65 protein-coding genes and 1 riboswitch (1 of these 66 running past the window's edge) are annotated in these 56,705 nt (G+C 44.4%); of the genes, 13 read left to right on the forward strand and 52 right to left on the reverse strand.

From position 1 onward, the window contains the following. The first annotated feature begins 388 nt into the window (after positions 1–388). Positions 389–637 (forward strand): ferredoxin, encoded by a 249-nt coding sequence (locus CU633_RS15355; RefSeq protein ID WP_101661471.1) that lies wholly within the window; start codon positions 389–391, stop codon positions 635–637. A gap of 121 nt (positions 638–758) precedes the next feature. On the opposite strand, the gene CU633_RS15360 is transcribed toward CU633_RS15355, so the two are convergent. Further along, a complete protein-coding gene (locus CU633_RS15360; RefSeq protein WP_101661472.1) occupies positions 759–1,340 on the reverse strand; it encodes an ECF transporter S component in 582 nt (193 codons plus the stop codon). A gap of 158 nt (positions 1,341–1,498) precedes the next feature. Beyond that, positions 1,499–1,739, reverse strand: a riboswitch (FMN riboswitch). Between the two features lie 238 nt (positions 1,740–1,977). Between CU633_RS15360 and serA the strand changes: the two genes are divergently transcribed. Beyond that, entirely contained in the window at positions 1,978–3,555 is a 1,578-nt protein-coding gene (gene serA / locus CU633_RS15365) for a phosphoglycerate dehydrogenase (RefSeq protein WP_101661473.1), read from the forward strand. 110 nt (positions 3,556–3,665) lie between these two features. Here the strand turns inward: serA and CU633_RS15370 are convergent, their stop codons facing one another. Beyond that, on the reverse strand, positions 3,666–4,478 hold the full coding sequence (locus CU633_RS15370) for a histidinol-phosphatase (RefSeq protein ID WP_101661474.1): 813 nt from the start codon (positions 4,476–4,478) through the stop codon (positions 3,666–3,668). A gap of 97 nt (positions 4,479–4,575) precedes the next feature. After that, entirely contained in the window at positions 4,576–5,490 is a 915-nt protein-coding gene (locus tag CU633_RS15375) for a M23 family metallopeptidase (RefSeq protein WP_101661475.1), read from the reverse strand. Between the two features lie 343 nt (positions 5,491–5,833). Here CU633_RS15375 and CU633_RS15380 point away from each other — a divergent pair, with 343 nt between their 5' ends. Then, a complete protein-coding gene (locus CU633_RS15380; RefSeq protein WP_101661476.1) occupies positions 5,834–7,912 on the forward strand; it encodes a peptidoglycan D,D-transpeptidase FtsI family protein in 2,079 nt (692 codons plus the stop codon). Positions 7,913–7,941: 29 nt separating this feature from the next. Here CU633_RS15380 and CU633_RS15385 read toward each other — a convergent pair whose 3' ends face one another. The 16 genes from CU633_RS15385 to CU633_RS15460 form a co-directional block, all read right to left on the reverse strand. Next, the gene (locus tag CU633_RS15385; RefSeq protein WP_101661477.1) at positions 7,942–9,189 is read right to left on the reverse strand and encodes a negative regulator of sigma-X activity; all 1,248 of its coding nucleotides are present in this window, start codon (positions 9,187–9,189) and stop codon (positions 7,942–7,944) included. Beyond that, entirely contained in the window at positions 9,164–9,715 is a 552-nt protein-coding gene (sigX, locus tag CU633_RS15390) for an RNA polymerase sigma factor SigX (RefSeq protein WP_101661478.1), read from the reverse strand. The genes CU633_RS15385 and sigX overlap by 26 nt, the downstream gene beginning before the upstream one ends. Before the next feature lie 242 nt (positions 9,716–9,957). Continuing rightward, positions 9,958–11,727 (reverse strand): ATP-binding protein, encoded by a 1,770-nt coding sequence (locus tag CU633_RS15395; protein WP_101661479.1) that lies wholly within the window; start codon positions 11,725–11,727, stop codon positions 9,958–9,960. After that, positions 11,724–12,440 (reverse strand): response regulator transcription factor, encoded by a 717-nt coding sequence (locus CU633_RS15400; protein WP_101661480.1) that lies wholly within the window; start codon positions 12,438–12,440, stop codon positions 11,724–11,726. Before CU633_RS15400 ends, CU633_RS15395 begins: the two co-directional genes overlap by 4 nt. A 158-nt stretch (positions 12,441–12,598) precedes the next feature. Beyond that, positions 12,599–13,780: a c-type cytochrome biogenesis protein CcsB gene (gene ccsB / locus CU633_RS15405; RefSeq protein ID WP_101661481.1), complete on the reverse strand. Its 1,182-nt coding sequence runs from the start codon at positions 13,778–13,780 to the stop codon at positions 12,599–12,601. 12 nt (positions 13,781–13,792) lie between these two features. Further along, on the reverse strand, positions 13,793–15,418 hold the full coding sequence (locus CU633_RS15410; RefSeq protein ID WP_101661482.1) for a cytochrome c biogenesis protein ResB: 1,626 nt from the start codon (positions 15,416–15,418) through the stop codon (positions 13,793–13,795). Between the two features lie 21 nt (positions 15,419–15,439). Further along, complete coding sequence (gene resA / locus CU633_RS15415) at positions 15,440–15,964, reverse strand: thiol-disulfide oxidoreductase ResA (protein WP_101661483.1); 525 nt, start codon at positions 15,962–15,964, stop codon at positions 15,440–15,442. Between the two features lie 113 nt (positions 15,965–16,077). Beyond that, positions 16,078–16,803 carry a 23S rRNA pseudouridine(2605) synthase RluB gene (gene rluB, locus CU633_RS15420; RefSeq protein WP_101661484.1) on the reverse strand — a complete coding sequence of 242 codons (726 nt, stop codon included), beginning with the start codon at positions 16,801–16,803 and terminating at the stop codon, positions 16,078–16,080. 227 nt (positions 16,804–17,030) lie between these two features. Continuing rightward, on the reverse strand, positions 17,031–17,567 hold the full coding sequence (locus CU633_RS15425) for a spore maturation protein (RefSeq protein WP_101575755.1): 537 nt from the start codon (positions 17,565–17,567) through the stop codon (positions 17,031–17,033). A gap of 6 nt (positions 17,568–17,573) precedes the next feature. Continuing rightward, positions 17,574–18,161: a nucleoside recognition domain-containing protein gene (locus CU633_RS15430; RefSeq protein WP_101661485.1), complete on the reverse strand. Its 588-nt coding sequence runs from the start codon at positions 18,159–18,161 to the stop codon at positions 17,574–17,576. Further along, entirely contained in the window at positions 18,154–19,293 is a 1,140-nt protein-coding gene (locus tag CU633_RS15435) for a D-alanyl-D-alanine carboxypeptidase family protein (RefSeq protein ID WP_101661486.1), read from the reverse strand. The genes CU633_RS15430 and CU633_RS15435 overlap by 8 nt, the downstream gene beginning before the upstream one ends. A gap of 150 nt (positions 19,294–19,443) precedes the next feature. Next, positions 19,444–20,334, reverse strand: coding sequence for a superoxide dismutase (locus tag CU633_RS15440; protein WP_101661487.1), 891 nt, complete (start codon positions 20,332–20,334; stop codon positions 19,444–19,446). A 154-nt stretch (positions 20,335–20,488) separates the two neighbouring features. Further along, the gene (locus CU633_RS15445; RefSeq protein WP_101661488.1) at positions 20,489–20,977 is read right to left on the reverse strand and encodes a YpuI family protein; all 489 of its coding nucleotides are present in this window, start codon (positions 20,975–20,977) and stop codon (positions 20,489–20,491) included. Position 20,978: 1 nt separating this feature from the next. Next, positions 20,979–21,425 (reverse strand): hypothetical protein, encoded by a 447-nt coding sequence (locus CU633_RS15450; protein ID WP_101661489.1) that lies wholly within the window; start codon positions 21,423–21,425, stop codon positions 20,979–20,981. A gap of 87 nt (positions 21,426–21,512) precedes the next feature. Then, complete coding sequence (gene scpB / locus CU633_RS15455) at positions 21,513–22,100, reverse strand: SMC-Scp complex subunit ScpB (protein WP_101661490.1); 588 nt, start codon at positions 22,098–22,100, stop codon at positions 21,513–21,515. Continuing rightward, on the reverse strand, positions 22,087–22,854 hold the full coding sequence (locus tag CU633_RS15460; RefSeq protein WP_101661491.1) for a segregation/condensation protein A: 768 nt from the start codon (positions 22,852–22,854) through the stop codon (positions 22,087–22,089). The genes scpB and CU633_RS15460 overlap by 14 nt, the downstream gene beginning before the upstream one ends. Before the next feature lie 197 nt (positions 22,855–23,051). Here CU633_RS15460 and CU633_RS15465 point away from each other — a divergent pair, with 197 nt between their 5' ends. Further along, positions 23,052–23,150 (forward strand): YjcZ family sporulation protein, encoded by a 99-nt coding sequence (locus CU633_RS15465; RefSeq protein WP_101575747.1) that lies wholly within the window; start codon positions 23,052–23,054, stop codon positions 23,148–23,150. A gap of 212 nt (positions 23,151–23,362) precedes the next feature. Next, a complete protein-coding gene (locus CU633_RS15470) occupies positions 23,363–23,878 on the forward strand; it encodes a DUF309 domain-containing protein (protein WP_101661492.1) in 516 nt (171 codons plus the stop codon). 33 nt (positions 23,879–23,911) lie between these two features. On the opposite strand, the gene CU633_RS15475 is transcribed toward CU633_RS15470, so the two are convergent. The 16 genes from CU633_RS15475 to spoIIM form a co-directional block, all read right to left on the reverse strand. Beyond that, positions 23,912–24,286: a GNAT family N-acetyltransferase gene (locus CU633_RS15475; protein WP_101661493.1), complete on the reverse strand. Its 375-nt coding sequence runs from the start codon at positions 24,284–24,286 to the stop codon at positions 23,912–23,914. A 466-nt stretch (positions 24,287–24,752) separates the two neighbouring features. Further along, entirely contained in the window at positions 24,753–26,072 is a 1,320-nt protein-coding gene (gene lysA / locus CU633_RS15480; protein WP_101661494.1) for a diaminopimelate decarboxylase, read from the reverse strand. A gap of 146 nt (positions 26,073–26,218) precedes the next feature. Beyond that, a complete protein-coding gene (locus CU633_RS15485; RefSeq protein ID WP_101661495.1) occupies positions 26,219–27,700 on the reverse strand; it encodes a spore germination protein in 1,482 nt (493 codons plus the stop codon). Positions 27,701–27,726: 26 nt separating this feature from the next. Next, entirely contained in the window at positions 27,727–28,149 is a 423-nt protein-coding gene (locus tag CU633_RS15490; protein WP_101661496.1) for a stage V sporulation protein AB, read from the reverse strand. Continuing rightward, on the reverse strand, positions 28,146–28,760 hold the full coding sequence (locus CU633_RS15495) for a stage V sporulation protein AA (RefSeq protein WP_101661497.1): 615 nt from the start codon (positions 28,758–28,760) through the stop codon (positions 28,146–28,148). The genes CU633_RS15490 and CU633_RS15495 overlap by 4 nt, the downstream gene beginning before the upstream one ends. A gap of 170 nt (positions 28,761–28,930) precedes the next feature. Then, on the reverse strand, positions 28,931–29,689 hold the full coding sequence (gene sigF, locus CU633_RS15500; protein WP_101661498.1) for an RNA polymerase sporulation sigma factor SigF: 759 nt from the start codon (positions 29,687–29,689) through the stop codon (positions 28,931–28,933). 11 nt (positions 29,690–29,700) lie between these two features. Further along, positions 29,701–30,141, reverse strand: coding sequence for an anti-sigma F factor (spoIIAB, locus tag CU633_RS15505; RefSeq protein ID WP_101661499.1), 441 nt, complete (start codon positions 30,139–30,141; stop codon positions 29,701–29,703). A 2-nt stretch (positions 30,142–30,143) separates the two neighbouring features. Beyond that, on the reverse strand, positions 30,144–30,494 hold the full coding sequence (gene spoIIAA, locus CU633_RS15510; RefSeq protein ID WP_101661500.1) for an anti-sigma F factor antagonist: 351 nt from the start codon (positions 30,492–30,494) through the stop codon (positions 30,144–30,146). Positions 30,495–30,726: 232 nt separating this feature from the next. Continuing rightward, positions 30,727–31,899, reverse strand: a complete 1,173-nt coding sequence (locus CU633_RS15515; protein WP_101661501.1) for a D-alanyl-D-alanine carboxypeptidase family protein — start codon at positions 31,897–31,899, stop codon at positions 30,727–30,729. Between the two features lie 131 nt (positions 31,900–32,030). Further along, complete coding sequence (locus CU633_RS15520; RefSeq protein WP_101661502.1) at positions 32,031–33,335, reverse strand: pyrimidine-nucleoside phosphorylase; 1,305 nt, start codon at positions 33,333–33,335, stop codon at positions 32,031–32,033. Between the two features lie 16 nt (positions 33,336–33,351). Beyond that, positions 33,352–34,179 carry a purine-nucleoside phosphorylase gene (locus CU633_RS15525; protein ID WP_101661503.1) on the reverse strand — a complete coding sequence of 276 codons (828 nt, stop codon included), beginning with the start codon at positions 34,177–34,179 and terminating at the stop codon, positions 33,352–33,354. 15 nt (positions 34,180–34,194) lie between these two features. Then, positions 34,195–35,379 carry a phosphopentomutase gene (deoB, locus tag CU633_RS15530; protein ID WP_101661504.1) on the reverse strand — a complete coding sequence of 395 codons (1,185 nt, stop codon included), beginning with the start codon at positions 35,377–35,379 and terminating at the stop codon, positions 34,195–34,197. Positions 35,380–35,657: 278 nt separating this feature from the next. Further along, on the reverse strand, positions 35,658–36,551 hold the full coding sequence (xerD, locus tag CU633_RS15535) for a site-specific tyrosine recombinase XerD (RefSeq protein ID WP_101661505.1): 894 nt from the start codon (positions 36,549–36,551) through the stop codon (positions 35,658–35,660). Between the two features lie 6 nt (positions 36,552–36,557). Further along, positions 36,558–36,785 (reverse strand): YqzK family protein, encoded by a 228-nt coding sequence (locus CU633_RS15540; RefSeq protein ID WP_101661624.1) that lies wholly within the window; start codon positions 36,783–36,785, stop codon positions 36,558–36,560. A gap of 125 nt (positions 36,786–36,910) precedes the next feature. Continuing rightward, positions 36,911–37,387, reverse strand: coding sequence for a ferric iron uptake transcriptional regulator (gene fur, locus CU633_RS15545; RefSeq protein ID WP_101661506.1), 477 nt, complete (start codon positions 37,385–37,387; stop codon positions 36,911–36,913). 96 nt (positions 37,388–37,483) lie between these two features. Then, positions 37,484–38,143, reverse strand: a complete 660-nt coding sequence (gene spoIIM, locus CU633_RS15550; RefSeq protein WP_101661507.1) for a stage II sporulation protein M — start codon at positions 38,141–38,143, stop codon at positions 37,484–37,486. Positions 38,144–38,385: 242 nt separating this feature from the next. On the opposite strand from spoIIM, the gene CU633_RS22915 reads away from it, so the two are divergent. Both CU633_RS22915 and CU633_RS15555 read left to right on the forward strand, forming a co-directional pair. After that, entirely contained in the window at positions 38,386–38,550 is a 165-nt protein-coding gene (locus CU633_RS22915) for a hypothetical protein (protein ID WP_180954991.1), read from the forward strand. Positions 38,551–38,659: 109 nt separating this feature from the next. After that, positions 38,660–39,223 (forward strand): GNAT family N-acetyltransferase, encoded by a 564-nt coding sequence (locus CU633_RS15555; protein WP_101661508.1) that lies wholly within the window; start codon positions 38,660–38,662, stop codon positions 39,221–39,223. Between the two features lie 345 nt (positions 39,224–39,568). Here the strand turns inward: CU633_RS15555 and CU633_RS15560 are convergent, their stop codons facing one another. The 5 genes from CU633_RS15560 to CU633_RS15575 all read right to left on the reverse strand — a co-directional run bounded on the left by CU633_RS15560 (position 39,569) and on the right by CU633_RS15575 (position 42,692). After that, positions 39,569–40,003, reverse strand: coding sequence for a DUF3888 domain-containing protein (locus tag CU633_RS15560; RefSeq protein ID WP_101661509.1), 435 nt, complete (start codon positions 40,001–40,003; stop codon positions 39,569–39,571). A 216-nt stretch (positions 40,004–40,219) separates the two neighbouring features. Then, complete coding sequence (locus CU633_RS22920; protein WP_180954992.1) at positions 40,220–40,396, reverse strand: hypothetical protein; 177 nt, start codon at positions 40,394–40,396, stop codon at positions 40,220–40,222. A 318-nt stretch (positions 40,397–40,714) separates the two neighbouring features. Continuing rightward, the gene (locus CU633_RS22925) at positions 40,715–40,885 is read right to left on the reverse strand and encodes a hypothetical protein (RefSeq protein ID WP_180954993.1); all 171 of its coding nucleotides are present in this window, start codon (positions 40,883–40,885) and stop codon (positions 40,715–40,717) included. Between the two features lie 92 nt (positions 40,886–40,977). Further along, complete coding sequence (locus tag CU633_RS15570) at positions 40,978–42,141, reverse strand: endonuclease Q family protein (RefSeq protein WP_101661511.1); 1,164 nt, start codon at positions 42,139–42,141, stop codon at positions 40,978–40,980. Continuing rightward, on the reverse strand, positions 42,138–42,692 hold the full coding sequence (locus tag CU633_RS15575; RefSeq protein ID WP_101661512.1) for an NUDIX domain-containing protein: 555 nt from the start codon (positions 42,690–42,692) through the stop codon (positions 42,138–42,140). Before CU633_RS15575 ends, CU633_RS15570 begins: the two co-directional genes overlap by 4 nt. 72 nt (positions 42,693–42,764) lie before the next feature. Between CU633_RS15575 and mciZ the strand changes: the two genes are divergently transcribed. Next, positions 42,765–42,905, forward strand: coding sequence for a Z-ring formation inhibitor MciZ (mciZ, locus tag CU633_RS15580; protein ID WP_101661513.1), 141 nt, complete (start codon positions 42,765–42,767; stop codon positions 42,903–42,905). 93 nt (positions 42,906–42,998) lie between these two features. After that, positions 42,999–43,910 (forward strand): aldo/keto reductase, encoded by a 912-nt coding sequence (locus CU633_RS15585; RefSeq protein WP_101661514.1) that lies wholly within the window; start codon positions 42,999–43,001, stop codon positions 43,908–43,910. Positions 43,911–43,998: 88 nt separating this feature from the next. Here the strand turns inward: CU633_RS15585 and CU633_RS15590 are convergent, their stop codons facing one another. The 4 genes from CU633_RS15590 to CU633_RS15605 all read right to left on the reverse strand — a co-directional run bounded on the left by CU633_RS15590 (position 43,999) and on the right by CU633_RS15605 (position 46,980). Further along, positions 43,999–44,247, reverse strand: coding sequence for a YqkE family protein (locus CU633_RS15590; RefSeq protein ID WP_101661515.1), 249 nt, complete (start codon positions 44,245–44,247; stop codon positions 43,999–44,001). A gap of 120 nt (positions 44,248–44,367) precedes the next feature. Then, complete coding sequence (locus CU633_RS15595) at positions 44,368–45,036, reverse strand: CoA transferase subunit B (RefSeq protein ID WP_101661516.1); 669 nt, start codon at positions 45,034–45,036, stop codon at positions 44,368–44,370. Between the two features lie 22 nt (positions 45,037–45,058). Continuing rightward, a complete protein-coding gene (locus tag CU633_RS15600) occupies positions 45,059–45,748 on the reverse strand; it encodes a CoA transferase subunit A (protein ID WP_101661517.1) in 690 nt (229 codons plus the stop codon). A 44-nt stretch (positions 45,749–45,792) separates the two neighbouring features. After that, positions 45,793–46,980, reverse strand: a complete 1,188-nt coding sequence (locus CU633_RS15605; protein WP_101661625.1) for an acetyl-CoA C-acetyltransferase — start codon at positions 46,978–46,980, stop codon at positions 45,793–45,795. Positions 46,981–47,163: 183 nt separating this feature from the next. Between CU633_RS15605 and CU633_RS15610 the strand changes: the two genes are divergently transcribed. After that, complete coding sequence (locus tag CU633_RS15610) at positions 47,164–48,069, forward strand: hydroxymethylglutaryl-CoA lyase (protein WP_101661518.1); 906 nt, start codon at positions 47,164–47,166, stop codon at positions 48,067–48,069. Between the two features lie 136 nt (positions 48,070–48,205). Further along, complete coding sequence (locus CU633_RS15615; protein WP_101661519.1) at positions 48,206–49,147, forward strand: alpha/beta hydrolase; 942 nt, start codon at positions 48,206–48,208, stop codon at positions 49,145–49,147. 130 nt (positions 49,148–49,277) lie between these two features. Here the strand turns inward: CU633_RS15615 and CU633_RS15620 are convergent, their stop codons facing one another. The 3 genes from CU633_RS15620 to CU633_RS15630 all read right to left on the reverse strand — a co-directional run bounded on the left by CU633_RS15620 (position 49,278) and on the right by CU633_RS15630 (position 52,354). Then, a complete protein-coding gene (locus tag CU633_RS15620; protein WP_101661520.1) occupies positions 49,278–50,525 on the reverse strand; it encodes a glutamate-5-semialdehyde dehydrogenase in 1,248 nt (415 codons plus the stop codon). A gap of 15 nt (positions 50,526–50,540) precedes the next feature. After that, complete coding sequence (gene proB, locus CU633_RS15625; RefSeq protein WP_101661521.1) at positions 50,541–51,641, reverse strand: glutamate 5-kinase; 1,101 nt, start codon at positions 51,639–51,641, stop codon at positions 50,541–50,543. Positions 51,642–52,024: 383 nt separating this feature from the next. After that, complete coding sequence (locus CU633_RS15630; RefSeq protein ID WP_101661522.1) at positions 52,025–52,354, reverse strand: iron-sulfur cluster biosynthesis family protein; 330 nt, start codon at positions 52,352–52,354, stop codon at positions 52,025–52,027. 130 nt (positions 52,355–52,484) lie between these two features. On the opposite strand from CU633_RS15630, the gene CU633_RS15635 reads away from it, so the two are divergent. Continuing rightward, a complete protein-coding gene (locus CU633_RS15635; RefSeq protein ID WP_101661523.1) occupies positions 52,485–52,703 on the forward strand; it encodes a CDGSH iron-sulfur domain-containing protein in 219 nt (72 codons plus the stop codon). Positions 52,704–52,764: 61 nt separating this feature from the next. On the opposite strand, the gene CU633_RS15640 is transcribed toward CU633_RS15635, so the two are convergent. Further along, positions 52,765–53,100 (reverse strand): YolD-like family protein, encoded by a 336-nt coding sequence (locus tag CU633_RS15640; protein WP_101661524.1) that lies wholly within the window; start codon positions 53,098–53,100, stop codon positions 52,765–52,767. A gap of 20 nt (positions 53,101–53,120) precedes the next feature. Further along, positions 53,121–54,380, reverse strand: coding sequence for a Y-family DNA polymerase (locus CU633_RS15645; RefSeq protein WP_101661525.1), 1,260 nt, complete (start codon positions 54,378–54,380; stop codon positions 53,121–53,123). A gap of 180 nt (positions 54,381–54,560) precedes the next feature. Between CU633_RS15645 and CU633_RS15650 the strand changes: the two genes are divergently transcribed. Then, on the forward strand, positions 54,561–54,743 hold the full coding sequence (locus CU633_RS15650; RefSeq protein WP_101661526.1) for a YqzH family protein: 183 nt from the start codon (positions 54,561–54,563) through the stop codon (positions 54,741–54,743). 66 nt (positions 54,744–54,809) lie between these two features. On the opposite strand, the gene CU633_RS15655 is transcribed toward CU633_RS15650, so the two are convergent. The 3 genes in view from CU633_RS15655 to CU633_RS15665 are tightly spaced (at most 38 nt apart) and all read right to left on the reverse strand, a layout consistent with a single transcriptional unit that may run on beyond the window. Then, positions 54,810–55,373 (reverse strand): maltose acetyltransferase domain-containing protein, encoded by a 564-nt coding sequence (locus CU633_RS15655; RefSeq protein ID WP_101661527.1) that lies wholly within the window; start codon positions 55,371–55,373, stop codon positions 54,810–54,812. 38 nt (positions 55,374–55,411) lie between these two features. After that, the gene (locus CU633_RS15660) at positions 55,412–56,209 is read right to left on the reverse strand and encodes an SDR family NAD(P)-dependent oxidoreductase (RefSeq protein ID WP_101661528.1); all 798 of its coding nucleotides are present in this window, start codon (positions 56,207–56,209) and stop codon (positions 55,412–55,414) included. A gap of 13 nt (positions 56,210–56,222) precedes the next feature. After that, positions 56,223–56,705: the 3' portion of an MBL fold metallo-hydrolase gene (locus CU633_RS15665; RefSeq protein WP_101661529.1), read on the reverse strand. 477 nt of this gene lie beyond the right edge of the window; the window shows 483 of its 960 coding nt (coding positions 478–960); the start codon falls outside the window, past its right edge; the stop codon is at positions 56,223–56,225.

Here is a 56,705-nt window from a genome sequence, read left to right on the forward strand (position 1 = left end):
GCGCTGGAGCTGGACATCGAAACGCCCAACTATATTTAGAAACGTTTATACTTTCCTATAGCTGAACTAAAGCCGTCAAGCAGCTTTCATGAATCAAAAAATAGGTAAATATAAATCTCATTATCATAGTAATAATATTGCGGGAAAATGATTGGAAACGGACTTCTTTACAGTCCATTTTAACATGAATCGACAATGCCATCCGTTTTAAATGACGAAATTTGGGGTAAGTTCGTAGCAAGCGTTGATGTGATAAGCATTCTCATTACATTTTCTATTGAAATGTTGGCCATACAGTTTTACAATGGAAATTAAGGAATCCGTTTTCTATTGTTTTTAAAGGAAAACGATCGAATAAATATTGTTTATTTTATTGGGAGGGTTTTTCATGGCAAAATATACTATCGTTGACAAAGACACATGTATTGCTTGCGGGGCATGTGGAGCGGCTGCACCGGATATTTACGATTATGACGATGAAGGCATCGCATATGTGACGCTTGATGATAATGAAGGAATTGTTGAAATTCCTGATGTTCTGATTGACGACATGATGGACGCGTTTGAAGGCTGCCCAACGGACTCAATTAAGGTTGCTGATGAGCCGTTTGATGGTGACCCGACTAAATTCGAATAATGTTCTCCAAATACAGTTGACTCATCCCCTTTCTTTTTTAAGAGGGGATTTTTACATAAGTACGCAAAAAAGCCGGAGCTTGTGGAATTCATTCATTCCACAAGCTCCGGCTTTTCATTCATTATATGCTTTTATAGGCGGCCTGTTTGCCGATCCATGTCTGCATCCTGGAAAACAGTAACATAAACACAAGTGATATAAACAAACCTTTTACAATATTGAACGGCAGGATGGCGGTTACGATCAACTGGCGTGTCTCCACAGCAGACATTGCCGGCGCATTCAAGAAAAAGGTGTAGGCAGGCAGGATAACAAAATAGTTTAGGACACTCATCAGAATCGCCATCAGAACAGTTCCGTTAAAAAGGGCAAGCGTCATGCCTTTTTTGGATTTTATTTTTTCATAAATGTAGACGGTTGGCAGAATAAAGGTAACTCCGGCAATAAAATTGGCAATATGCCCGACAGGTACTCCGGTCGCACTGCCAGTCAAAAAATAATCCAAAATATTTTTAAACAATTCTACCAGAATTCCGGCCACCGGCCCAAAGATCAACGCAGCAATCAATGCAGGAATATCGCTGAAATCAATCATTAAAAAGCTCGGAAATGGCGGGATTGGAAAGTTCAGCAGCATTAAAACATAAGCTATGCTGCTTAGCATCCCAATCGATACTAGCGCTTTGACATTTAATTTTTTCATGTTCCTCTCTCCTTTTTGAGATCCATCTCACAATAGAAGAAAGGTTCGGCATTGGCATACACTACGTAAAAAACCCCCAAACAATAGTTTGAGGGAGAATTTACAAAGGCACGCTGAATAAACATTTAAACCCTGCAAAATTTAAATGCCTGCAGAACCTCCATCTTCTCCCATCCAGACTATACTGTCGGCTTTGGATTCACACCAAATCTGCCTATATGCGATTGTCCAGCTGTGGCTATTCACCGAGCCGATCAATCCATTCACTGGAGATTTCCCCCACAGTTTGGATGGCATCAGCTTGCCGGGAATATGCCTCGCTATTCAATCAGGCTCGCGGGCTTAGAGCACTGGCTCCTCACCGCCGGTCGGGATTTTCACCCTGCCCCGAAGATAGATCGTATTTAGTTTTTACAGGATAAGTATACTGAAAAAAAGATGATTTGTGAAGAACTATGCATATGAAAACTTTGAACATTCTCTTACGATGTCAATATGTTATCGAATTTCATCACTTCACCAAATTAAAGTGTTTACATTTTAAAGTGTTACAATTATGTACATTGACATATAAAAATCCGTCTTGTAAAATAATCAGAAAATTGCTTAATAATTATTGGGAAAAGCGGGTGAATTTATGCACAAAATTTTAGTGGCAGATTCGATCAGTGAAGCCGGGCTTGAGCCACTGCTCACGATGGACAACGTCGAGATTATCCAGAAAAAAACGGATGATCCGGATGTGCCTCTTGATCAAGTGGATGCTCTTTTAGTAAGAAGTGCAACAACCGTTACTTCGGAACTGCTTGAGAAAATGCCCTCATTAAAAATCATTGCTCGTGCTGGCGTTGGGGTTGACAATATTGACGTCGACGCTGCAACCAAAAAAGGAATCGTCGTCGTAAATGCGCCTGATGGAAATACAATTTCCACTGCGGAGCATACGTTTGCGATGATGGCTTCATTGATGCGAAATATTCCCCAGGCCCACGGTTCCATGAAAAATTATGAATGGAAGCGCAACGCCTTTGTCGGTAAAGAGCTTTACGGGAAGACGCTTGGAATCATTGGAATGGGCAGAATCGGCTCGGAATTGGCAAAGCGGGCTAAAGCCTTCGGGATGGCGGTCCAGGTATACGATCCGTTTTTAACAAAAGAACGTGCGGCAAATCTCGGAGTTGAAGCGTGTTCTCTAGACGATGTGCTAGCAAGAGCTGATATTATTACCGTTCACACCCCGCTTACATCTGAAACAAAAGGCCTTATCAATGATCAAGCATTGGCGAAGACGAAAAAAGGGGTTTTCTTTTTGAATTGCGCGCGCGGGGGGATTATTGATGAGCAGGCTCTTGCAAAGTATATAGGAGCCGGGCATGTGGCCGGGGCCGCGCTTGACGTATTTGAAACGGAGCCGCCGGGCGAAAATCCATTGTTAAAATTTGACAATGTGATCGCCACTCCCCACCTCGGAGCATCGACGAAAGAAGCTCAATTAAATGTTGCCACCCAGGTTGCGGAAGAGGTCCGCTTATTTCTCGAAGATAAGCCTGTTTCCAATTCTATTAATCTACCGGCTATCTCCAAGGAATTGTACGAAAAGATCCGTCCCTTTCATCACCTGGCCAAACAGATCGGAACCATTTTATCCCAGTGCATAAAAGAAGGTGTCCATGAAATATCGGTCACATATTCCGGTTCTGTTGCTGATTTGGAAACAACCTATTTAACAAAGGCGCTGCTATCAGGATTTTTCCGAAACAGAATTGACGTAAATGTAAACGAAGTAAATGCGTTGCTGACAGCAAAGGAACGCGGCATTACGGTTGGGGAAAAAATTTCAACCCATACATACGGCTATGCAAACAGCGTAACTGTGACGGCAAAAGGGGATGAAAGCCAGTTCACAATCCGCGGTACATATATCGATCATTACGGGCCGCGGATTGTCTATTTAAACGATTTTAATATCGACTTCCTGCCGGAAGGAAATCTTTTATATATTCAGCATATGGACCGGCCGGGCGTCATCGGCCGGGTTGGAAAAATTCTTGGCGATCATTCGATCAACATTGCGACCATGCAAGTTGGAAGAAAGCAGGCAGGCGGGGAAGCGATCATGCTATTATCGTTTGATAAACCCCTTCAGGAAGGGATGATCGAGCAATTATTCCAATTGGACGACATCGTGTCGATTAACCCTATTTTGTTATCTTAACAAAAACAGGACAGAGTCAGTCTCTGTCCTGTTTTTATGTATGATCAACCAGCCGGCTTCGTTTTTTTATGTAGCTCCGTTTATTTAGGGTATGTGAACTCGCTTTTCTTTTAACCAAGCGGAAATTCTTTTCGTTCTCCTTTTGAGAAGGTCATGATCGACCCGTAGCCAACATCTTTTGCCAGCTTCAGCGCCTGGTCAAAGCCGGCCCCTACATCTTCAGGGACGTGGGCATCGGACGAGAGAACGATCGGAATTTTCTTGTTGTAGCACATTTCCAGCAGCCTTTTATCCGGGTATAATTCCCCGACAGGCTTTCTTAAGCCGGCTGTGCTTATTTCCACACATGTTTTTGACTCTGCCAGAGCGTTTGTGGCCCGTTCGTATTGCGCCAATAAAAATTCTTCGTCCTTAGGGACATATTTAAAAATTTTCACAAGATCAAGATGCCCGACAATATCAAAAAGATTCGACTCCGCGAGGGTAACAACCTGATCGAAATAAGAAGTATATACTTCATGAAGATCGCGTCTGTCCCATTCATGTTTGTATTCACCCAGGTCAATGCCAAAATCACCGATCCAATGGATTGAGCCGATCACATAATCAAAATCATATTGGTTAATGAACTGCTCCATCTCTTTATGTTTTCCAGGAGTATAATCCATTTCGATCGACATCTTTACATCAATATCGTTATCCCAGGCCTCGTGAAAAAGCCTTACATAATCATCCATATCATAATATCTTCGTTCATTTACCCAATCGTTTTGCAAAATATTCGCAGTCTGGTAAAAGTGATAAGCGTGTTCGGAAACCCCAAACTGGCCAATCCCTTTTTGGGCTGCCTGGTCTGTAAATTTCCGTAAATAGTCAAGTGTCAGCGTTCCCTTTTCAAGATGATTATGGTAATCCGTCAGCATATTCTCCGCCCTCTCCAATTTTTATCATTATACTTTTTAATAAAGGAGATCGGCAAGAAAAAAATCAATAATGGCATCCGGATTGAATCATTTTTGTTTATTCATCAAGGCGAAGGGTCAATAATTGCTGCGGCTGAATTAACGCTGATTCCAGATTATTTATTTCCATCAATTGTTGAACGGTCGTGTTTGCCGCCCGGGAAATGCTTGTTAATGTATCACCCGGTTGGACTATATACTGGTTTTTAGTGGACGGTTTTATTGAAAGCTTTTGGTTTGGCTGAAGCCTGTTTCCGTCGATTCCGTTTAAAGTTGTAATCGTGTGAATTGAGGCGTTGTAATGTTCAGCAATTGACCAGACGGTTTCCCCCGGCTGGACGACGTGGATGATTTCCTGTGGCCCGGCATGATCCGCTTGCTTTTCCTGGACTGACCGGGGCTTGGCGGCGACTTCAATTGCGTCATAGCCAGGTTTATGATTTTTAAATGCCTGGACAGCTTCGCCCATTGCGATATTTCCTAAAACGGCAACAGGATTAACAGCATTTTTCTTTTCCACAGTCCATTCAGTCTGATGAACTTCAAAATGAAGATGTACACCTGACGAATCGCCTGTACTGCCCATTCCGCCAATCAAATCACCCTGTTTGACTGTCTGCCCTTCCTGTACATAGCGTTTATTTAAGTGCGCGTACACCGTCTCAAAATTATTTGGATGCCTGATAAAAACGACATGCCCATACGAACCGGAATAATACGATTTCAGAACCGTTCCCTCGTCTACAGCATAAATAGGCGTACCGTTTTTCGCCGCGATATCTATTCCTTTGTGATGCCCATGTCTTGTGCCATACAAATCCGTAATAATGCCATCAGCAGGCCAGATCCAATGGGCAGTTTGTTCGCTTACGTTTAGTGATTCAGCCTGGGAGTGCTTTCCGCCAAGAAATAATAAACTAACACACAATGCCATAATACCGGCAATCAGAAACCTTTTTATGTAGTCTTTCATTCTTTGCCTCCTTAACTTGTACTCTCCCTTTCACGTTATGAACGTTTGTACTTTATTAGAACTTCATGTCTATGTGGCTGCACCTGAAAACAGTATTTGGTGTTTCCTGACATTTTATGCAAATTCATTTATTTATTCGCAAGAGCAAGCGTTTTGGACATCATTCCGAAGCAGATAAAATGTCGGTCACGATGGCTCAAAAATAAAATATTAAATTTTTTTTACAAAGGACTCCATCAATTCGTAACAATTTAAATTTTCGAATATAATAGAATCTTTTATCATATTGTTATAAAATGGAATCACCAACCAATATTATGGGATCTCTGAAGGATGTGGCCAGATGAAAAAGAAAAAAGAAAAGCGCTATCTTCCGATAAGATTGAACTTATTATTTTTTGCTGTATTTCTACTATTCTCCTTATTGATATTAAGACTGGGAATCGTGCAAATTGTTTATGGAAATGATTTTAAGCGGGAGGTCGACAGAACCGAAAGCATTACTGTACAAAAACCGGTTCCGCGCGGAAAAATGTATGACCGGCATGGAAGAATCATTGTCGACAATACGCCAACTAATGCGATAACGTATACTAAATTGCAGGGAACAACCCCGAAAGAAATGCTTGCGACGGCAGAAAATCTGGCAAAACTGATCACCGTTGGCACTGAAAAGATTCGGGAAAGAGACAAACAAGATTTCTGGATCCTGCGAAACCCGCAAAAAGCAGCTGAAAAAATCACGAAGGCTGAGCTGCAATTGTTCAAAAAGAAAAAGTTGACTGATAAAGAGCTTTACCAGCTGCAGCTTGATCGGATAACCGAAGAAGACTTAAAGACGCTCACCGAGGATGACTTAAAAGTTCTCGCGATTTACCGTGAACTGAATTCCGGCTACGCGTTAACACCGCAAATCGTCAAAAATGATCATGTCACAAAGGAAGAGTTTGCACTCGTCAGCGAAAATTTAAACGCGATGCCTGGAGTAGACACAACGGCTGACTGGAAAAGAAAATACTTATATGAATCTACGTTGAAATCGGTGCTCGGAGGCATTACTGAAACGGATGACGGTCTCCCTGAAGAACGGATTGATTACTTTTTATCGCGCGGCTACAGCCGGAACGACCGGGTTGGCAAAAGTTATCTTGAAATGCAATACGAGGATGTATTGCATGGCCATAAAGCAAAAATCAAAAATATCACCGATAAAGCCGGCAATGTCCTTGGAACTGAAGTCATTTCAGAAGGCCAGCGCGGCAAAGACCTTGTCTTAACGATCGATATGGACCTGCAGATTGCTGTTGAAAAAATCATTGAAGAACAGCTTTGGGCCACCAAGCAGCTCCCTCATACAAATCTGCTTGACCGGGCATACGTCGTGTTGATCGAGCCAAAGACAGGAGAAATCTTGACGATGGCCGGCAAGAGAATCGTCAAAAATGAAGAGACCGGCAAGAACGAAATGATTGATGATGCCCTCGGAAATATCACCACTACTTACAATGTTGGTTCCGCTGTTAAGGGCGCTACAGTTTTAACCGGCTTTAAAACCGGAGCAATTAAGCCTGCTGACTGGTTCGATGATACACCATTAAGAATTAAAAACACTCCGGAAAAAGGCTCGTACACCTATCTTGGCAGGCCGGATGACGTGCAAGCTCTTAAACTGTCTTCCAATGTATATATGTTCCACACCGCGATCCGAATTGGAAAAGGACACTACCGTCCAAACATGCCATTGCCTATCGATACACAGGCCTTCAGCACAATCAGGGATTCATTTGCCCAGTTTGGATTAGGGGTCAAAACGGGAATCGACTTGCCGAATGAACAAATTGGCTTCAAAGGAATGAGCACGTTACCAGGTCATCTGCTTGATCTTGTGATTGGCCAGTATGATACGTATTCAACAATGCAGCTGGCCCAATACGTGTCAACAATTGCCAATGATGGATACCGGATTAAACCCCATATTGTGAAAGAAATCCGTGAGCCGGCGTCCGATCAAAATGAACTCGGTCCAATTTTTAAGAAAATCCCAGCTGCCGTATTAAATAAACTTGACGTTCGCGAGGAATGGCTTGACCGCGTTCAGCTCGGATTTCAAAAGGTCATGCAGGAAAGCGGCGGAACCGGCTACCGGGCCTTTGGCACTGCCGCTTACCTGCCTGCTGGTAAAACAGGAACGGCCCAGGCATTCTATGACGGCCCGCAGCGAAAAAAATCCGATGGCCCCCCTCCGGAAGTCATGAACCTGAGTTTAGTGGGATACGCTCCGTACAATAATCCGGAAGTAGCGATGGCCGTTATTGTTCCGTGGGCTTATCAGGCAGACACCGGTCCTTCTCCGAACATGGAAATCGGCCGGAAAGTCCTGGATACTTATTTCAGCTTGAAGCACCGCACAGACGGACAGTAGTTAAAAAAGATCAGCCGTGCTGGCTGATCTTATTTTCTGATATTTTGTTTATTTGCTCCGAGCGGGACATTGATGACTTGGGAAACCGGAAAGCCGCCGATCGATTCAACCGTGTCGTTTTTCAGGATGACAGCCCCGTAGCCGAAATCTTTGGCTGTCAATAAAATCGCTTCAACCGTATAAACTGCATTCGCAGACTTTTCAAAATTTGCAGGGCCATTTAACTCAACGGATAACAGCTTTGCATTTTCCCGGGAAGGCTTAATTTCGAATTGACCCGGTATCGATGGCAAGAGATTTCCTTCTGCTGATTTTTTCTGCATCGCGAGAAACGCTTCATCGATCGAAGCATATTCTTTGGTTGACGGAACTAAAAGAGGCTGTTCAAGGCTTCCCTGGTTTAAGAAAAAGTAACCATGGGCCCCTGATGATTGATCGCTTGCCAAATTAATACTTTCAGGCAAATCATTCTTCTTCAGACCCGCTTCATCCGCTGTTCGCAGGATAATCATGTCAACTTTGCCGGCGAAGCTTTGTTCAAGCACCTTTTGTATTATTAACTCACTGTCCGGCTCCTGACCGTACTGCGTATTTTCCGGAAAATTAATGGTAAGTTCCCGCTTTGTTTCATCGAGGCTAAAGTCAGCCTTAAGCGGATAATAATCATTGAGGCCCCAAGTCTCTTCCGCAAGATGGCCGGCTGTTTCCTCGTACAAGTCAATCCAAGGCTTTTTTTCCTCATTTGTAACAAGCACGCTGATCGGGACAACATTTTGTCCATCAGCTGCAGGAAGGGCATAGGTCAGTAATTCCTGCCCGTTTACATCCTCTTCATAAACGGCCGTCCTCGCAGGTGCCGCACTTAAAGTATCGGCCCCTTCTGCAGTCAAGGTATTCGCACTATCTGCTCGAGGATCTGCCTGGGTTTCAGCAGCTGATTCTTGTTGATCTTTCTTCTCCGCTTTGTCAGCATGTCTGTTGCTTTCCAAAGCGATCTTGTTTTCCTCCCGGCCTTCATGCTGCCGTTGCGCCGATTCCAAACTCATATTCCGGGCGGGGGAATCCCGCCAATCCAACAGTTCGGGCGCCAAAATAAAGAAAAGGATCAAGGCGGCTGCGGCAGCCAGGCCCGGCATGAGCCATGCCTGGCGCTTTCTTTTCCCGAGCTTCCCGGCAATATTTTGATAGATATCCTGAGGATTGCGATGATCTGTTAGCTTTGGCATTTGCCCAAGCAGCTTTTCAATGCGCTCATCGCTCCACTCTGATTTTTTCAATGCTCATACCCTCCTTTTCCATCGATTCTTCCATTCGCTTCTTTAACACCTTCAAGGCCCGGTGCTGGGTTGTTTTCACTTTGCTTTCTGTCCAGTCCAGCGCTTCAGCCGTTTCACTGATCGACATCCCCTGGATATAGCGCATTGTAATAACCATTCTTTGATCGACAGTGCATTGCTCCAGGCATCCGTACATCGCGCGAATTTCTTCATTCTGCATCGCAACCTCTTCCGGGATTGGCTGTTCATCCATCACTTGCTGGGTTGACCAGTCAAATCTGTCGAGCAGCCGCTGCTTCCAGCCTTTTTGCTTGCGAAAGAAATCAATTGCTACATTCCTGGCAATCGAAAACAACCACGTTTTTTCACTGCTCTTCCCCTCAAACCGCTCGTAAGACTTTAGCACTCTAATATATACTTCCTGAACAAGGTCCTCTGCCTGTTCTCTATTTCTCACCATATAAAACAAGAATTGAAATACATCCTGATGGTATTTCGTATACAATTCCTCAAAAACGGAGTCCATCGGTTCCCCTCCCCGTTCAACATAATAGTCGTAATTTATGTATAAAAAGTTTCACCTTCGAATCTCTCTGCACTTGCAAGGGCTGCTATTTGCTTTCTAACATGCCTTTTCCTAAATATAGACTCTTTCAAAAAAAAAAGGAAGGTTTTCAAGGAAATTCTTCCCTGTTCCTTCCTTCTTATTTTGCCTGCAAACAATCAATGTTTCCTGTGAATCAAGACTAATCGGCAAAACTGGCTAATTTATCCGATATTTCGAGGGACAAAAAACGAAAATGTCGTCCCGGCGTTAAGCTTTGTTTGCACTGTAATATTTCCTTTATGGGCATCGATAATATTTTTGGCGATTGCAAGGCCGAGACCAGTACCGGAACGACCCCGCGTTCTCGCCTTATCCGCTTTATAAAACCGTTCAAAAACAAACGGAATATCTTCTTCGGGAATTCCGGAGCCTGAGTCACTTACTTCGACAAACAAGCCCCGTTCATTCGTTTTCATGATCACTTCAACCGTGCCCGCATTTGGCGTATGCCTGATCGCATTATCGATTAAATTCGTTAGCACCTGTTCAATCCGGTCGGGATCAAACACGAAATATTCTTCATCAGTTAAAATGGAAAAAGTGAGTTTGATTTCCTTTTCTTTTGCAAGCCCGTGAAACTTGCGGATAATTCGCTGGATATACGGACGAATTTCCACTGCTTCCGTATTAAGTTCGATGTATCCCGCTTCCATCCGGGCAAGATCAAGGAGCTCGTTGACAAGGCGGCCCATCCGCAGCGATTCATCATAAATCACTTTCGCCATCTCCTGCTTTTCTTCAACCGTTCCGGCAATATCATCGACAATCGCCTCGCTATAGCCCTGCATCATCGAAATCGGCGTGCGAAGCTCGTGCGATACATTGGCAATAAAGTCTTTTCTGAGTTTATTCAGCTTGCGCTCCTCGGTCATATCGCGAATAACAGCGACAGCGCCGCGAATATACTTGTTATTATACAAAGGGCTGACGATGATCACCCAAAAACGGCCTTGAAAGGAGATTTCTCCGACTTGCTCATTTTCGGTATCAACTGCAAGCTGGAATAGTTCCATCACCTCGGAAGGAACTGCTTCCTGGTCATTTGCTTCATGCTGTTCATAATACCAATTTTGGAGAAACCGTTCGGCCGGAGGATTGGTGATTAAAATGGTCCCATCACGGTTAAACGTAATAACGCCGTCGGCCATTCCGCTTAAAATGCTTGAAAGTTGCTCTTTCTCCTGGCTCAATGCGTTCATATTGAATTTCAACTGGCGGCCCATCTGGTTAAAAGCAGTCGCCAATTCGCCTATTTCGTCATTCGTTAAAATAGGCACCTTCGTGTCAAATTTTCCTCTCGCCACCTCAAAAGCAGCTTCGCGCATTTTCCGTAATGGAGCTGTAATTCTCGTTGATAAGAAAAAAGCAAAAATCGTTGTTAACACGATGGCAACCCCTGCCGCAAGCCAAATAAATTTGGTCGTCGAGCGGGTCGTTTCCTCCATCACTTCAAGCGATTGATAAATAAAAACAGCACCTGTTTCATTCAAAGGAACACCAACAATTAATATTTGCGAGTCGCGGTTCATATTCGGGTTTTCTTCATCGACTGGCGAGATTTTTTTTACTGTATCCCGGTCGGTGAAAACCTTGGACAAATCTGGATCATTCATTAAAAAATCAAGCGGCAAATCGTCGGCTCGCTGTGAATTCGGAGAAAGGTGATATTGGTTCTGGTTTTCAAAGATTACACCCTTCGTCACACCATCGAGCATTTCCCATGAAATGTCCAGACTCAAATCATTTTGCTCATGTTCCTCGATAATCCTGGCGATTTTACTTGCCGTGTTTGTTAATCCCTTTTCCGTTTCGTTTATATGGTAGTTTTCAAAAAACTCCATCATCATGATCGTCAGAATAAACAGCACAAACGAAACAAGGAGAAGAATCGTAATCCAAAGCTTACCTACTACACTTCGCCAAAACATCATTCATTGCCAACTTCAAATTTATAGCCGACTCCCCATACAGTTACGATCATTTTCGCTGCCTGTTCCGAAACTTTATTCAGTTTCTCCCTGAGCCGCTTTACATGGGTATCGACGGTTCTTAAATCACCAAAAAATTCGTAGTGCCAGACTTCCTTAAGCAGTTGTTCCCTGTCAAACACCTTATCGGGTGTACGGGCCAGAAAATAAAGCAATTCATATTCTTTCGGCGTCAAGCTCACTTCTTCGCCATCGGCCATGACCCGGTGTGCATCATTATCAATGGTTAAATGCGGGAAAACAATCACATCTTTTGCAGTTGTCTCGGTTTGCAAATAAGTCGTTTTCGATGAGCGCCTTAGCAGCGCTTTCACGCGAAGGACAACTTCCCTCGGGCTGAAAGGCTTTACAATATAATCGTCTGTGCCGACCTCAAAACCCTGGACCCTGTTTACTTCTTCACCTTTCGCCGTCAACATAATGACCGGCGTTGCTTTTTTCTCACGGAGCTCGCGGCAAACCTCTACTCCATCTTTGCCGGGCATCATCAAGTCGAGCAGAATCACATCATAATCATTCGCCAGAGCCTTGGATAAAGCTTCGTTCCCATCCTCTGCTTCTTCAATTATGTAGCCTTCTCTCTCCAAATACATCTTCAACAATCGGCGAATTCTTTCTTCATCATCTACCACCAACACTTTTACATCGTTTTCCACTGAACATTCCCCCTTGCAGATATTTTACAAAACGGCGGCCTTTAATGCCATATTTTTTCTAACATTGGGTTCTCGCTATATTAGCTATACAAAATGTATTTTTAAAATAAAGCCTTCACTGCTCAGAAAAGTGAAGGCTTTATGAAAATGGACGGCGGTTAAGCGCCGGCATAGGAATGCAGGCCGGCAAGCACAAGATTTACGGCAATCAAGTTAAACATAATAATGATAAACCCGATTACAGCAAGCCATGCCGATTTCTCACCATGCCATCCTTTGGACAAACGGAGATGAAGAAATGCAGCATAAAATAAGAAGGTAATAAGTGCCCAAACTTCTTTCGGATCCCAGCCCCAGAAGCGGGTCCAGGCAATTTGCGCCCAGATCATCGCAAAAACGAGACCGCCGAGGGCGAATACTGGAAAACCAATCAACACTGACCGATAGCTGATTTCATCGACCAGATCGAGTTTAATATTTTTTCCCAATGGCTGCAGTGCTGCAGAAATACGCTTGCGCAGAATCAGGCGCAGTAAACCGTAAAGAATTAAACCGGCACCCATTGACCAGATAACCGTATTCAGTTTTTTCGCATTGATGAGAGCGGGCATTTCAATTAGAGGTTCCATTTTTCCTTCAGTTGTCAGCTCAGCTTTATGTGGTCCGGTAATCGCAGGCAAAGCATAATCCTGGACTGCTTCCGCACCGTTTTTATCAATCCAGTTATAAGACGCCTGGTAGCCACTTAAAGAAAATGCGCTCAAAACGATCACGAAACCTAACGTACTGATTAAGCCGTACATCACGACTTCGAGCCAAAACGTCTTTTTGCTGCTTTTTGTTTGGTCAACAACCTTGACGAGATAAATCAAGCCGGCAGCAAAACTGACAGACAATATCGCTTCCCCGAGGGACACGGTGATGACATGAATGGTCAGCCAGTGACTCTGCAGGGCAGGGATCAATGGTGAAATATCAGTCGGAAACATGCTTGCATAGGCAATGATCAAGACAACAATGGGCAGGGTGAATAACCCGAGCACAGGCGTTTTATACATAAAAAAGAATACAATAAAGGCACCGACAAGAGCCATACCGAAAAAGGCCGTAAATTCGAAGAGGTTGCTGACCGGCGTGTGTCCGGCAGCGATCCATCTGGTAATGAAATAACCGAGCTGAGCCGCAAAGCCGATAATCGTTAAAGTGATTCCGATTTTTCCCCAGCCGTTTACTCCTGTTTTTTTCGAATTCTTCTCCTTGATCGCACCGCCAAAAAAGGCGATGGCAATCAAGTAAAGAACAAAAGCTATATATAACAAGTTCGAGCTTAAAGCTGCCACTGTTTATCCCCCTTAAACTTCTTTTTCATTCTGCAGCTGATCTTCAGGTTCTCGAATACCGGTACCCTTTAAAACTGTTGCAATTTCTTTTTTCAAACCAAACCAGTTCTTGTTCGTATGGGCGGCAACCCAAACCTGCCCGTCCATTTGGCGAAGCCAAATCCTGCGATGGTTCCAGTATGCCCCCTGAACGACCCCAATCATAAAAATCGCGCCGCCAAGGCTGATCATCCAGAGCGTCAAATCCTTGCGAACCGTTAAAGCGGAAACATGTTTCGTTTCGACACCGTTAAAGGTCATTTTATATTGATTGTCATTTGACGGCTCAATCGTTTTGCGGATCGCTACAAAACTGATTTCCCCTTCCGGCGTCTCAGGTGTGATCATTTTAAAGACAAAGGCCGGATTGTTCGGTACTTTCGATTTTGTAACCGGCTCCCCATCGGCAATTTCATAATCCGGGTAATACTGGACGATTTCAACTGAGTAGCCGTTGCCCAAATCGTAGACATTTTGCGGATCATATAAATCGACCGTCAAATTCCCGAATGCTTCTTTCGTTTCCTTTTTTTCAAGGATAAATGACATTTTTTGCAGCTCATTCAGCTTATACTCTACTTGATACAAAGCAAAGTTTTCAAATTTCAGAGGGTCATTGACACGAATTTCGTAGTCTTTTACTTTTTTAAGCTCAGGTTCTTCACCGGCAACGGTGTCGCCTTGTTTTTTATAAAGAGTCACGTTTGTTTGAAAGTTTTTCGCAACCATCCCGGAGCGCTCAATCGCGTCCTTAAATACTTCTTTATCTTTTTCTTTATCATAGACTTCTAGAATAAATTGTTCATTGGCCAAATAATATTGCCCGTCCGTTTCCGGGATTACCTTTGTCTCTCCCTCGCGGACCCAAAGGATTTCATCGACGTACATGCCAGGCACGAATCTGAGCATCGCTCCAATCAAGAAAATGATCAATCCGACATGGTTCACATATGGGCCCCACCTGGAAAAACGGCCCTTTTCAGCAAGGATATCGCCGTTCTCTTCACGAAGCTTGTACCTTTTCGCTTTAAGATTTTGTTTAACTTGTTCAAAATCTTTTTCGCCGATCCCGGCGCTGTCGGTCATTCCAAAAATGCGTTGCCTCTTCAGGTAGCTTTCGTGCCTTGAAACCCGCTGCTTCTTTAAAGCCCGGTATAAAGGGATCACCCGGTCAAGGCTGCAAATCACAAGCGACACACCAATCGATGCGATTAAAATTAAATACCACCATGAACTGTAGAGATTATGAAATCCAAGCTGATAATAGAGATTTCCCATCCAGCCATATTGGTCCTCATAATATTCAGACGCCGGCATGACCGGCGGGATATACATCTCCTGCGGAAAAATCGTCCCGATCGCAGAGGCCGATAAAGTAATCACGATCAGCCATACGCCCACTTTAACGGACGAAAAAAAGTTCCAAATTTTATCTATTATCGTTTTATTGTATGTTTGTGAACGCCTGGCGCTGCCTTCGTAGCGCATATCAAGCAGCGCAGTGCCATTCTCCTGCTCCCCGAGCACCTTGCCGCATGATTCGCATAGAACCGTTCCGTGCGGATTTACGTGCCCGCAATCACATTTTACTTCATTCATATGAGAAAACTCCCTGTAACCTTAAGGTTTGATCTGCTCCATATATTTTTTAACCATGCTTTCAGTCAGCTCTCCGGTATGATATTTAACCACGGTGCCTTCTGCATTGATCAAAAACGTCGCAGGAAGAGGGTTGATTCCGTATGCTGATTGGACCTGGCCGTCCTCATCGATTACATTCGGAAAATCAAGCTTATATTTTTCTACAAATTTATTTACGGCCAGCTTTGATTCTCCAACATTTACGGCGAGCACCTGAACCCCTTCGTCTTTAAACTGGTTGTACTGGTTGTTTATATAGGGCATTTCTTTTTCACATGGTTTACACCAGGTTCCATAAAAGTTCAGGAATACTCCCTGGCCTTCGTATTCTGAAAGGCGGTGTTTTTGCCCGTTCATATCTGTTAAGACAAAATCAGGCGCCTTTTCTCCTACTGCTACTTTCTGGATATCACCTTTTGTGAAGTTGGCGTATAAAGTATAGGCGACCGCTGTCCCTAACAAAAGCAATATGACAGTTCTGATCATTAGGCGGTTTTTCTTCATATTCGCCCCTCCCAGCCTTTTTTTGCAAAACAATTTGCTTTTTATTATATCATTTTTCAACATCTCGATATTGTTTATAAGAAGATCGATGTGTGAACGTTATATGAACTTTTTCATTTTTTGTTTTGTGCCAGCACTCTGAGCTGTTTTACTTCATGTGCCGTCAGTTCTCTTATCTCACCGGCCTTAAGCCCTTGCAACGTTAAAAACCCGTATCGCTCACGCTTAAGCTTCATGACTGGATGCCCGATGGCCTCAAACATTCTGCGCACCTGGCGATTCCGGCCTTCGTGAATGGCAATTTCGATGATCGCTGAATTTTTCCGTTTATCGACAGACAGCAACTTCACCCTGGCAGGTGCTGTTTTGCCATCTTCGAGCTGGATCCCTCTTTCCAGGCTTCTCAGCTGTTCGTTTGCCGGTATCCCTTTTGTTTTCGCCACATAGACTTTTTCTATTTCATTGCTTGGATGCATGAGCAGGTTCGCAAATTCCCCGTCATTGGTCAGCAAAAGCAGACCTGAAGTATCATAGTCAAGCCTGCCGATCGGGTAAATTCTTTGTTCAATCCCTGAAAAATAATCAGTGATAACTTTTCTGTTTTTATCATCGCTTACGCTGGAAATGACCCCGCGCGGCTTATAAAAAAGGAAATATACAGGTTCCTCGCGTTCAACCGGTATCCCATTAACTTCAACTTTATCATTGGGAGAAACTTTTACTCCTAATTCTTTGACGATTTTACCGTTTACTTTCACTTTGCCTTCGAGAATCAGTTCCTCCGCTTTGCGCCGCGATGCAAATCCTGCATGGGCAATAACCTTTTGGAGTCTTTCCATCTATGTCACCTCATCATTGATTGAATCGTTCTGCTCCAACTCTCCATTCGGGGTATGATCCAGAAACCGACTTCACTTAATGAATTATGACATAAATCGTCCATTTTTCAAAGCAACGCCACCCTGTTTCTTTTATGTGGCATATTGACTAAAAGTTACAAGAGGACAAAAAAACCCGCCGTATGGCGAGTGTCAAATCGTATTGATTATAGTTGATCTCCAATTCATCAGCCGGCTCCAAACAGGATGATTACTACGGCAATTGCCGCGATGATTCCGATTAAGTCGGCAAGCAGCCCCACTTTTACCGCGTCGCCCATCTTTTTAATCCCGACGGCACCAAAATAAACCGTCAAAACATAGAAGGTTGTATCGGTGCTGCCCTGCAGGGTCGCAGCAAGCCGGCCGATAAACGAATCGGGGCCGTATACCGCAATTAAATCACTCGTCATTCCGAGTGCAGCCGTTCCTGAAATCGGCCGGATGATCGCCAGGGGCACAATCTCAGCCGGAACGCCGATCAAGGTTAATGCCGGCCGGATGATGTTCATGAAATAGTCGAGTGCACCCGAAGCACGAAACACGGAAATCGCCACGAGCATCCCGACGAGAAATGGAATGATCGACACGGCAATCTTTATGCCCTCCTTGCCTCCTTCTACGAAACTTTCATATGTCTCGACTCTCTTAAATGTTCCGTACAATAAAATAAAGCCAATTAAAAACGGAATAAACCAGAGGGAAGCGACTGAAATGATTTCCATATGCATTCATCCTTTACGGCTTCTTCGGTAATAAAAGTAGCGGTCGATTAAGATTGCACCTATGGCTGAACATATGCTGGCGAGCAGAGTCGGGGCGACAATGTCCGTCGGTGAAGCAGAATCATAGTTCATTCTGATCGCAATCACCGTGGTCGGGATCAACGTAATACTCGAAGTATTAATCGCAAGAAACGTAATCATCGACCGGCTTGCGGAATTTTTCCCGCCATTTAATTCTTTCAGCTGCTCCATCGCTTTTATTCCGAGAGGGGTAGCGGCATTTCCAAGTCCAAACATATTGGCCATCATATTTGATAATATATAACCCAACGCTGGATGATCGGCTGGAACTTCGGGAAACAGCTTTTTAACAACCGGCCGGAACAAAAGGGATAACTTTGTTAGCAGTCCGGCGTCCTCGGCAATTTTCATCATTCCCAGCCAGAAGACAAGAATGCTGATCAGGCCGATACAGAGCGTGACCGCTTCCTTTGCTCCAGTGAAAATCGCTTCATTGACCTCGTTCATCGTTCCATTTACCATCGCAAAAACAATTCCGACAATTGTCATAAATACCCAAATATAGTTAACCATTCTGTCTCAGCCCTGTTATCGCCGCAAATATATTTTTAAATAACTGAAAGAATCGTTTTTTCTTTTTCGTATCCTTTTCATAAAAAACAGGCTCGCTGCTGATGATTTTTCCATCTAGATAAATGACCGCTTTACCGACAATATCCGGTGCTTCTTGTTCATCCCATTGCGGCTTTGCCATTTTATATTTTATCTGGAAGAGCTTTTTTTCCTCCTCTTTCACAGGATATTTAAAAGCGTGGTCGAGATAGGTTTTTCCTTTATAAAAAGGCTCCTTTATTTCTTCTATATATCCTTCCGGTAAAACTTCAACGAGCGTATAGTCCTTAAACGCCGTTTCAAACAATTGGATATGGTCGTTCCAGTCATCCGGAGCATTTAAGGTAACAGCGATTAAATTCATTCCATCCTTTTCCGCTGTTGAGACAAGCGTTCGTTTAGCCCGCTTCGTGTAGCCTGTTTTGCCGCCGGTGCTGTATTCATATAATTGTGTCAGCATCCGGTTTTTATTTCGCCACACCCTGTCCCAGCGCTCGTTCGGATTGGGTGCCCTGTGGACTTTGGTGGCGGAAATTTCTTTGTATGTATCATTCATCATTGCATACCGGGTCAGCAAAGCCATATCGTATGCAGTAGAATAGTGTTTTTCATGATCATCGAGTCCGTGCGGGTTTTCAAAATGTGTGTTGGTCATGCCGATCTCTTTGGCTTTTTCATTCATAAGAAATACGAACCCGTCAAGGCTCCCGCCCACATGCTCGGCAATCGCCACGGCAGCATCGTTCCCTGACCTTAACATTAAACCATACACTAAATCTTCAAGTTTGATCTTTTCACCGGGCTGTAAATAAATCTTGGAGCCTTCTGTGTGGACAGCTTTCCCGGAGACTTTCACTTTTTCATCCATCTTCCCTGATTCTATCGCGAGGACCGCCGTCATAATCTTTGTGATACTGGCGATTCTCCGAACGGTATGGGCATCCTTTTCATAAAGAACCCGCCCTGATTCCTGCTCGATTAAAATAGCGCTTCTTGCGCTAATAGAAACAGAAGCTTCAAGCTTCTGGGGTACGCTGAAAATCAATATCGGGATGATGATAGAAATGATCGTCAGTTTCCATTTCCTGTGCATTTTCGCGACCTCTTCTCCTTTGCTGATTTGTACAAGTTTATGCAGGACAAGGTCTGTTATGACTAGAAATGGGCAACTGAAACGAATTAGAACGGGCTGTGTTGCAAAAAACAAAAAAAAACGAAAAACAATGAGTGTTTTTCGCAAGTCTTAATATGGCCGCCATTTTAGCTGGCTCGCTTTTTCAAATCGATCCTCCGCGTTCCGCCAGTTGACAATTTTCCACCAGTTGTCAACATATTCAGCGCGGTTGTTTTGATACTGTAAATAGTAGGCGTGCTCCCACACATCGAGAACAAGAATCGGAATCGTGTCCCATTGGGTTAAAAGCATATGCAGCTCTGACTGCAGTATTTCAAGATGCCTTGACCGGGGCGACCAGACAAGCAGCGCCCAGCCTACACCTTCCACCTGCTTGGCCGCTTCAGTAAAGTGTTTCTGAAAGGCTTCAAAGCTGCCAAAATACTTTTCTATTTCTTTTAGCAGTTTGCCTCTGGGGCTTCCTCCCCCGGCCGGGCTCATATTATTCCAAAAAATTGTATGAAGATAATGGCCCGAACCATTAAAGGCCAGTTCCCTTGACCAGTGTTTGACGAGAGAAAAGTCACCTGACTCCCTCGCTTTTTTAAGCATGATTTCCGCTTTATTCAACCCTTCAACATAGGAGCGATGGTGCTTATCATGGTGAAGCCGCATAATTTCTTCAGAAATGACCGGTTCAAGTGCATCGTAACGATAAGGGAGCGGCGGTAATGTATGCTTCCCCGCTTCTACGGCTGCGCCGGTCATCCATATCGTTCCAAGCTGCTGCCGCTCTGCAAAATAGGCTTCCATTTCCCGATGTAACAATTCGGTCTCTGTTTGCAGGTTGGCCAATTCATCCGTGGAGAGAGATTTTGCCGCCCCTTCAACAATTTTTGTGAACCGGTCGAGCTTGCTCCATATTTCTTCATGCTCCCCGACATTTTGAGATTTCAGGAAATCCTTTAGATCTTCATTCCAAACAGATACATTTTTGACATATTCCTCAAAGCGATTCATACGCTTCCCCGCTTTCTCTGTATATTCCTTCTTATCGTATGAGCCCATTTATAGAAAGTTTCACTTTTTTTAACACTTACGGTCATTGTGATTTGATTTATAGAAGGATTTTTTGTAAAAAAAAAGAATGCCGCAATCAATCGGCATTCGATTATTAGTTTGACTGGATCATTTTAGTACGGTAGTCTGTTTCGTAATATTCAAGTTCTTCCCGGATCTTTTGAAAGTCCGCTTCGACACTCTTTAATAACTGGTGAATGCTTTCTGGAACATCCAGGCGAAATTTAATTGAGTTCTTCCCGGTATAGGCGGAGCGGCTATCTTCAAACCAGGCATCATTTTTCGGTGAAAAGAATTCTTCGATACATTGATGGTAAATGCGGTACAATACTTTTTCAGCGCCACCTTTTGAAAATGGTTCGCTTTTTAAAATAACCGAACAAGCATCGAGGCCTTCCTCGCAATAGACGAGCAATTTCCTCATGTTTGAAAGAATCGATTTATAATACATGCTGTCGCCTGCTAATTCCTGCTCAAGCCCGGTAAGCGTCGTTTCGTTTAAAAATCCTTCAAGAGTGGAGACCGTTTTTTCCAAAAAATTCTTTACTTCTTCTACCTGCAGCTTCACGATCGTATTTCCCAAATCAAACACCTCCGATATTATTTGTGGTTGCCTGCGGCTGAACGATGAACTCGAGCGGTGAGCGAAGCTCGTATCCTTGCTTTCGGCCAATCGCCGCAAAGATCTCTGGCAGCTTTTTGTAATCAAGATCTTGAAAATACGCTGAAAACTCATTGTTATTATTTATGTATATTCTTTTGCGATGGCGAAAACCTGGATTTTTTAGCAAACAGGCAAGCGCAACGATATCCCGGAAATAGACGGGTCTGGAATCCGCATGAAATATAGGGTCCTGTTTGAAAGGAGTAAATTCTTCCATCGATTCTTCAAAAAAACGAACATACAAGACGTGTAAAGTTTTTTCGGTGCCGCCGTCAACGAAAGTGATTTCGCTTCTATTAAAATAGTCTTCAAAAGAATTGGATTTTTCTTTTTCCAGCTCATACCCTTTGCACTGCTTGATCAGCAAAATAACCCCTCCCATTATTGCGGCTGCCCCAAACTGGTGGAGCTTTCAGAAAGTTAAATTTATTTTACCATAGAATGATTGACCTTGTCAGGAATCGATCTTCTCCTGGAATTTTTCAAAAAACAGATCCGCTTCGTCCTGAATAAATTCATCATCGGTACTATCCGGCAAAGGAGGCAGCTCCTCAATGCTTTTCAATCCGAAATAATCGAGAAATTCCTTTGTCGTACCATATAAATACGCCCGTCCTGTTCCTTCCGCCCGGCCAACTTCCTTAATAAGGGCTTTAGCCGATAAAGTGTGAAGCGGCCGCTCCGTTTTGACGCCGCGGATTTCTTCAATTTCAGCGCGGGTGATTGGCTGTTTATAAGCGATAATCGCCAGCGTTTCTAGCGCCGCCTGGGAAAGATATGCGGCCCCGGGCGATTCGACAAGCTTTATTAAATAAGGGGCATTTTCTTTTTTGGTGACAAGCTGGTAAGTTCCGGCAAGCTGTGCAATCATGATTCCCCGCCCCGCGTCTTGTTCATATTCCTGCATTAAGTCTTCAATGGCCGCTTGGGCGGTATGCTCATCGGTATCCAAAGACTTAACGATTTGCTCGAACGTAAGCCCTTCATCCCCTGCTGCGAACAAAAGGCTTTCGACAATTCCTTTCCAGTTAACGATTTCCAACAGATTGTGCTCCTTCCACTGCTGATAAATATATTTCTGCGAAATTGTGTTCTTGTTCAACACTGATTTCCTTTCGCTTCATTAGTTCAAGGATCGCTAAAAATGTAACGACAATATGCTCCCGGACAGGGACGGAAAAGAGCTCTGTAAAGCTTTTGCGGCCCTTGAAGTTTTTCAGTTCTTCGACGATTTCATCCATCCGCTTCTCAATGGAAATTTCCTGCCGCGAGATTTTTGTCGCCAGCGGTTTTTGCAGCTTTTTTCTTCTTAACAGTTTTTGAAAAGCGCCCAGCATATCGTACAGAGATACATTCAGTTCAGCCGTTTTCGATCTCGTCTCGTCTGCATAGCCGGAAAGGTCACTCGGTGCCTTTGTATACATGAGGCCACGTTCCTGTTCCATAAACTTGAGATCATGGGCAGCTTCTTTGTATTTTCGGTATTCAATCAGCCGTTCAACAAGTTCATCTCTTGGATCTTCTTCAAACTCGACGCCAAATTCATCTTCGTCCAATTCTTCCTCATGCTTGGGAAGAAGCATCTTGCTTTTGATTGCCAGCAGCGTTGCCGCCATGACGAGATATTCACTGGCCACATCGAGCTGGAGTTCTTTCATCGCATGTATATATAGTAAATATTGCTCCGTTATTTGTGAGACCGGAATGTCATATATGTCTATTTCAAGCCGATTAATGAGATGAAGCAGCAAATCGAGCGGCCCTTCAAATGCACCAATCTTCACGTTATATTGCATAATTCCCACCAATATTTCTTAAAATATTCTTCATTTGTTTTATTACTAGTATAGAGGATTCACAATGGTTGTCCAATAGAAATTTAAACATCGCCAACCTTCACCAGCAAAATATTGCATTCGCCCAAACCAAATGACCCAGACTCACATATGCTGTGATTGTTAACAGAAAAGCATTTTATAGGAGGAATGTAACTATGTCCGATGGAAAAGGCTATGGATATGGAGCAGGCTTTGCGCTGATTGTTGTTTTGTTTATTTTACTCATCATCGTAGGCGCTTCCTGGCTTTGTTAAAAACAGTAGAGCTGGCTTAAGGGCTTGATATTGGACTTAAACGTGCGATTCGCGATTAAACGAATCGTTTGGCGTGTTTGCCGGGCATTGTCAGCTGAAGAGGGGGCAGCTCTCATTTCAGCTGGCATTTTTCCGTTTTAAAGTTTCTTCGGATGAAGAAAGCAGGATTCTTTTATGGTAAAATGTCTTTACATAATTGCGGGAGTGAACCTATGTATCCAAAAGCGTATATTTCATATCTGGCCCATTTTCATGGCGACCGGGACTATTTTGAATGCCATGAAATTTTAGAGGAATATTGGAAAAGCATTAATGGCGAAAAAGATTCAGTATGGGTCGGCCTCATCTTAACAGCTGTATCTGCTTATCATCACCGGCGCGGAAATTTTTCGGGTGCGCACAAAACGTTGAAAAAAGCGATCTCAATCTTTGAACCAAAACGGGATCAGCTTGCTAAGCTCGGCTTGGATGATGAGCTTTTGCTTGAAAACCTGAATGATGTATTGACGGCTATCGAAGATCAAGAGCCTTATGCAAGCTTTACATTACCGATCTCTGACAAAGCGCTTATTGCCTCTTGTATTCAGGAATGCGAGTTTAAGGGGATGAATTGGAGAAGTCCGAGTGATTTGCACGATGAAAATCTGCTGCACCGCCATTTTTTACGTGATCGTACAGATGTTATCGAAGAACGGGATCGGGCAAAAAGGGAAAAAAATAGAGGCTGACCCCGCTAAAGCTGGATCAGCCTTCCTGATAGTTTATAAAGGGGCCTCTTCGGTGTTGTCATCATCCAAATCACATTTATTGATAAACCCGGCAGTATATTCATTCGCGATAAATTGGTGTTCTGGATATAATTCCTTGAGCGATTTAACCATTGCTTTGCCGATCCCCTGCTGCCTGTGGGAAGGATTGACTGAAATATGCTGGATCTCGGCAGATTGATCCGTAAATTTTACCCCAACCAAGCCGATAATGTCCTCTTCTTCTCTCCATAAGAACAATTTCTGGTCTTCTTCGGATTCATATTGCTTAATCGTTTGCTGAAGTTTTTTCAAATCCTTTTCAGTCGGCATAAATGATAAAAGGCCCATTGCGATTTTTTCAAATGATTTCTTATACCTGATTAACATTTTTATCCCTCTTTAGTGAATTAGAAGCGTTTTTGTATATTCTGCTTAGCAACCTATTTTTCCCTATTCACGCAAACTTTAAACTTTTTTTATTATATGTATCAAAAATATGCCTGTTCGTGCAATCGTCCTAATCATACAAAATATGGCCTTATTTCTCAACAGGAATTATTGAGAAGGTGCAAACGCCAGCCAATAATAAACACCCCATCCCAACGATAGAACGAGAATCAGGATAAACAAAATCCAATTGTTTTTTTTCATAACACATCCGTAACCTCCCGGACCCAAAAGTAATCATTACGGTGTTTTCTGACTAACAACCTTGCTGGATGGCCAACGTTTCATTCGATGCACTTTATTCTACACCAAACCTTCAATTTTAGCCAATTTCTCTCAGAAAGGACGCTGCTGATTTTATTTAGAGGAGCAGAAAAATAAAAAACTAAGCTGCAAAGCGGACAGCTTAGTTTTTCACTTTTTCCTTTAAAGGAAAGTCAAAGCGGATTAAATCCGCAAACGTTTCCCGCTTTATAACGACTCTCGCTTCGCCATTTTCGACAAAGACTACAGGAGGCCTCGGGATGCGGTTGTAATTATTGGCCATCGAGTAGCCATATGCTCCGGTACAAAAAACAGCGAGAACATCACTAGTCTCAGCCTTGGGCAATGGAAGATCCCAAATAAGCATATCTCCAGATTCGCAGCATTTTCCTGCAATCGAGACAGTTTCCTCCGCTTTTGCCAGTGGACGGCTTGCGAGGACCGCCTCATATTTTGCTTGATAGAGGGCAGGCCTGATATTGTCGCTCATGCCACCATCAACCGCAAGATATTGACGCACATTCGGAACTTCCTTGCGGGAGCCGACTTTATATAAAGTTGTTCCCGCATCACCAACGAGGGAACGGCCTGGTTCAATCCAGATTTCCGGCATCTGCATTGAAAAGCGCGCGGCCTGGGCCTTCACTTCTTCAATAATTTCCTCAACATATTGGAAAGCCGGAATCGGATCGTCTTCGCTTGTGTAGCGGATCCCAAAACCGCCGCCCAGGTTGAGAACCTGAGGTTCGTACGAAAAATTGTTTTTCCATTCATTTAGCTTCTCAAAAATCTTTCTCGCAGCTAACACAAATCCCGTTGTATCAAAGATTTGTGAACCAATATGACAGTGAATCCCGAGCAGGTGGAGATCGCGTGAACCGAGAGCGGTCGTGAGCGCTGTTTCCGCCTGTCCGTTTTGCAGATCAAAGCCGAACTTCGAGTCTTCCTGGCCTGTTAAGATGTAATCATGCGTATGGGCTTCAATTCCAGGCGTCACCCTGAGGAGAATATTCGCCTGCATTTTTTTTTCTGCACAAATGGCGGAAAGAAGCTCAAGCTCATAAAAATTATCCACCACAATACAGCCGATTTGGTGCTCCATTGCCATTTCCAATTCTTCTCTGCTTTTATTGTTGCCGTGAAAATGGATCTTTTCGACGGGAAATTGAGCAGCAAGTGCCGTATAAAGCTCCCCGCCGGACACCACATCAAGGGAAAGACCTTCCTCTTTTGCGAGCTGGCACATCGCGATTGAAGAAAAAGCCTTGCTGGCGTATGCGACTTGTGCCGTTACGCCCAATTTTTCAAACGTATTTTTAAAGCTTCTTGCCCGTTCGCGGATAAGAGCAACATCATATACATATAAAGGCGTGCCAAACTTTTCAGCTAAATCTATCGTATCAAGGCCGCCAATTTCCAGGTGGCCTTTATCATTTACTTTTGTTGTCCCATGAAAGTACATGCTTCTCCCTCATTCCCTTGTGAAAACAGTCCTTTTAGTATCCTCACTAAAGCTTATGCCTTTTTTAATTACAAATTACTGTACCATAACCAATGCGAATCCGCAATTGGATAGTCACCTTTCTATATGTTATGACAGGTTTGCTTTTATGAATTGGACGGCTGCTTATAACGGTTTTTTGTATGGACGATGCTGGGCCGGATTTTCGAGCCTGGAACGGACTGGCGTATCAAAATCTGGATAAAGGCCCTCGGGTTGAAAGGAAGAAACGGCCATAGATACGGTGTATTTAATGAACGAATCGCGGCTAGAAGTAAAATATACAGCGTGATACCAACCACCAGTCCCGGCACGTTAAAAATGGCGACAGCAAGCAATAACAGCAGCCTGGCAATTTTATTGGCAATGCTGAGTTCATAGCTGGGGGTCGAATATGTACCGATAGCTGCGACTGCAATATATAAAATAACTTCGGGAACAAACAACCCGACATCGATCGCGATTTGCCCGATCAAAACAGCTGCGATTAACCCCATTGATGTTGACAGGGGTGTCGGTGTATGAATAGAGGCTATCCGCAAAAATTCAATGCCAATATCGGCAATAAATAATTGGACAATGATGGGGACACTCGTTTTTTCGTTAGGACCGATAAAAGAGAGCTGATCCGGCAACAGGGATGGGTCCTGTACAAATAAATACCAGAGCGGCAACAGAAACAGGGAAGCCAGCAATCCGAGAAAACGGACCCACCTGACAAATGTGCCGACTGTTGGCGATTGCCTGTACTCTTCTGCATGCTGCAAGTGATGGAAATACGTTGTCGGGGTAATGATTACACTCGGGGAAGTGTCAACATAAACAAGGACATGCCCTTCTAAAAGATGAACCGCTGCAACGTCTGGACGCTCCGTATATCTCACAAGAGGATACGGATTATACCCTTGCTTCAACAAATATTCTTCGACCGTTTTATCCGCCATGGGTAATCCGTCGATTTCAATTCCTTTAATTTCCTTCTTAATAACATCAACGAGATCCTGATTGGCCACATCACTAATATAAACGACAGCGATATCCGTTTTTGAGCGTTCACCCGCTTTAATCATTTCAAACCGCAACCGCTCGTCGCGGACTCTTCTTCTCGTTAAAGCTGTATTCACAACAATATTCTCGACAAACCCGTCACGGGAACCGCGAATAACCTTTTCCACATCAGGCTCTTCGGGCTGGCGGCCCGGATAATTACGAACATCAATGGCAATTCCCGAGCTTTCCCCTTGCACGACGGCGACCATTAAGCCGGAAAGGACCTGGTCAACCAATTCATCCAGGTTTTCGATTACCTTCACCTGGTGATGATCAATCCGATTTTCAATAATTTTGAACAAGTTCGTCGACAGCTTTTCAACATCATTAATTCCAATCAGTCGCCCAACAACCTGAACAACCACCTTCGTCTCGCTGAGACCATTAATATAATAGAGATGGACATCCTTGCGGAGAATCTTTAGTTTTCTGACACCGAGATCAAAGCTGGTCTCAAGGCCGATGCGGTTTTTCAGATATTGTTCAACGTCATCAACCGATTCGGGAATCGGCATATTATTGTCTGTGTTTGCCGTCATAGTAGCCGCTCCTTTCCTCTGCTCTGTTAGTGATCCACAAAGTAAAGCCAGTGGAATAATGATCCGAACACTTTACCGAATACAATCGCCATTAGCAAACTGATGATCCTGTCCTCCATGCCAACCCGTTTTGCCAAAATCGGGAAAACATTCAAAACTTCGGTTAATGCTGCTGCAAGCAACCCGATAAAAACCCCGCCCGAGAGTCCAAGCGGAATTAAAAATAGCGGTGAAACATGAAATACCGGATCCCTGATCGTCGCCAAAGCGCCTGCCACCGCACCAAGAACAACGGCCCATTCGTAAGAGAAGATTTTTTTCATTGTCCTGGAGAGCTGGGTGAGGCGCGGGATGATCCCGAGAACGGTAAGAAAAGCGACAAAGCCTGCCCCAACTGTTAATCCCGCAGCAAAGCCGATAAATAAGACGGCAAGGACATGAATAATCATTCGAGATGCTTGACGCTTTCCTTGTTTTCGTGCATGATGACGTACTGGTCTAAATCCTGCTGGTAATTAAACATTTCAACTTCCAGGGGGCTTGGCTCTTCGTTAATCCTTCTTCGGAAAACATGATTAAAAAACAGGACCATTCCGAGGCCCAATCCGAATGAATAAGGAATTTGAAATAGAAGCGGCTTCGCGACAACTTTCCCGGTGATGATCGTATAAATTCGCTGCTGGACCTCCTGCATGCTGACGTCCTCATGAAAGTTCATGATCGCAAGGGCAGCGCCGAAAAAAAGCAAAAGCCAAATCAGCAAAAAGACGGGAACGGAGACCTCCTTCTTCTTGTCGACCACTTCGATAATCACCTGGGATGGGCCGATCGTCTGCACCTCTACATTTTCAAAAGCTTTCTTAATATAAAGGACCACTTTCATGACATCAATGACGACAAAATTTAGATCTTCTCTGGAAATTTTATAAATTTGCAAATTTTGCAATTGTTTAAGCAGAGAATCGTCTGCGATAATCTGTGCAATATCCTGCAAATAAATCGTATGTTCCGGCTTTACTTGAGCACGATGACGCATGCGAATGTAGATCGTTTTTTCCATCACATTCACTTCCCAACATTGATTTCCTCGTATAAATAGTATGAGTTGCTTTGAAAGGTTTCATGAACCCCAAAAAATGGCGGATGCGGGAATTAAAAGGAATGATATCAGGAGGGGAATTCCTTTCGTGGTTCGTCGAAAGTTTTTTAAAAATGAAAGACCGCATGGATTTATATGTCCATGCGGTCTTTCATTTGCTGGAGAATTTTTTTCTCGAGCCGGGAAACTTGAACCTGCGAGATGCCAAGCCGTGCCGCTACTTCCGATTGCGTCTGGTCCTTATAATAACGCAAATACACAATCAGCTGCTCCCGTTCATCCAGCTCGCTAATCGCTTCTTTTAAGGCAATTTTATCAAACCATTTGCCTTCATCGCCATTGTCAATTTGGTCGAGCAGCGTGATGGGATCGCCATCGTTTTCATAGACGGTTTCATGAATCGAGGAAGGCGTCCGTCCCGCTTCCTGGGCAAGAATAATATCCTCGGCGGGGATCTCAAGATATTCCGATAATTCGGAAACCGTTGGCACCCTGCCAAGATTTTTAGATAATTCATCCTTCGCTTTACGGATGCGGTTTCCCATTTCCTTTAACGACCGGCTCACTTTTACAGTTCCATCATCGCGGATAAACCTCTGGATTTCGCCGATAATCATCGGGACGGCATAGGTCGAAAATTTCACATCATAAGAAAGGTCGAATTTATCGACAGACTTTAATAAACCGATGCAGCCGATCTGAAATAAGTCATCCGGCTCATAGCCCCTGTTTAAGAAGCGCTGGACGACAGACCAAACGAGCCGCATGTTTTTCTGGACGATTGTATCCCGGGATGCCTGATCGCCTTCCTGGCTTTTCTTGATTAATTCCTTGACTTCGTGGTCTTTTAGGTACGGTTGGCTTTTTTCTTTCTTAACCTCCACATCCATAGGCAGTCTCCTTAATTACACAGCATTTTGCTCTTTGATAAATGCTTTCTTAAGCGGATTTCTGTTCCTTTGCCGGGCTGCGACTGAATGTCTACTTCATCCATAAAATTTTCCATGATCGTGAATCCCATTCCGGACCTTTCCAATTCGGGCTTTGTCGTAAATAAAGGCTGGCGGGCTTCTTCAACATCGATAATTCCCTGCCCGTCATCCTTGATTTTCATATCAATAAAGCCATCTTCAATTAAAACGGAAATGTACACTTTTCCGTTTGGATCGTTCTCGTAGCCATGTATAATCGCATTTGTAACAGCCTCGGAAACGACTGTTTTGATTTCGGTCAGTTCGTCCATCGTCGGATCAAGCTGGGCAATAAACGCGGCTACAGTTACCCTTGCAAACGACTCATTCTGGCTTAGGGCACTGAATTGTATATTCATCTCATTTTTCATGGTTAAGCAACCCCCAATCTTTCCAGCGCAAATTGTTCTGACGGCTCCAATCGAATGATTTTAAATAAGCCTGACATATCAAAAAGCCGCTGAACCGCAGGGGAAATTGCACAAACCACCATTTCGCCATCCACTTGTTTAATTTGTTTATACCTGCCTAAAATCACACCCAGCCCTGAACTGTCCATAAACGAAAGCTGCTCGAGATTCAAAATGATATGGCGAATGTCAAACTCGGCAATTGCCTTTGTCGCCTGTGTGCGAAGCTCTTCTGCCGTATGATGGTCGAGCTCTCCGCTCAAGCGCAAACATAGAACGTCACGCTTTACTTCCATGTTAATATTAAGACTCACTATTTCTGGCCTCCTTCTCCGGATATCCTCAGGGAACTGCCGAAAAGCTGTCAATGGCGGCAGTACTGGAATAGCCGATCGGTTTTGACTTGCGTTAGCCAAGGATCGCTCCCTGCTAATGGCAGTATACCTTTATAGTGAGTCAAATTCGCTCCTGTTTGTTCGTTTTCCTTCTTAAAGACAAAACTAGTGAAGATTCGCTAAAAATAATTCGCGTTTCAGTCTTTCGACATTACTTTTCTCCCGCTTTCGTAAACATGCCGAATGCCCGTTTATAAAGAGTCCACCAGCCCGCTTCTTTAACGGACTCTTTTGCAACAAGCGGGCTCTCCACAATCGTGGTTCCATCCTTTACGAGCTTTAAAGTCCCAATTTGATCTCCTTTTGTGATCGGTGCGCGTAAATTGGAGTGAATGGAAATCTGCTTCTTGACATTTTCAATATTTTCCCCTTTTTTTGTCAGCAACGAGATTGGCTCGCTTGTTAGAGCCTCTACTTTTTTCTTTTCGCCTTTGCTGATTTTCGCATGCACAAGCGAATCGTTTCTTTCATACATTGGATGTGTCTCATACTGGCTGAAAGCATAATCAAGCATTTTTGTAACCTGGGCATTGCGCTCTTTCGACGTTGGCGCACCAAAAACAACGGCGATCACCCGCATGCCATTCTTTTCTGCCGTAGCTGTTAGGCAATATTTTGCGTCACGCGTAAATCCTGTTTTCAGCCCATCTACTCCGGGATAAAAACGGACAAGCTTGTTTGTATTGACGAGCCAGAATTTTTTGTCCGTATTTTCACGGAGATAGTCCTCGTAACTACCGGTGTATTTCGTAATCTCCTCGTATTTTAAAAGTTCCTTTGCGATAATTGACATGTCATGAGCTGTACTGTAATGGTCCTCTTCAGGAAGACCTGTCGTGTTTTGAAACTTTGTATTTTTAAGTCCAAGCTCCTTCGCTCTTTTGTTCATCAACTCAACAAATGCTTCCTCCGACCCGGAAATCCGTTCAGCCATGGCAACCGACGCATCGTTGCCGGAACCGATCGCAATTCCTTTCAGCATTTCCTCAGTCGTCATTTCTTCGCCAGCTTCAAGAAAAATTTGTGAACCGCCCATCGATGCAGCGTACTCACTTGTACGGATTTTTTCATCCCACTTCAACTTCCCTTGATCGAGAGCCTCCATAATTAACAGCATCGTCATAATCTTCGTCATGCTTGCCGGCGGGAGTTTTTCATGGCTGTTTTTCTCAAATAAAACGGTTCCTGTATCCCGTTCGATCAATATCGCTGATTTTACATTTTCTACTATTTCAGTCTGTCTTTTCTCTTCAGCATTTACAATCGGTACTGCAAAGCAAGTAAAAAGAAATGTTATAAGCATGATAGAGCCAACACGTTTCATTGCATAGACCTCCATTCTTTATATGTTCCATTTTTTCCAACCCTCGGACTTTTATACAGATATTGCCTTCGTTTTTTCGAGAAAACAATAAATCCCGCCGGATATGCATCGTGGCGGGATTAAGATCTTTCCTATTCTGTTATTTCCTCGTGGATAAGCGTTGGTGGTTCTACTTTTTGTGGGGAAATGCGGATATTTTCATAAAGCTTTTCCTTTACGTCCGCGACATCTTCAAAGTTGCTGTAAAGGGTTACGAGCGACTCGCCTTTTTTGACCGCATCGCCAATTTTTTTTCGAAGCACGAGCCCGACGGACAGATCAATTTCCGATTCCTTGGTTGCCCTTCCTGCACCGAGCAGCATCGCAGCGGTTCCGACTGCATCTGCGACAATTTCAGAAACGTAGCCATCTTCACTTGCTTCTAATTCAAACGTGTATTTTGCCTGCGGCAATTTTGCAGGGTTGTCTACTACCGAAGCATCCCCGCCCTGTGCGCTCAAAAAAACTTTCATCTTCTCTATCGCAGCACCTTCACGGATAATGTTCTCCAGCAGCTCCCTTGCTTCTCTGAGCGAATTTGCTTTCCCGGCAAGGACTACCATATGGCTTCCAAGCGTTAAACAAAGCTCGGTTAAATCTTCAGGTCCCTCTCCGCGCAGCGTATCGATCGCTTCCTTTACTTCGAGGGCATTCCCGATCGCAAAACCGAGCGGCTGGCTCATATCAGAAATAACAGCCATTGTATTTCTGCCGACCTTGTTTCCGATTCCAACCATTGCTTTTGCCAGCTCTCTCGACTCTTCGAGCGTTTTCATAAACGCACCCGCGCCTGTTTTAACATCAAGGACGATCGCGTCTGCGCCCGCGGCTATTTTTTTGCTCATGATTGAGCTTGCAATGAGCGGAATGCTGTTGACCGTTGCGGTCACATCCCTTAATGCATACAGTTTTTTATCGGCTGGTGTTAAATTGCCGCTCTGGCCGATTATCGCAACTTTATTTTTGTTGACCAGCTCGATGAACCCGGCTTTATCAATTTCGACATGGAAACCGGCAACTGCTTCGAGTTTGTCAATTGTACCGCCTGTGTGGCCGAGCCCCCGTCCTGACATTTTTGCAACCGGCACTCCCGCCGCAGCAACAAGGGGACCGAGCACAAGCGTTGTTGTATCGCCTACGCCTCCGGTCGAATGCTTATCGACCTTGATTCCTTCTATCTCTGAAAGGTCGATTTGATCCCCGGACTGGGCCATTGCCATCGTTAAATCGGCGCGTTCTTTTTCAGACATCCCCCTAAAAAAGATTGCCATTGTCAGCGCACTCATTTGGTAATCGGGAATAGCCCCTTCTGTGTAGCCCTTAATGATAAATTGAATTTCTTCCTGCGTGAGCTCGAGTCCGTCGCGTTTTTTTTCAATTAGGTCAACCATTCTCATTTTTCATCACCGCTTTTTAGGATTTTCCGCCAATGCGTTTGACAATCTCTTTTACGTACAAAAGAAAATCGGCTTTCACTTTTTCCGTCGTTTCAATCACTTCGCTGTGCGTCAGCGGCTGATCTAAAATCCCGGCTGCCATGTTGGAGATGCAGGAAATACCGAGGACTTTCATGCCGGCATGGCGGGCGACGATCACTTCAGGAACTGTTGACATTCCGACCGCATCACCGCCAAGCGTTCTGATCATTCGAACTTCGGCCGGGGTTTCGTATGCAGGACCGGTATTTCCAGTGTATATTCCTTCTTTTACATTGATGCCGAGCCTTTCAGCAGTTTCTTTCGCAAGTGCGCGCAGTTCCCGGGAATAGGCTTCGCTCATATCCAGGAATCGCACACCGAGGCGCGAATCGTTCGGGCCGATAAGAGGATTGACACCCATATTGTTAATATGGTCAGTGATGAGCATTAAATCACCCGGTGAAAAGCTTGTGTTTACACCGCCGGCTGCGTTTGTAACAATCAATATTTCAACGCCGAGTTCCTTCATAACGCGAACCGGGAATGTCACTTGTTCCAGGCTGTAGCCTTCGTAATAATGAAATCGGCCTTGCATGGCGACAACTTCGACCCCGTGGATGGTGCCGAACACGAGTTGTCCGGCATGCCCCTCAACTGTAGATACAGGGAAGCCGGGAATTTTTTCGTAAGCAATTTTTGTCGGGTTTTCAATTTCATCACCGAGAACTCCAAGTCCCGACCCGAGTATGAGGCCAACCCGCGGCGCTTTTGGATAAGCATTTTTCAAAAAAGCGGCCGAATTTTCGATTTTGTCGTAGTTCATCTTCATTTCCTCCGATTATTTGATCTCGCTTAAGAAGCTTTTACCGTGCTTCGGCAATGCCACATGAAAATTATCGGCAATCGTTGCCCCGACATCAGCAAACGTCTCGCGGACCGGCAGTTCCTTGCCTGCAGAAAACCGTTTTGAGTACACCAACAACGGCACATATTCACGCGTATGATCGGTGCCCGGATGGACGGGATCGTTTCCGTGATCAGCTGTGATGATCAGCAGGTCGTCCTCTTTCATTTTCGAAAACACTTCGGGGAGGCGGGCATCATAGTCCTCAAGGGCCTGGCCGTAGCCGAGGGGATCGCGGCGATGTCCGTATAAAGCATCAAAATCAACAAGATTTACAAAGCTTAAGCCGGTAAAATCAATATCAAATGTTTGCAGTAGCTTATCCATCCCGTCCATATTCGAAACGGTCCTAAGCGACTTCGTTACCCCTTCCCCATCGTAAATATCGGAAATCTTGCCGATTGCGATCACGTCAAATCCGCCGTCTTTTAAATCGTTCATCACCGTTCTGTCGAATGGCTTTAAGGCGTAATCATGGCGGTTGGCTGTTCGTTTAAAATTGCCGGGCTCTCCAAGGAACGGGCGGGCAATCACACGTCCGACCATGTACCGCTCATCAAGCGTCAGCTCGCGGGCTATCTCGCAGATTCGGTACTGTTCCTCGATCGGGATAATCTCCTCATGCGCTGCGATTTGCAATACGGAGTCTGCAGAAGTATAGACGATCAGCGCTCCCGTTTCCATATGCTCCTCACCAAGCTCGGCAATAATTTCCGTACCGCTTGCCGGCTTGTTTCCGATCACTTTCCGGCCGGTACGCGCTTCCAGCTCGGAAATCAATTCCGGCGGAAAACCCTCCGGGAAAACTTTAAACGGCGTCGCAATATTGAGGCCCATAATTTCCCAGTGTCCTGTCATCGTGTCTTTACCGTTCGATGCCTCCTTCATTTTTGTATAAAAAGCCAATGGTTTTTCCGCTCTGGCAATTCCGTTTATTTCCTTTATATTGCTAAGGCCGAGCCTTCCCATGTGAGGCATGTTAAGTCCGTTCATTTTTTCGGCGATATGCCCGAGCGTATCGGCGCCTTTATCGCCAAATTTTTCGGCATCCGGCGCTTCGCCAATTCCAACTGAATCCATCACGATCAGAAAAATTCTTTTGTATGTAAACTCACTCACTTCTATATTCCTCCTTCAACACTTGTAGACGGTTACATTATTCATTACCCTAACAGCCCCGCTGACCGTATAAGAGATTTGCAGGTTTTTTGCACAGGTCATCTCTGTGCAAAAAAAGCAGTTTCTAAAATATGTTACCCTTTTTGCGAGGGCTTAACCCATTTCTATTGGTTCTATTGGTCGGAAGTCTGACATCTTTATTGTACTAAAAGCACACTGAAAAAGACAGCCAAAAAAACCGCCTTTTTGAGCGGTTTTTTGACATTTCTATGAATCTATCAAGCCCGGGGATGGAATTGGCTGTATACGTCTTTCAGGCGTGTTTTTGTCACATGCGTATATATTTGTGTTGTCGAAATATCCGCGTGGCCAAGCATTTCCTGAACGGCCCGCAAGTCAGCCCCGTTTTCTAATAGATGCGTAGCAAATGAGTGCCTGAGAGTATGCGGCGTCAGTTCTTTTTCAATGCCAGCCTCCTTCGTCAGGCGTTTCAGGATTTTCCAAAAGCCCTGGCGAGTCAGGCGCCGGCCATGGTGGTTTAAAAATAAAGAATCATCTCTATGTTTTTTTGATAGAAACCGGGATCTGCCGTTATTTAAATATTCTTCAAGCGCGGCGGCGGCTGTTCTCCCGAGCGGAATAATCCGTTCCTTGTTTCCCTTGCCGATGCAGCGGACAAATCCCATCGTCAAATGGGCATCGCCCAAATTTAAACCAATCAGCTCGCTGACGCGAATGCCGGTCGCATAAAGCAATTCAAGCATCGCTTTATCACGCAGCCCGTAATGGGTGTCAGTTTTCGGTGCTTCCAAAAGTGTTTCCACTTCTGCAAGGCTGAGAACTTTCGGAAGAGACCTTTCCAATTGCGGTGACTCAATATGTACGGTTGGATCCTGGTCAACTGCCTTTTCACGCAGCAGGAACTGGTGAAAAGCCCGGACTGACGCGATATGCCGGGCCAGCGTTTTTGAAGACTTGCCCTGTTCTTTTAAATGGCCGAGAAAGTGGACGATCTGCAATCGCTGAACGAGATTAAGGTCATTTACTGCTTCAATTTTCCCTAAATATTTCAGGTAGCTTTTCAAATCGCGCTCATAGGAAATAATCGTGTTTTTAGCCAACCCTTTTTCTACAATTAAAAAATGGATAAAATCCTTCAGTCTGTCTTCCATAGGTCACTACTCCCCATTTAAATAAAACAGTTTTAACCGGTCCAGCCACGAGAACCCTTCTTTGCTTTCCGCAGCGGAAACTTTAATTGCAGCTCCTTCCGGTTCATCATACCGATGGTAGTTTTCATATTCTTCATTTAACCATATGATACCATAGTAAAAGAAAATTGTGCATCCCGTGAACAGGATGAATACCTTCAATGTTTGTAACCCGAGCTTAATCCAGGCCCTCATCATTCTTGTCCTCCAAAATACATTTTTACTAAAAGATATGCCATTTTGGACAAGATTTATACCTGAATGACGGAGAAGTTGGCTAAATGACCAATTAAAAAAACCTTTCCCATTTGAGAAAAGGTTCAAAAATCAGTATCTTCTTGTTCGCTCTCTTTTTCTTCTTTATCCTGGCAGCGATAGCAAATGCCATGAAATGTGAGGCGGTGATCTTTAATTTTAAAATTCCAGTCTCTCTCGACGATGGCTTCTACATCTTCAAGGAGATCATCTTGAATTTCATCAACTGCCCCGCATTCGATGCAGACAAGGTGATGATGGAAGTGGGCAGCGCCCTCCTGGCGTAAATCGTAGCGGGATACCCCGTCGCCAAAATTGATTTTATCGACTATTTTCAATTCAGTCAGCAGTTCCAAAGTTCGATATACAGTAGCCAGCCCGATTTCTGGCGATTTTTCTTTAACGAGGAGGTATACATCTTCCGCGCTTAAATGATCCTCTTCATGCTCCAGTAAAACGCGAACAGTCGCTTCCCGTTGAGGTGTTAGTTTATAGCTTGAGGAATGAAGCTGTTTCTTTATCCTCTCGATTCTGTTTTCCATACCGTAGTTCCTCCCTCGCACTGTCAAATCTCATTATAACAGATGAAGGAAAAGATTCAAACTAAAATCATTATTAATAAGATCGAATAATTTTTATCATTTAATAATGATTATAGATTGTACAGTTTGGATGACTGACTTCATGAATACCGGGGATAAAAAGGCCTCGATTGCTGCTGCTGCTCCGACAAATACAATCACCAATATCAATGTCAATAAATAGCGGCCAAGCATCGGCATGATCGGCTGGCTGATCTTTTTCAAGAATTGCCTGCGGATCATTTTTAATGAGAACGCTACGGCTGAAGTGGCCGTCACGATGAATAGCGGTATAATAACTAAATTTTGCGGCAAGATTGAAACAAATGAGAGAAGAAAGCCATCCCATCCCATCTGGTTAACAAGAAAACCGACTGTAAAGCCGACGACCATCCCTTTGATAAACAAAAGAATCAGTATAATTGGAAGCCCGATGATCGAGATGCCGAGAACCCACATCAGCCCGATAAATTTACTGTTATGGAGAAAGCTCTGCATGAACATCTCTTTCTCTTCAGCCACCTTGCCATCAGCAATCTGGCCAAAAAATTGGAATAGATAATAATATAAATCTTCTTTTTGTGTGAAGCTGAGGCTGTTGACGACGACAGCCCCAAAAATAACCCCCATTAAAAACAAGACAATCACAAATAAATAGATTGAGGAGTGCTCACGAAAATGACTGGCTACATTGTTCTGGTACGTTCGGTGCTTCATTGCCCTTCCTCCTAGACTCAGTTAGTAAATTGTATGCTTGTCTCTTTTATCTATGACTTTGTTTTTGGAAAAAGAGTTGAAAATGAGAGTTTACGAGATTTTCGAAATGTATAAAAACGTATATTTTTTCATATCTTTTAATAATAAGAACAAGCATTGTCCGCATGACAACAACGGATAGCCTTAGAATTTTAATAAAAAAAGCTTTTTTCTGAAACATTCAGGATATGGAGGCAGGGAACATGCTTAGCTGTGAGGAAAAATTGTTGTTTGCGCGGGAGTGGTACAGGCTGACCCTTGATTACAAAAGATGTGAGGACGAAAAATTAAAAGAGCAAATCAATAAGGAAATCAACATATTAAATAAACTTTTAGAGAATCCCGAACGTTTTGTAAGCGAACATTAGCTCGAAGACATTCGGGATTTTTTTTTGCTAATTTTTGATAAAAAACTCTTGAATCATTGATGGTAATTTCTTATAATTACAGGAATTAACAATGACAGGGGTAGAGCGCTTGAAGCCAATCTTAATCGACTTTCCTGACCGAATTGAAACAGAGCGCCTGTATCTCAGGCCTTGTCTTCCGGGAGACGGCCGGGCGGTCCATGAATCTATTCAGTCATCAAGAGAGCAGCTCAAAAAATGGCTGCCGTTCGCCGTCAATCCGCAAACAGAAGACGAAACGGAGGAAGAAGTCCGCAGATCCTATGCCAGGTTTATTTTGCGCGAGGATATCCGCCTTCACATTTACAGGCGCGAAGATGACCGTTTTATTGGATCAACCGGTTTGCACCGGATCAACTGGGAAGCCGGAAGATTAGAAATCGGTTATTGGTGCGACAGCCGCCACGCAAAGAATGGATATATGACGGAAGCAGCCAGTGCGTTAGTCGCATTTGCGTTTGACCATTTGCAGGCGAACCGGATTGAAATCTGTTGTGATTCACTTAATATCGACAGTCGAAAAATTCCCGAGCGCCTCGGATTTACTCTCGAAGCCATCTTGGAAAAAGACGAATTGAGTACCGACGGAAAGCAATTAAGAGATACGTGCATTTATGCAAAACTCCGCAAATAAGAACCGGCTTGCTTTATAGTAAGGGGTTCCATTTAGGGAGAGAAAACATTAATAGTAATTCATTTAGCAGACCATTTCGCATAGCGATTTGGTCTGTATTTTTTATTGTTAAATCAAGGTTTATCGACTATTTATTATGGAAATAAGTGATGCCCAATATGCTTTAACGATTCCTCGAACGTTTTACAATTATTGTGAAACAATCAGAGGTCTAGATGGTCAAAAACAAACTTCTGCTCAACGATTAGGTATTACAAAGAAGGAATTTAAAATTGAAGATATTTTATATTTAAGATAATCACTCCAACAAATACAACGTGACTAAAGAGGAGATTTTCCTCCTCTTTAGTGTTTTAATATGTGTTTCCAATGTTCAGGCAATTCAAAGTCCTTTATGTGTTCAAATTTTCTGAGTTTCACATTTCCACTACCACCTATATAAAAAGTTAATCTGTCTAGTCCAACGTCAATATGAGGTCCTACAACAGGACGAACTTTTATTATGACTGTAAATTCAAAACTTCGATACTCCCCTATTCGTTCCGCTTTCTCAATATAGACATCGTATGGGTAAACCATAGGTAGTGATGTTAAAACATTTTTATAGTATTCATTTATGGCTTTATCTATTTCGGGGCTAAGTAATGATATGAAAATATCTTGATACAATTCTTCTCTTGATTTCACTGGAGGAGTATAGTGAGTTTCTGCTTCACATCTGAAACCCAGCCCCGCCGTAAAAGCGATTACTAATACCAATACCGAAAGGAATCTTTTCATCGAAGTACCTCCAAATTGCTTTTTTTTTAGATTCCCCCTAATAACAATTTTGATAATTACCAATCATTCGCAAAAAAACAGCATCTGCTAATTCCGATGCTGTTTGGTAATGTAATTTACAAGCTAATTTGATGCTATTTGGTTGTTTTTTAAAGGAGAAAAACAATTTTCCCTCCCAAAACGGAACCCTTTAGCTTTATAGGAGAGGTTTTTATTCTAACCTTTACGTGCCTTTTTTATTTTTAAAATTAAAAAAGATTGATATATCGCAAATAGGATCGGCAACGTAACAAAGGCGTAAAAAACATATTCACGTGGGACTGTAAAATACACCATTACCATAGCAAGAACAAACACCAAATATCCCCAAAGAAACCCTTTTTTAAAAGTCATCTTCAAGCCTCCTTTGTAAAATGATACCATATAACTTTAAATAATGTAACAGGTCTTTAGTGGTGATATCTTTAGGGCATGCACTCAACGTAGTATAAATACTAACATGCTATTTAAGAATTATAAGAGGATAGACGCAGGGGCTTCTGGTAGCTTTCCAGCCACAAGTTGAAATTTATATATAAATACTAATTAAGATGATAATTACTATATTTCGTACTTATAGATAGTGCCATACTACTTATACGACATAAAAATACAATCTCCAGCCCACTAATGTCATGGCTGGAGATTTTTTGGTCAGCTTATAGATCAGCTTCAGATACTTCTATCGACTGGCCTTTGATTTTTAACATGCTTACCGTTCCCTTTTTCAGAAGCCGTAGGCATGTTTATTACAACTGTAACACCTTCCTTTTCCTTCAAACCTGCTTCCTCAACCCTCTCAGATTTTAAGTTTTGCTTCTCAATATCATCTTTAAATTTCATTCTTAAATTCAAATCTGACTGTTTTTTTCAAAAGTTCATTCTATTGATTTTCATACGTTAAGGAGTGCAGTTCACTGCTTAAGCCGGTTTTTTTACTCCGATACTTTTCCATATTTCCCCCCGCCCCCTGCCTGGAAGCGCAGTTCGCCGTTCCGCGCCTGCAAAATCAGCGCAGCCGTTTTCTCTGGGACCACTTCTTTTAACGCTTCAAACGGGACCTCATGAAGAACGGCCATTTCGGTTCCAAAGTGATCCAGGAGCCTCCTCAATATTTTGGATCCAAGTCCGGGGATAAATTCCAATGGAACTTGATGAATATATGGCGGGCGCTTGTCAGGTCCTGAGGCTGCCGTCGCAAGCTCACCGATCCGGTCTGCAACACCTTTAATAAACTTAGTATGCCCGCAAGTGCGGCATTGCTGATCGTCTTCCTGAAAATGAGCAAAACAGTTTGCGCAAACGGTCTGGTGGTACTTGCCAAGCAGCGGATCCAAGCCATAATTGGCGGCAATTCTCCGCTTTTCTTTTCCTTTTAACGCTTTCTCGAGTTCCCGAAACGATGGTTCCTTCATTTCGATAATTTGATACTCCCGGGCAATTTTTCCGAGTGAATGAGCGTCTGAATTAGTGACAAATGCATAGTTATGCAGCTCGCCAAGCTGGTCGGCCATATGGGAATCTGCGCTTAATCCCAGTTCGACCCCATCGATTAAATCCGGGTCAAATACTTCTGTGAGTGACGTAGCTACTCCTTTTCCGTACAAGCTTTTAAACGGGGTAAAAACATGGGCGGGAATAAACAAACCGCCAAGGCTTTTCACTTGTTTCTGGAGGCTTCTGCCGTCGGCATAGATTCTTTGCGAGCTTAAGTTGATGTTTTTCAAATAGCCCCACAGCCACCCGGAAAACTCCTTGATCGCTTCAAGAGTGGGAAAGAAGCAAAGAACATGGATCGGCCCTTTGCAGTTATGATCATAAATCTCCAATTCGGAACCGGGAATGACCGAAAGGCCCCCGTAGAGGAGACCGCCATCGCGGTGCTCTTCCAGCTGTCCAAGAGCGAGAAGCTCCCCGATTTCCGCGATTACTTCCGGGGAATGGCAATCAATAATGCCGATCATATCAAGCCCTTTTTGATCCCGGGCATGCTCGATGATGTTGCTGAATGTCAATGTTTTGGCTCCAGTAATTTTGACGGCTTTGCCTGATTTTGTTCTGCCGATATGGATGTGCAAATCAGCGTAATATTTGTTCATCTAGATTTCAAAGCCTCTTGAAGCTGCAAATACTGAACAGCATACACCGTTTTTGCATCAAATATTTTCTTGTCGTTTATATATTCGACCGCTTCAGCAAGTGTCAGTTCAACAAGATTGACAAACTCGTCCTCGTCAAGGCCGGCTGGATTTTCTTTGAGCGACAGCCCTCTTGCAATATATAAATGGATAAGCTCATCCGCAAAGCCGGGAGAAGTATAAAATGAAATGAGCCAATCAAGCTCTTTGCATTCATATCCTGTTTCTTCTTCCAATTCCCTGCGGGCCGAGGCTGCCGGATCTTCTCCTCTTTCGAGCTTTCCGGCCGGGATTTCGACGATCGTTCTTTCGAGCGCTTTCCGGTATTGTTCAACCATCACAAGCTTATTTTCATCGGTAAGCGCGATCACCGCGACGGCTCCGGGATGTTTGATAAGTTCGCGTTTCGATGTTTTTCCGTTCGGCAGCTCGACATCGTCGACCTGCAGACTGATTACTTTCCCGGAAAATATGTGTTCAGTTTTCAGCGTTTTTTCTTCAAGACGGGCCAATATAACCACTCCTGTTCTAATCCATTAGCTTTTGCTCATACATTTTAACATACTTTAATTGGAGGAGTAGGGATGAAGGTATATGTACACGAAAAAGGAATTGTCCTTGTCGGAAAAGCGTGGGAAATAAGAAGAAAGCTGCAGGAATACAGGAGGCAATTTGCGTTTCTCGAAGAATGGGTTACAAGCCTTCCGAAAAAAGAAAAATTGTAGACAGTTTGTTTGTGCTTCGTCTGTTTATTTCCTACAATAATATCAAACAAGGACTAATACTTTAAAAATGACAGATTGATGAGGTGAAGCACATTGAAAAAAAGGCAAATCGGCAAATCGGATTTATTCGTGAGCGAAATCGGGCTGGGCTGCATGTCGCTTGGCACCGATGAAACGCGGGCAAGAGATATTATTGAAGCAGCCCTTGAACAAGGCATCAACTATTTTGATACCGCCGATTTATATGATTTTGGTGAGAATGAACAAATTGTCGGCAACTCTTTAAAAAATGTTCGCGAACAAGTGATTATTGCTACAAAAGCAGGCAATCGCTGGAACAAAGCGAAAGACGGGTGGAGCTGGGATCCTTCAAAAGCTTATATAAAAGAAGCGGTTAAGCTCAGTTTGAAACGACTCGGCACGGATTACATTGACTTATACCAGCTGCACGGCGGTACGATGGAGGACCCGATTGATGAAACGATAGAGGCCTTTGAGGAATTAATGCAAGAAGGATATATTCGTTATTACGGGATCTCCTCGATTCGTCCCGCTGTGATTCGCACATATGCAGAGAAATCAAGGATCGTTTCAGTCATGATGCAGCTCAGCATGCTTGATCGCAGGCCGGAAGAAGAAGCACTGCCATTATTGGCGGAACAGCAAATCAGCGTTGTGACACGGGGATCTCTCGCAAAAGGGCTTTTAAGTGACCGGATGCTTGAAAAAGCGTCCGCTTCTGTTAAAAAAGACGGTTATCTGGATTACAGCTATCACGAACTTACACAGGTCTTGCCTGCGCTTAAGGAGAAGCTCGCCAAAAACCGGTCTCTTGCTGAAATAGCTTTTCATTATAATCTCAGCTTTCCAGCGGTTGCTTCGATCGTCGCCGGCGCAAGCTCGGTACAGCAAGTCAGGGAAAATGTCAAAGCGATCAACAGCAGTCCGCTAACAGAGGAAGAAATATCTTTAATCCGGAGCCTTACAAAAGCCACTCAATATTAAGAAAGTCCAGCCTTGAAGGCTGGACATTTTTTCCAGTCGGTGGTATTACCCATTACTGGGAATTTACAAAGTCTTTGCGGCAGTGCGGTCATTTATACTTTTTCCAATCTAAATCGCTCTCCTGCAGGAGCTCTGCAAACGATTTATTTTTCTCTTTTAATCTTCTTTCTTCCCGCTTTCGTTCCGCTTCTTCTTCCTGCTTTCTTATTTCTTCTGATTTTAACTCTTTTTGCTTTTCTTTCAGCTTTTCCATTAAATCTTGATTAAGCATATCCCCCAATGTGACAGCTTTATCTTCTTTTTGTCTTGATGCCTGTTTCACTGATTTCTTTCTCATTCGAATCCCTCGCTTGACAATGTTAGCTGTATTATATCATCTTAAAAGAAAGTTAAATAGAAGTTGGCTTTCTGCAAACGATAGTAAACGCCGGAGCAAGAGCTGCCGGCGTGGCCTATATTAAAATGCTTCCATTTTCACTGTATCATCGATGATTAACTTAGGCTCTGTGCTACTTGTGACATCCTCAATTGTAAACCCTTTTGCAACTTCGATCAGCTTCAAACCGGACGCGGTGACATCGATAACAGCTCTATCGGTAATGATCCGGTCGACGACTCCCTTGCCTGTGAGCGGCAGACTGCACTGCTTCAATATTTTCGCCTCCCCGTTTTTGTTCGCATGGTCCATAATGACGATGATCTTTTGCGCGCCATGGACAAGATCCATTGCTCCGCCCATCCCTTTGATCATTTTTCCGGGAATCATCCAGTTGGCGAGATCACCATTTTCGGATACTTCCATTCCGCCAAGAATCGCAATGTTGATATGGCCGCCGCGGATCATCGCAAAGGATTCGGCACTGTCAAAATAGGCGGCTCCCGGTATCGCCGTTACCGTTTCTTTTCCGGCATTAATTAAGTCGGGGTCCACCTCACTCTCGGCCGGATAAGGGCCGATTCCGAGCAAGCCATTTTCTGATTGAAGGACGACTTGTTTCTGATCAGAAATATAATTCGCCACCAAAGTTGGCATTCCGATTCCAAGGTTGACGTAAAAGCCGTCTTTAATCTCTTTCTCTGCTCTTCTTGCAATCTTTTCGCGAACAGCCGCTTTATCGTTGCTCATGAAACCTCTCCTTTCAGCGGTTTTATTTTTTTACAGTCAGCCTCTCGATTCGCTTTTCCTGCTTCCCTTCAATTAATGTTTGCACGTACACGCTTGGCGTATGAATCGTATTCGGATCGAGTTCACCGATATCAACTAATGATTCAACTTCCGCAATCGTTACTTTGCCTGCCGCCGCAATCATCGGGTTAAAATTCCGGGCGGTTTTTTCGTACACGAGATTTCCCATCCGGTCGCCTTTCGCGGCGCGGACAAGGCTGAAGTCTGCCGTCAATGATTCTTCCAATAAATATTCCTTTCCGTTAAAAACTCTTGTTTCCTTTCCATCCGCAATCGGCGTACCGACCCCGGCTGGCGTGTAAAAAGCGGGGATGCCGGCGCCGCCCGCGCGGATTTTCTCCGCCAGTGTCCCTTGCGGAATCAGCTCGACCTCGATTTCCCCGGACAATACTTGTCTTTCAAACTCTTTATTTTCACCGACATACGATCCTATCATTTTTTTAATCTGTTTATTTTGCAAAAGCAGCCCAAGACCCCAATCATCGACACCGCAATTATTCGAAATAACCGTTAAGTCCTTGACGCCTTTATCAACGAGGGCAAGGATCAGGTTTTCAGGGATTCCGCATAACCCGAAACCGCCTACCATCAATGTTGCTCCATCATAAATATCAGCGACCGCTTCCTCGAAGGATGCAGATATTTTTTTCATCGTTTGCGCTCCTTTCGTTTGAAAACGCCTTATTCACAAGTATCCTATACCAATTCAACTACGGATGCGACACCCTGTCCCCCGCCGATACAAAGGGTGGCCAGACCCATTCTGGCATTGCGGCGTTTCATTTCGTGAATAAGCGTAACAAGGATTCTCGCTCCGCTTGCCCCAATCGGGTGTCCCAGTGCAATCGCCCCGCCATTTACATTTAAAATATCCCTGTTAAAGCGCAGCTCCCGGCCAACCGCAAGTGACTGGGCGGCAAAAGCTTCATTCGCTTCAATCAGCTCAAGCTCTTCCATCGAAACAGCCGCTTTCTCAAGCGCTTTTTTGACGGCAGAAACGGGTCCAATGCCCATGATGCTTGGGTCAACCCCGGCGCTTGCATTCCCTTTTAGGACAACAAGCGGCGTCAATCCAAGTTCCTCCGCTTTGCTCCGGCTCATCACAACGAGAGCCGCTGCGCCGTCATTAATACCCGATGCGTTTCCTGCCGTGACACTGCCGTCCTTTTTAAAAGCAGGGCGAAGGCCGGCAAGCTTCTCGACTGTCGTGCCCTTTTTTGGATATTCATCGGTATCAAAAACAATTGGATCGCCTTTTCGCTGCGGAATTTCAACCGGGACGATTTCATCCTTAAACTTGCCGGCCCCGATTGCTTTCGCGGCTTTCTCCTGGCTCCACGCGGCAAACTCATCCTGCTCCGCGCGCGAGAGTCCAAATTGCGCACAAAGGTTTTCGGCGGTTACGCCCATATGGTAGTCGTTGAAGGCGCACCATAAGCCATCGGCAATCATGCTGTCGATCAGCTTCTGGTCACCCATCTTGAACCCGTCCCGCGCATTCTTTAGCAAGTATGGAGCCTGGCTCATATTTTCCATTCCGCCAGCAACGATCATTTCAGCATCACCTGCGATAATCGCCTGCGCGGCAAGATGGACAGCTTTCAACCCTGAACCGCACACTTTATTGATTGTCAGCGCCGACACAGTTTCAGGAAGACCGGCTTTCAAAGCCGACTGCCTTGCCGGATTTTGGCCAAGGCCGGCCTGAAGGACATTCCCCATAATCACCTCATCTACCTGGCCGGGGCTGACGCCTGCTTTCTCAAGCGCATCCTTGATCGCAACCGCACCAAGCTCTGGAGCCGATACATCCTTGAGGCTGCCATTAAAGCTGCCAATCGCGGTTCTGACAGCGCTTACAATTACTGCTTCAGTTTTTGCCATTTTTATCGTCCTTTCCATCGGTATTCACTCTTTTATATTTCGAGTGAAACAAAAAAATTCCTTTTATTTTGTCAAAATTTCTATAATTCTTGCTTTTTAAAAAATAATCACCTTACAATTAAAAAGAGATTTGGATATGATTCAATGCAGCTTTGACCGTGAGACAATCCGGGAGGGAAAAACATGGCACTTCTTTTACCTGAAAAAGTAACGATCATTGAGGTCGGTCCGAGGGATGGGCTCCAGAACGAAAAATCATTTGTACCAACCGAAATAAAAAAACAATTCATATCTGCTTTAAAACAAGCAGGCATCAAAGAAATGGAAATTACCTCTTTTGTATCTCCAAAATGGGTGCCGCAAATGGGCGATGCTGCTGAAATTGCAGCGAACTGTCTTGAGGGCGGGAAACGAAATATTGTTCTCACCCCAAACGCTAAAGGCGTGGAACGGGCGCGAATGGCGAACTGCCGTGCAGTGGCCGTGTTTGTTGGGGTCAGCAACACGTTTAACCAAAAAAATATTAACAAAACAACCGCGGACAGCATGGCTGAATTAACCCCGATCATCCAGCAGCTCAAAGCCGATGAATTCTTTGTACGCGCTTGCATTTCAACCGCTTTTTATTGTCCTTACGAAGGAAAAATTGCCGAAGAAGACACCGTCAATCTCTGCCGGCAATTTGCGCTGGCAGGCGCCGATGAACTCAGTGTTGCCGACACGATTGGAATGGCAGCTCCCCATGAATCATTTTCGCTGTTCTCGACACTGAAAAATGAACTGCCGGATGTTCTTTTAACAGCCCATTTTCATGACACACGCAAAATGGCGCTAACCAACATTTATGCCGCATTGCAGGCCGGCATTGACCGGTTTGATACGTCGGCCGGCGGATTGGGCGGCTGCCCGTTTGCGCCCGGAGCCGCCGGAAATGCAGCAACCGAAGATGTTGTCTACATGCTTGAACGAATGGGCATCGACACAGGAGTCCAGTTAGCAGATTTGGTTAAAGCGATCGATGTTGTCCGCCCCCACCTATCCCGCCCAATTGAGAGCTCCTATTACCGGTTGAATGCCCAAACGGTTTAAAAAGGTTCTGAACATGTATAAACGAGACAAGACCGGCATCCGGTTTTGTCTTTTTTGTCTCACAAGACTTTTTTTGTTTTAAATTCCCGGCTGATGATAAAATAAAGAAGAAAAACATTGTGAAGGGGATAGTCTTTTGAGAAGGTTGTTCCGTTTTTTGTTATCCTTTTTAGTGCTTCTGTCTTCTCTCGGAGTATATTTTACGAACCGGCTGATGTACATGAAAAAGAAGGATGACGATTTTATTTTAAATCGTGAAAAAGAAGCCGGCCGCTTCAACCCGTTGGAATTCGAGCAGCTGCCGAAACGGGAAGCAACGGTCGATTCCCCTTTTGGCTATTCCTTGAAGACGGTTTTAGTGGAGCCTTATGAGACGAACCGCTATATCATTATCTGCCATGGCGTAACCGAGAATAAAACGAATTCAATTAAATATATGAACCTGTTTTTGAAACGCGGATTTAACGCAGTTATTTATGATCATCGCCGCCACGGTGAATCAGGCGGCAAGACAACAAGCTATGGCCATTATGAAAAATACGATTTGAAAGCAGTCGTCGACTGGCTGAGAAAAGAACAAGGACCGGATCTTCTGCTTGGAATCCATGGAGAGTCGATGGGTGCGGCAACGATGCTTTTATACGCAGGCATGCTTGAGGATGGAGCGGATTTTTATATCGCCGACTGTCCTTTTTCCGACTTTAAAGAGCAGCTTGCCTACCAGTTAAAGGCGGAAATGAAACTGCCGCCAAAGCTGCTTTTGCCTGTAGCCGACCTGTTTTTACGGTTCCGGGACAAATACTCGATCCGCGATGTCTCCCCTATTTCCGTCATCGAAAATATTAAAAAGCCGGTTTTATTTATTCACAGCGCAAAGGATGATTTCATCCTGCCTACCATGACCGAAGCTTTGTTTGAACAGAAAAAAGGGCCGAAAAAGCTGTTTTTAGCTGTCAACGGCCGTCATGCACAGTCACTCAATGAAAACGCCGAGGAATATGAAAAAGCCATCGATGAATTTCTTGAAGATCATGTTCATTTGCGGCAGGCGGAACAAGGCAGTCCTGTTTCATCATGAAAATGAGAAAAGCCGCCCGCGGGCAGCTTTTAGAGATTAAAAAAATGTGTTAACACCCCGCTGCTGCCTGGCGGGGTGTTGGCATCTACCCGGATTTTTCCGCATAAGCTGCAGGCCATAGGTTTTGCTGTTACTTGCGAATCTGTCCCGTTCCATAAATGAAAAATTTGCTTGATGTTAGCGCGTTTAATCCCATTGGGCCTCTTGCATGAAGCTTTTGGGTGCTGATTCCGATTTCTGCACCATACCCGAATTCGAATCCGTCTGTAAAACGGGTTGACGCATTGTGGTAGACTGCTGCCGCATCGACCTTGTTCAAGAAGATGGAGGCATTCAGTCCGTTATTGGTAACAATGGCTTCCGAGTGCTGTGATCCATATTTGTTTATATGCTCGATCGCTTCATCAACGTTTTTCACGACCTTAATGCTCACCGATAAAGCCAGATATTCAGTATGCCAATCCTCTTCTGTTGCCGTTTTTGCCGCCGGGAACGCATGGCAAATGGTTTCATCTCCGTAAATTTCAACTCCATTTTCATGAAGCACCCCGAGCAACTTTTCTCCATGATGATCAAACCATTTTTCATGTATTAATATGGTTTCAATGGCATTGCAAACCGACGGGCGCTGGGTTTTTGCATTTAAAACGATGCGTTCGGCCATGTCCTCTTCAGCACTGTCATCAATAAAAATATGGCAATTGCCGGCGCCGGTTTCCAAAATTGGAACAGTGGCCTCCCGTTTGACGGTTTCAATTAGATCTTTTCCACCTCTTGGGATCAATACATCCAAATATTCATCCAGGTGAAAAAGCGCTTGCGCTGTTTCCCTGCTTGTATCTTCGATCAGTTGGACCGCATCAAGTGGAATGACGCTATTTTCCAGGGCCCGATGGATCGATTGAACAAGAGCCATGTTTGAAAATTTTGCTGAGGAACTTCCTCTTAAAATCACCGCATTCCCCGTCTTTAAGCATAGTGTTGCCGCATCGATCGTCACATTCGGCCTGGCTTCATAAATCATGCCGATCACGCCGAGTGGAACCCGGTTTTTTTTAATTAAAAGGCCGTTTTCTTTTTGTATCGTTTCGAGCGTTTCTCCGATCGGATCGTGAAGTGAAATTAATTGTCTGATTGCATGAGCCATATCATGAATGCGTTTTTCATTGAGCATAATTCGATCAAGGATGGCATCTGAAAGCCCTTTTTGTTTGCCTTCCTGTAAATCCTTTTGATTTTTCGCGAGAATTTCCGCCTGATCCTTTAATAATTGGCCGGCAATCATCCGCAATGCTTCATTCTTTTCATTGGTTGAGATTCCTGCTAATGAATAGCTTGCTAATTTAGCTGCCCGGCCTTTTTTCTTTACCTCGTTCACGGTAACCCCTCCAGTCTATGCTCTAACCCATTTGTTACGATGAATCACTTCCAAAGATGACTTCATCGGTTCCTTTTTTCTTTCTTCACCGCGTTTTCCGATTAATTGTTGCAGATCATCTGAAGAATAAGTGACTTCCCCTTTCCCCAATAAACCATTGATTCCGAATACCTCAACGACATCCCCTTTTTGAAATCGTCCTTTCACTTCAAAAACCCCGGCTGGCAATAAGCTTCCACCGTTAAAAATGATGGCTTCCTCCGCCCCTTTATCGATAAAGATCCGCCCGGCGACTTCCGAGTGATAGGCAATCCATTGTCGCCTGGTATTGATCGATCCGAGGGCCCGGTTGCGAATATACGTGCCATCTCCATTGCCTTCGAGAATTTCGAGCAGTTTTTCAGTTCCTGTTCCCTTGCCAATAAAGACGGGAACACCAAGGGAAAGGGCCGTTTTGGCGGCAATCAGCTTCGACTTCATTCCGCCTGTGCCCACTTTTGACCCACTCGCTTGCGCAGCCGCCAGCATTTCGTCCGTAATGTTCTCAAGACAATCCATTTTCCTGGCGGATGGGTTCACTCTTGGATCAGCGTCATATAGCCCATTAATGTCTGTCAAAATGATGAGCTGGTCGGCATGAACAAGACCGCTAACGAGAGCCGAAAGCATATCGTTATCACCAAAAGTTAATTCCTCTACGGACACAGTGTCATTTTCGTTAATAATCGGTATGATCCTTCGCTCCAAAAGTTCCATTATTGTTGCATAAGCGTTTTGATAGCGCTCCCGATTTGAAAAGTCATTTCTTGTCAGAAGAATTTGCGCAGGGATCATATTTAATTCCGTAAATTTTTCAATATAGGATTTGATGAGAAGACTTTGGCCGACGGCTGCGGCGGCTTGCTTTCCTTTTAAAGTAATTGGCCTGGATGAATAGCCCAGCTTCACAAAACCGGCCGCAACAGCTCCGGATGACACTAATAACACTTCATGTCCTTCTTTTCGCAGAGACGCTACTGCGTTTATATGATCAACTAATTTTTCTTGATCAATTTCACCTTTTTCATTTGTCAAAGAGCTGCTTCCAATTTTAACCACAATACGTTTCTTTTTCATTTACGGCCTTCTCCTAAATCATTATTCTTGTCTATGAAGGATTGAGGGGTGCTGGATCCTGTAACAAGCTGCCACACTCGAACATAAAAAAGCCCATTCATCCTGTCTACAAGGACGAAAGGGCTTGCTTCCGTGGTACCACCTTTATTGGACATGTCAAACACACATCCCACTCTGCCTTTTAACGCAAGGACACGCCTCTGTTTTAGCAGAGGACTGAGGAGGCAGGTTCTGCGGCTTCCCGTGGCGAAATCTTCCAGCTTATAAATTTCGCTCTCTGTCACTTCAAGACACGCATACTAATCTTCCGTTAACGTTCACTGATTTTTTAAAAAAATTATGACAAGGAAAAGGGCAATTGTCAAGAGACAGCCTGCAATTTTCTAGCTTCCTGTTTTGTCAACAAAGCTCATTCTTCCATTTAAAATCTGGCCCGGACTTTTTAATTGAAAGCAATTGGACGCGTCGGAAAAATCGATTTTCATTTGCTCATCCAAAAAAACGGCCTTTGATTTCTCAACATACAGGCTGCCGCTGTTTGTTGCAATTTCCTGATCATCTTCATCAAGCTCGTTTACGAGCCAGAGAGCAGTTACGCCGTTCATGACGCAGCCGGTTCCTTTTGTATCATACTTCAGCTTTAAATAACCCGGTTTGTCCGCTGTCTTTTCAGCAATTTTGTCCGCTGCTGCTTCTGTTATGGTGATTTCCATCATAAGCTCCCCTCTCTGTGCGTACTCTTATTGTAGCACATATCTTTGATTAATTTGTTTTGCCGGCTTATGCTTGCTTTCCTCTGTTTTCCCGTTATTATTAAAGATAAATTGGCAAAGGAGTGGGATCATGGAAAAAGTACAAATCAAGGTGATGGACAACGGCTCTCTCCGGGTCACCGGTGACGTTGAGCTGGTTGATATGGAAGGAAATAAGTTTCCAACAAAGCCGATCTTCTCATTATGCCGTTGCGGGCTGTCTGAAAACAAGCCTTTCTGTGACGGCAGCCATAAAGGGAAGTTCGCTTCAAGCGTACGGGCAGAAAAAGTGCCGGGTGATAACGAATAAGTTGGGGGCGGCTTCTCTTTCAGGAAGCCGCCTTTTCCCTCTGGCAAACCTTCCCGGCTGCTCAATCATCCGTAAATTGAACATCGACAATGTCGGCAAGCGGCAGGCGGTACACTTGGTCAAAACGGTCAACCACATGCAGTTTCCGCGCCATTTCATCCCAATAATGAATCGTCCCAATCACGAGCTCATGACGGCGGCCCCGATAATGCGTAATCGTAACCGTCTTCCGAAATTCCATCGCTTCGGCAATCGTTTCATTCATCAGCTCAAGCTGCTGTTCATCGGGCTCGGCCTTTTTCTCATATGTCTCTTCCTCTGCCCATTCATGCAGCAGCTTTACGTGCTCAGGAAGCATCATCGACGTCCATTTTATTTTTCCACGGTCTCGAATCATCATCTTTTCCCCCTGTCTCTCTATCCTTTATGGCCGCCGACAAGCTGTGCGCGTTGCCTTGCTGTCCCGCCAGCCGTATACGAAACAGCCCGCAGCAGTGCCACCGGACCGTAACGGTTGCGAATTCTGTCAACAACATAGCCCAAATCACGCTTTTTTCCTTTGTCAGCGTTAAACAAACTGAGCTGCAGATGATGGTCATCAACGATATTCCCAAGTGAGATCGAAATTTGCCGGACTGTTTTCCCTTCATAATGTTCCTGGAAAAGCTCGAGGCAGACCCGGTAAAGTTGCATCGTCACATTTGTCGGCTCCTTCATCGTCCTCGAGCGGTAAAAGCCGCCGCCAAATTCATCCTCGCTGTAGCTGACACCGAAGCTGACCGTTCTCCCGGCCTTTTTTTCATCGCGTGCTCTTTTTGCGACCTCCTCGCACATTTCCAATATGACGCTTTTAATCTCATGCTCCTCTTTATAATCACGGAGCAAAATCTGGCTTTTGCCATAGCTGAGCTGCCCTTCCATAACCGGGGCGCCAATATCGGAAAAATCGATTCCCCAGGCATGATAATAAAGCTGGTTTCCGATAATGCCAAACCTCTGTTCAAGCTTTTTCAAATCATAGCGGGCCAGTTGCCCGACCGTAAAGATCCCCATCCCATTAAGATTTTTCTCCATCCGTCTGCCGATTCCCCACATTTTCCTTAATGGGGAAACGCTCCAGAGCTTTTCCGGTACGTCATGATACGTCCATTCAGCAATTCCTTCCGTTTTCGCTTCAAGATCCAAACAAAGCTTTGCCATCAGCATATTCGGGCCAATGCCAATCGTACATGTAAGCTGAAATTGCCGTTCAATATCATCTCTTATTTTTTTGGCAATCGTCTTTGCATCGCCAAAGATGTTGGTCACTCCATCTACCTGGATAAAGCTTTCATCGACACTGTACGTATGAATTGCTTCCTGCGGAACATAGCGGTGAAATACGCGGGTAATTTCGGTGGAAATCCGCATATATGCAGCCATCCGGGGCTCGACCAGAATAATGCACGGATCATTTGGAATTTCAAACAGCCGCGAGCCCGTTTTTACACCGAACTCCTTTTTTAAAAGCGGTGAGGCAGCGAGAACGATGCTGCCGGGGTTTTCCATATGGCTGACAACCGCCAAATAACAATTAAGCGGATCAAGGCCCTGCATGACAGCAGAACAGCTTGCATAAAAGCTTTTGATGTCAATGCATAAAATTTGTTTGTGCGGCATCTCGTTGTAATTGACCATGAACGCTCCTCCATTTTCTTTAATTTCAGAACGTTTGTTCCGTTTCATTGTACCCATTATATTAAGCGAATAGACGTTCTTATTCAATGGAAATTTTACGACGAATTTCTTGAAATCGACTTTCGTGCCAGCCTGATTCTTTTTTGGAAAAGCGTTATAATCAATTCGAGGTGTAACGACATGGATAAAAAATTCATTTTTAAACTGCTTCAAAATTGCTTGCGGCAATACCAGCATGAGCTGCCGCTGAGCGAAGAGGATTATGATCATCTTTATGGCAAAATCATCGAGCAACAAAAGGAAACAGATGCAGATCTGCATGATATTGTGAATGATGTCGTTTATGAGTATTTGACCGGTTAAATTTCGCATGCCAAAACGGCATAAACGAGTAACTAAAAAAAGCCGATGCGCAATGCATCAGCCAGATTATTTTACATCGATCGCCTTGATTATTTTAGCGGGATTGCCGCCTGCCACCGTGTTTTCCGGCACATCTTTTACCACAACAGCTCCGGCTGCAATAACGGCGTTATCGCCGATTGTTACTCCGGGAGCAATGACTGCCCGGCCGCCAATCCAAACATTGTTGCCAATTGTAACAGGCTTTCCGTATTCAGTCCCGGCGATGCGCTCGTATGGATCGAGTGGATGGGTTGCCGTGTAAATATGGACGCCGGGCGCCATAAAACAATTTTCGCCGATGCGCACCTCGCACACATCCAATATGACGCAATCAAAATTGGCATAAAAATTTTCGCCGACGTGGATGTTATAGCCGTAATCACAGCGAAAAAAAGGTTCAACAAACAGGTTTTCCCCCGTAGATCCAAACAATTCCTTCAAGATCGACGTTCTCTTATCATACTCTGTTTCCAACGTCTCGTTGTAGAGACGGGTAAGCTTCCGGGCGTGCTCGCGTTCTTTGACGAGCACGGGATCGGACGCGGCGTATAACTCGCCCATCAGCATTTTTTCCTTTTCGGATCTCATTTAATCACCTCGCACAGCTGTTGTGAAAAACGATAGGGCTATTTCTGGTTAAAAGCTCTCTTGCCAAGGCGCTCAAACAGCCGCGGGAACAACGCGTAAACAACACTGCCCGCATGCATCCAGCGCGGCAGGTTAATCTCACGGGTCGGCGTCAGCATTCTATTCACGATTTTCTCTGCAACTTCTTTCGGATCAAGCATAAAACGCCGAATATTTTTTACATATGTACCTTTTTGGTCAGCAATATTAAAAAAATCGGTTGCGATCGGCCCTGGATTAACGGCTGTAACGTAAATATTTGAATCGGCTGCTTCCATCCTCAGACTGTTTGTATAGCCAAGCACCGCATGCTTGGTAGCCGAATATACGCTGGATTTCGGTGTTGCTATTTTCCCTGCCTGTGAAGCAATGTTGATAATATGGCCGGACGCTTGCGCCCGCATAACCGGCAGGACCATCCTTGTACACGCCATCAGCCCGACAACATTGACATTAAACATGCCTTTTATCTCGTCAATCGTGGCCTCATGCGCTTCGCGAAAAACGCCGAAGCCGGCATTGTTTACTAAAATATCGACACGGCCGAGTTGGCCGAGGGCTTTTTCAAACACAGTCTGGACCTCATCCGTTTTCGACACATCAAGCTGATGCACGTAAACGTCAATATCGAAGCGGCCCTGAAGTTCCGTCTTTAACGCTTCCAGCTTATCAAGGCTCCGCGCCATCAGGACAAGGTTTGCGCCGCGTCCCGCACAAAGGCGGGCAATCTCAGCTCCAATCCCACCGGAAGCACCGGTGATAATAATATTTTTTCCCTTCAGCGAATCTGCCGCCAAATCGTTCACCTCATCATGCCCTGTAAAGATAGGCTTTGTTGTCTTTTATCATATCAATCTCACCCAATGACCGTAAATAGTCAAGCTGGGCAACCGTTTCGGAAATGGTCAATGTCAATTCCCGCTCATAAACAGCGGGAAAAAGGCGCTGGCATATTTCGAACACCGCCAATGGCTCAGCCTCCAGCCAGCTTTTCACCAGCATCGCCCGCTCATGCTGCCTGGCCAGCCTCTTTTCGACAAGCTCCGCTACATTCCTAATCTCGGGACCGTGCCCGGCGTACAGGCACTCAATCGGGTAGTTGAGCAATTTTTTAATTGAAGCATTATATTGAAGCTGGGGCGTCGGCCGTTCCGTTTCACCGGGCAGTGGCGGCTCAATCAGCGGATTCGGAGAAATCGTTGCCAGCAGCAAATCGCCGCCAATCGCAACACCGTCTGTCTCACGCCAAAGAGCAATATGGCTTTGCGCATGGCCAGGTGTGTTCAACACTTT

This window comes from Bacillus sp. V3-13 (assembly GCF_002860165.1).
Lineage (GTDB): Bacteria > Bacillota > Bacilli > Bacillales > Cytobacillaceae > Bacillus_BJ.

Bases quoted from the DNA above. Each gene is read 5' to 3' on its own strand.
- CU633_RS15515 (WP_101661501.1), bottom strand. From the start codon at position 31,899: ATGAAACGTGTTGGCTCTATCATGCTTATAACATTTCTTTTTACTTGC.
- sigX (WP_101661478.1), bottom strand. From the start codon at position 9,715: ATGGACTCCGTTTTTGAGGAATTGTATACGAAATACCATCAGGATGTA.
- CU633_RS15440 (WP_101661487.1), bottom strand. From the start codon at position 20,334: ATGAATCGCTTTGAGGAATATGTCAAAAATGTATCTGTTTGGAATGAA.
- CU633_RS15425 (WP_101575755.1), bottom strand. From the start codon at position 17,567: ATGGAAATCATTTCAGTCGCTTCCCTCTGGTTTATTCCGTTTTTAATT.
- CU633_RS15540 (WP_101661624.1), bottom strand. From the start codon at position 36,785: ATGAGGGCCTGGATTAAGCTCGGGTTACAAACATTGAAGGTATTCATC.
- xerD (WP_101661505.1), bottom strand. From the start codon at position 36,551: ATGGAAGACAGACTGAAGGATTTTATCCATTTTTTAATTGTAGAAAAA.
- CU633_RS15560 (WP_101661509.1), bottom strand. From the start codon at position 40,003: ATGAAAAGATTCCTTTCGGTATTGGTATTAGTAATCGCTTTTACGGCG.
- CU633_RS15590 (WP_101661515.1), bottom strand. From the start codon at position 44,247: ATGAGAAAGAAATCAGTGAAACAGGCATCAAGACAAAAAGAAGATAAA.
- CU633_RS15380 (WP_101661476.1), top strand. From the start codon at position 5,834: ATGAAAAAGAAAAAAGAAAAGCGCTATCTTCCGATAAGATTGAACTTA.
- rluB (WP_101661484.1), bottom strand. From the start codon at position 16,803: ATGGAAAGACTCCAAAAGGTTATTGCCCATGCAGGATTTGCATCGCGG.
- CU633_RS15635 (WP_101661523.1), top strand. From the start codon at position 52,485: ATGGAAAAAGTACAAATCAAGGTGATGGACAACGGCTCTCTCCGGGTC.
- CU633_RS15355 (WP_101661471.1), top strand. From the start codon at position 389: ATGGCAAAATATACTATCGTTGACAAAGACACATGTATTGCTTGCGGG.
- CU633_RS15490 (WP_101661496.1), bottom strand. From the start codon at position 28,149: ATGATTATTCATGTCCTTGCCGTCTTATTTATCGGCTTTGCTGCGGGA.
- CU633_RS15600 (WP_101661517.1), bottom strand. From the start codon at position 45,748: ATGAAAAAAATATCTGCATCCTTCGAGGAAGCGGTCGCTGATATTTAT.
- CU633_RS15570 (WP_101661511.1), bottom strand. From the start codon at position 42,141: ATGAACAAATATTACGCTGATTTGCACATCCATATCGGCAGAACAAAA.
- proB (WP_101661521.1), bottom strand. From the start codon at position 51,641: ATGAAAAAGAAACGTATTGTGGTTAAAATTGGAAGCAGCTCTTTGACA.
- CU633_RS15520 (WP_101661502.1), bottom strand. From the start codon at position 33,335: ATGAGAATGGTTGACCTAATTGAAAAAAAACGCGACGGACTCGAGCTC.
- CU633_RS15630 (WP_101661522.1), bottom strand. From the start codon at position 52,354: ATGGAAATCACCATAACAGAAGCAGCAGCGGACAAAATTGCTGAAAAG.
- CU633_RS15395 (WP_101661479.1), bottom strand. From the start codon at position 11,727: ATGATGTTTTGGCGAAGTGTAGTAGGTAAGCTTTGGATTACGATTCTT.
- CU633_RS15470 (WP_101661492.1), top strand. From the start codon at position 23,363: ATGTATCCAAAAGCGTATATTTCATATCTGGCCCATTTTCATGGCGAC.
- mciZ (WP_101661513.1), top strand. From the start codon at position 42,765: ATGAAGGTATATGTACACGAAAAAGGAATTGTCCTTGTCGGAAAAGCG.
- spoIIAB (WP_101661499.1), bottom strand. From the start codon at position 30,141: ATGAAAAATGAGATGAATATACAATTCAGTGCCCTAAGCCAGAATGAG.
- CU633_RS15525 (WP_101661503.1), bottom strand. From the start codon at position 34,179: ATGAACTACGACAAAATCGAAAATTCGGCCGCTTTTTTGAAAAATGCT.
- CU633_RS15410 (WP_101661482.1), bottom strand. From the start codon at position 15,418: ATGAATGAAGTAAAATGTGATTGCGGGCACGTAAATCCGCACGGAACG.
- CU633_RS15360 (WP_101661472.1), bottom strand. From the start codon at position 1,340: ATGAAAAAATTAAATGTCAAAGCGCTAGTATCGATTGGGATGCTAAGC.
- spoIIM (WP_101661507.1), bottom strand. From the start codon at position 38,143: ATGAAGCACCGAACGTACCAGAACAATGTAGCCAGTCATTTTCGTGAG.
- CU633_RS15370 (WP_101661474.1), bottom strand. From the start codon at position 4,478: ATGCTGACGGATTACCATAATCATCTTGAAAAGGGAACGCTGACACTT.
- CU633_RS15460 (WP_101661491.1), bottom strand. From the start codon at position 22,854: ATGCAATATAACGTGAAGATTGGTGCATTTGAAGGGCCGCTCGATTTG.
- CU633_RS22920 (WP_180954992.1), bottom strand. From the start codon at position 40,396: ATGACTTTTAAAAAAGGGTTTCTTTGGGGATATTTGGTGTTTGTTCTT.
- CU633_RS15645 (WP_101661525.1), bottom strand. From the start codon at position 54,380: ATGGTCAATTACAACGAGATGCCGCACAAACAAATTTTATGCATTGAC.
- CU633_RS15375 (WP_101661475.1), bottom strand. From the start codon at position 5,490: ATGAAAGACTACATAAAAAGGTTTCTGATTGCCGGTATTATGGCATTG.
- fur (WP_101661506.1), bottom strand. From the start codon at position 37,387: ATGGAAAACAGAATCGAGAGGATAAAGAAACAGCTTCATTCCTCAAGC.
- CU633_RS15430 (WP_101661485.1), bottom strand. From the start codon at position 18,161: ATGGTTAACTATATTTGGGTATTTATGACAATTGTCGGAATTGTTTTT.
- CU633_RS15485 (WP_101661495.1), bottom strand. From the start codon at position 27,700: ATGACGGCAAACACAGACAATAATATGCCGATTCCCGAATCGGTTGAT.
- resA (WP_101661483.1), bottom strand. From the start codon at position 15,964: ATGAAGAAAAACCGCCTAATGATCAGAACTGTCATATTGCTTTTGTTA.
- CU633_RS22915 (WP_180954991.1), top strand. From the start codon at position 38,386: ATGCTTAGCTGTGAGGAAAAATTGTTGTTTGCGCGGGAGTGGTACAGG.
- CU633_RS15610 (WP_101661518.1), top strand. From the start codon at position 47,164: ATGGCACTTCTTTTACCTGAAAAAGTAACGATCATTGAGGTCGGTCCG.
- CU633_RS15650 (WP_101661526.1), top strand. From the start codon at position 54,561: ATGGATAAAAAATTCATTTTTAAACTGCTTCAAAATTGCTTGCGGCAA.
- CU633_RS15655 (WP_101661527.1), bottom strand. From the start codon at position 55,373: ATGAGATCCGAAAAGGAAAAAATGCTGATGGGCGAGTTATACGCCGCG.
- CU633_RS15595 (WP_101661516.1), bottom strand. From the start codon at position 45,036: ATGAGCAACGATAAAGCGGCTGTTCGCGAAAAGATTGCAAGAAGAGCA.
- lysA (WP_101661494.1), bottom strand. From the start codon at position 26,072: ATGTACTTTCATGGGACAACAAAAGTAAATGATAAAGGCCACCTGGAA.
- CU633_RS15475 (WP_101661493.1), bottom strand. From the start codon at position 24,286: ATGTTAATCAGGTATAAGAAATCATTTGAAAAAATCGCAATGGGCCTT.
- serA (WP_101661473.1), top strand. From the start codon at position 1,978: ATGCACAAAATTTTAGTGGCAGATTCGATCAGTGAAGCCGGGCTTGAG.
- CU633_RS15640 (WP_101661524.1), bottom strand. From the start codon at position 53,100: ATGATTCGAGACCGTGGAAAAATAAAATGGACGTCGATGATGCTTCCT.
- CU633_RS15495 (WP_101661497.1), bottom strand. From the start codon at position 28,760: ATGGAAAAAACGATCTACATTCGCATGCGTCATCGTGCTCAAGTAAAG.
- CU633_RS15465 (WP_101575747.1), top strand. From the start codon at position 23,052: ATGTCCGATGGAAAAGGCTATGGATATGGAGCAGGCTTTGCGCTGATT.
- sigF (WP_101661498.1), bottom strand. From the start codon at position 29,689: ATGGATGTGGAGGTTAAGAAAGAAAAAAGCCAACCGTACCTAAAAGAC.
- CU633_RS15605 (WP_101661625.1), bottom strand. From the start codon at position 46,980: ATGGCAAAAACTGAAGCAGTAATTGTAAGCGCTGTCAGAACCGCGATT.
- CU633_RS22925 (WP_180954993.1), bottom strand. From the start codon at position 40,885: ATGAAATTTAAAGATGATATTGAGAAGCAAAACTTAAAATCTGAGAGG.
- CU633_RS15435 (WP_101661486.1), bottom strand. From the start codon at position 19,293: ATGCACAGGAAATGGAAACTGACGATCATTTCTATCATCATCCCGATA.